Below are 45,851 nucleotides of genomic sequence, written 5' to 3'. Positions count from 1 at the left end.
CGGCGAGCCCCAGCGGTCGTTCTCGGAACTGTTGACCGCCGGGCCGCACAGCGGCACCACGTTCGACATCATCGGCAGCGTGGGCGTCGCGATCCTCGTGATCGTGGGCGCGACGATGCTGATGGACCGCCTGCCGCGTCTGCGCCGCCTGGCGAAGCCGGTCATCGCCGTGGGCACCATGTCCCTGACCGCCTATGTCGGCCACTTCCTCGCACAGTCCGTGCTGTCCACCCCCGCCGGGACAGACACCCAGCAGTCCTGGGTGCCGCTGCTCATGTACGTCCTCGGGGCGATCGTGGTCGCCGCCGTCTGGTCCCGCTTCTTCCGCCGCGGCCCCCTGGAGTACCTGCTCAACACCGCCACCAAGCCCGCCAAGTACGTCCGGTGAGGTCCGGCCGGGATGGCTGGGCTTCCTGCCTCATCCCGGCCCGGACGGCCTGCCGGGCTGCCGACTGATGGGTACTCAGTGGGGCGGGTTCTTGGAGGTGCCTGAGCAACGTTCAGGGCCTGGGCGGTCTCCTCGGTGTTCAAGCCTGGGTGAGATCCTGCGGCGCTTCGGGACCGCAGCCGAGTCGCCGATCGACTCCTTCAACCGGCCCCGGCCGGTGACTTCGGTCTGCGGGTGCCACCCTCGGTTGGGGCGCTCAAGGATTTCTTGGCCTCTCCGCAGCAAATGCCGAGGACGGGCAATTGGCTCGGCCGGCGGAGAGCGGGCGGGCTCAGCATGGCGGAGGCCGACGCCCTTGAGGGCGCCAGCCCCTGTCATTGCCCGTGCAGAATAGATGGGGCAGGTGGTGCCGGCTGCCTGCCGGTTGCTTTATCTGATCATGATCATGGATGGATCGACACGTATGGAGCTTCGTCCGTTCGCCGACGCTCACGCCGTCACGATGGCGACCTGGCCGACTTCTGCCGACGAGGTCGTCATGTGGTGCGGGCGGAAGGAGTTCCCCGTGGACATACAGACGATCGCTGATTGGCAGCGGGACGACGACGTGCGGGCCCAGGTCCTCGTGGAGGAGGAGAAGGCCGTCGGTTACGGGGAGTTGTGGTTCGACGCTGAGGAAGACGAGGTCGAACTCGCCCGGATCATCGTGGCGCCCGACCAACGCGGGAAGGGACTCGGTCGCGTGCTGGTGCGGGGGCTTCTCGCGCAGGCCGTCGGGGCGGGCTTTTCCGACGTCTTCATGCGCGTTCATCCAGACAATGAGAAAGCTCTGCGCTGTTATCGGGGGGCCGGGTTCATGCCGGTCGACGCCGGCCTTGCCGAGAACTGGAATGCGGCCCAGCCGGTCAACTATGTCTGGCTTCAAGGTGACACGGAAGCTCCGGGCGGCTGAGCTCGCCCGGCAGTAGTAATGCGGGAGTCGCACCGCCCAGGGGACATGACTCGACCCTCTGCCGGGTCACTGGCAGCGCGCGTTGAAGGTGCCCCGGTCTGCGATCGCCGCGCGGAGCCGGAGATCGGTGATGGTCTGCTTCCACTCCGAGAACGAGGTGTTCGATGCGATGGAGATTGCGCGCCGTTCCTCGCGCTCGGTGAAGACCTGGAAGAGCAATTTCGCGCCGGTCTTTGCTGGTCGCCGCTGATAGAGATCACCTTTGCCAAGCATTTCGCCTGCCCACTCGCCATCAGCACGGCGGTCGCACAGAAGTCTGTGCGACCGCTCACGCAAGACGCCACTTCGGGACAGTCGGCAGCGCTGACAGTTGCTGAGATCAGTGCTGGGCGAACTGGGCCCGCGTCGGTTGTACGACGTTCGGCAGGACCGCGAGTCTGCTGACGGTCAGCTGTTCGCCATAAATATCGGTGACTCTGATGGCCTTGCCGCAGCCGTTGCCGTCGGCGGAGATGAAGTAGTTGAAGCTGGTGCGGGGCAACTGCGTCCAGCCGCCACCGGTGCGGACCTCCAGCCGTGCGACCGGGTTGCGGTGACCGATGACCTGAATTCCGCACCAGTAGGCGCTGGATCCGGTCTTGTACCGGATGGACATCGTGCCGATGGAGCCGGGGCTCACCAAGCTCCAGGTGATGGGGAGTCGGCCGACCTTGAGGTCGGCGAGCTTGGCGAAAGCCTGTTGGCTGAGATCGATCTGCCCGGGTGCGCAGGGCAGAGGGCATTCATTGGTGATCCGTACCGTGATCGACTTCCCGTTGGCCGCGCGGACGAGCACGTACGCGCCGCAGGCCCTGGAGGTTTGATAGTCGGTGGTGTTCATCGCCGCGATCATCATGTCCGGGCTCGGGCCGAAGAGGCACGCCCCGTCCCCGACGCCGGCCTCGTAAGCGGTCGCGACGCCCTGGTACGAGGTGTTGGGCCGGATCCGCCCTGCCGCCGGGGGCGTGCTCGAGTCGCGCGACGCTTTTTCTGTGCCCTTGGCAGAGGACTTGGCCGCCTTGGGGCTCGCGGTGGTCTTCGGGCTGGCCGAGCCGCTCGCACTCGGACTTGACGACCGGCTCGGCGTCGCGCTGACAGACGCCGTGCCGACGGCCTTTGGCTGGTTGGTCGCGAGCGGGGTGGCCGCGGCCGGCTCCGCTTCGACCTTGTGGCCAGGGAGCAACGTCATGACCAGGTAAGCGAGAACGCCTGCTGCGGTCACCGCCACCGTGGTGCCCAGCACGAGTCTCTGTCTGCGTCTGCGCTGCCGCGCGGCCTGCCTCGTCGTCATGATTTCTTGTCCGTTCGGGATCGAGCCGATGGTGCACTGGTCAGTGGCCGCCCACGGCGAAAAGGTTGCCGACGACTTTGCGGGCCCCTGGGGCGCGGACCGGCACGCGTCCGAGGGGGCCTTCGGGCCGGGAGCCCTTGCGAGCCCTGGGCGGTCAAGCCCGGTGCAGAGCGGCGGGCGTTGCTCAGCGCCGTTCACGAATGAACCAACCTGATCCGGAGCATGGCGCGGCGGTAGGCCACGGACGGCCCCTCCATGTCTGCCTGGAGCAGCCGGATCATGGCCCGACCCATCGCATCCAGCGATTGACGCACCGTTGTGAGCCGTGGCTTTGTGCACAGTGCCGGCGAGAAGTCGTCGAGGCCGATCAAGGCGACGTCGTGCGGCACGCATCGTCCCGCCGCGCACACGACCTGCAGAGCCCCGGCGGCCGTCGTGTCGGACGCGGCGAGCACGCCGTCGATGTCCGGATGCCGTGCGAGCACTTCGGTCATGGCGCTGCGCTCCACGGGCTCTCGTCGATCTCAGGAGATGGGCGACGTCCCCCAGAAGCGGTCGCGCCGGCGCTCGTCTTCGCTGGCCGCCCGCCTGGTCATGTGCCTCGCCCACGGTCTTGCGGGGGGCAACCACACGGCGGCAAAAGGGGCCGGTACCAACGGTGGCGAGAAGATGACGGCGTGAAAAGGGAGTTCGGCAACCCGTGTCCTACTGCTTGACGTGTCCCTCACAACCTGAGTACGGTCTCCGAAATCTGAGCGTTTGAAACGTTTCAACCACTGGAGATGCCGTGCTCCGCAAACGCGCGTTCCTGTCCGGACTCCTCAGAGGCTTTGTCGTATTCGCCTTGGTGGCGGGAGCGGCGGTCCTGCCGACTTCGGTGTCCACCGCGAGCGCGGCAGCGCCGGATGCGTCGTTCGCCGTGAAGGCCCTGACCACCAACGGTCGCGTGAACCCGGTGGGCATGGGTGGTGAGGATCCGGACTTCGGCTGGCAGTTGGTCTCGGCCCGGCGGGCGACATCGCAGCGGGCCTACGAGATCCAGGTCGGCCGCACACCAGGGTCTGCCGATGTGTGGTCCTCGGGCAAGGTGGCTTCCAATCGCCAGGTCGACGTCGCGTACGGCGGTCCCGGCCTCAAGGCGGCCACGCGCTACTACTGGCGCGTTCGGGCCTGGGACGACAGGGGAGCCGCGACCCGTTGGAGCATGGACGCCTCCTTCGAGACCGGCCTGCTGCACTCCGGCGACTGGGACGGCGCCCAATGGATCACCCGCACTGCGGCTCCGAGTGAGCTGGGCAAGTGGACCGACTACACGGCCACGGTCGACTTCAAGCTCGACAGCGCCGCCTTCGGCATGTTCCTGCGCGCCCCGGATGCGAGCAACGGCTACATGTGGCAGTTCAACGTCGCGGGCCCGACGCCGCTGCTGAGGCTGCACAAGCAGGTCAACGGCGTCTACTCCGTGCTTCAGGAGGTGGATCTGGCTCCCTACGGATTCACGGACGCGGATCTGCTCACCGGCCGGCACACTGTCCGCTACGACGTGGCGGGCAGCACCGTCACCACGACACTCGACGGCAAGTCGGTCAACTCCTACACCGACTCCACGTTTTCGAAGGGCTACGTCGGCTTCCGCACCCACGCGTGCTGCGGCGAGAAGGGCACGGTCTACGACGCAGTGGTCACCGGCGCCGACGGCACCACGCTGCTGAAGACCGACTTCGTCTCCGGACGCAATCCATTCACCGGCGGTGACATCGTCGACTCCGCCCTCGTGGTGTCCGGCACCACCGACGCCCTGTACGCACCGGCGTCCCGCCCACTGCCGCTGCTGCGCAAGGACTTCGCCACCGAGGCCGGCAAGAAGGTCTCCTCCGCACGGATCTACGCCTCGGCACTGGGGATCTACCAGCTGGAGCTCAACGGAAAGCGAGTCGGTGACCAGGTCCTGGCCCCGGGTTGGACCAACTACCGTCAGCGCATCCAGTCCCAAACCTACGACGTGACCGGACTGCTCGACAGCGGAGGCAATGCCATCGGAGCCTCCCTGGCGGACGGCTGGTGGTCCGGCAAGGTCGGGATCGGCTGGAGCCGTCAGTACGGAGACACCCCCGCCCTGGTGGCCAAGGTGCGCATCGCCTACACCGACGGTTCCGTCCAGTGGATCGGAACGGACGCTTCCTGGAAGGCCGCCGCGGGCCCCTACGTGAAGGCCGACCTGCAGGACGGGGAGACCTACGACGCGCGCCTTGCGCCGTCGGGCTGGAGTCGGCCGGGATTCGACGACAGCGCGTGGGAATCCGCCGCGGTCCTGGAGTCGCACACCGCACTCCTGGTCCCACAGACCGACGAGCCGGTGCGTCAGACCCAGGTGCTCAAGGCCCGGAAGATGACCGAACCCACCACCGGGACATACGTCTACGACCTCGGCCAGAACATGGTCGGCGTGTCACGGCTGACCCTCACCGGTTCGGCCGGACAGACCGTCAGGATCCGCTACGCGGAGGTGCTCAACAAGAACGGCACCCTTTACACCGACAACTTCCGCACCGCCAAGGTCACCGACCGCTACACGTTCGCCGACACCGGAACGTCGACGTACCAGCCCACCTTCACCCAGCACGGGTTCCGCTACATCGAGATCAACGGTGTGACCGAGCCCCCCGCGCTCTCCGACGTCAAGGGCGTCGTATGGGGATCCGACCTCGCCGGCACCGGCACGCTGAAAACGTCGGACGGCATGCTCAACCAACTGGTGAGCAACATCTCCTGGAGCCAGCGAGGCAACTTCCTCTCCATCCCCACCGACACCCCGGCCCGCGACGAGCGGCTGGGTTGGACGGGAGACATCAGCCTGTTCGCGCCGACGGCCAACTACCTCGTCGACACCCGCGCGTTCCTGTCCCACTGGATGGCGGACGTACGCAACTCCCAGTACGCCAACGGTGACCTGCCCGCGGTCGTGCCGACTCCGCAGGGACAGTTCAGCGACAGCGGTGTCGGCTGGGACGACGTGATGATCACCGTGCCGTACCACGTATGGCACTCCTACGGCGACACCCGAATTCTGCGCGAGAACTACTCCGCCATGCGGAAGTTCTTCCAGTTCGTACGCGACAGCGCCGGACCGGACCTGCTCGAACCCGGCCGCACCACGTTCTTCACCAATGACTGGCTGAACCTCGACGACCCGACCGAGCAGGGCATCCTGGGTACGGCCTATTTCGCCGAGGACGCCCGCATGATGGCCGCGGTCGCCAACGCCCTGGGTGATGATGCGGCCGCCGCCGACTACCGCAAGCTCTCCGCCGACATCCGCACCGCCTTCACCGCGGCCTACGTCGCGGCCGACGGCACAGTGAAAGGCAACTCGCAGACGGGATACGCGATGGCCCTCGCCATGGACCTCATCTCGGACCCCGCACTGGTCGAGAAGGCCGGGGGGAAGTTCGTGGCCAAACTGGCACTCACCGACAACCACCTGCGCACCGGCTTCATCGGTACACCGCTGCTGCTGCCCGCGCTGAGCAGGATCGGCAGGGACGACCTGGCCTACAAGATGCTCCTGCACACGGACTACCCGTCATGGGGCTACGAGGTCGTCAACGGCGCCACCACCATGTGGGAGCGCTGGAACTCGATCATGCCCGACGGCAGCTTCGGTCCTGTCGAGATGAACTCCTTCAATCACTACGCCTACGGCGCCGTGGGCGACTGGATGTTCCAGAACATCGGCGGCCTCTCCGCGATCGAGCCCGGCTACAAACGCTCCCGGATCGCACCGGCACCCGGTGGAAACCTGACGCAGGGCTCCGGGAGTCTCAAGACCGTCTACGGCCTGCTGTCGTCGCGTTGGAACACCGACCACGGCGGCTTCGATCTGCGGGTGACGGTTCCGGTCAACACCGTTGCCGAGGTCCACGTCCCGTCCGCGAACCGATGGGCGGTCACCGAAGGAGGCCGGCCGGCCGACGACGTCAGGGGAGTGCGGTTCCTCCGGATGGAGCACGGGACCGCCGTGTTCGAGGTCGGATCAGGGTCTTACCGATTCAGCGTCGACAACGCTCCGGGCCACCTGGGCCAGGCCGGAAAAGCAGCCGGATAACTGTGCCCTGTCCTGGCCGGCCTCGACGCCGCGGGCGCGGCGACCCACACGTGAGCTGAGTCTGGGCCCGGCTGAGCGACGTCAGCGTCCTGACCTCCTCCGAGGTGGTCAGGAAGAGCGCTTTCAAGGATCCCGACCGTCGAATCCGCGATCGCGAGCCTGCTCAACGGGGCCCCTCCCCGTGGGCAGGCTCGCGTGAGGTCGCATCCGACAAAAGCAGGAGCGGGGCATACAGGTCGGTCAGGGGCCGAAGGGCCCACAGGCGGTCATGGCCTCCAGGCTCGCGGCGAGCCACAGCAGACAGGGCGGGCGTCGGTCAGAACGAAGCCGCCGGCTCCTGCGCGCAAGGCCGTCGTAGGCGTACTCCGCCAAGGCCGAAGCCGTTGATGATGACGGCGCGGTCGCGGTCGTCGGCGGCGATGCGACGGGTGGCCCCGATGCCGTCCAGCCGGTCGTGGCCGCTGCCAGAGAGGCCGAAGGCAACTGGCGGCCGTGCATATCGGTCCACCGCTGTGCACGTGAGGTCGCGAAGAGGCGCATGTCCCAAACAGGCAATCCTCCACGTCTGCCAGGGGAAAGACCTGCCTGCGGCTCAGGAGGTTCACTGTCGGTCACCTCGACGACAAGGAGCCGAAACATGCCCGAGGAAGCCAGGTCGGAATTCTGGAAGAGCCTCAAGCCGATCGCCGACTCGCTGAAGCCCGACGCTCAGCCGGAGGTCTATCTGTCCCAGGTGGCCACCGACGACGACCGGTACTACGCACCGCTCAGCGAGACCGTGGGATCCCGGCCCCTGTGGATCAACGTCAAGGACAACTCCTGGGCCGACATCCTCTGCGCCAAGCAGGCCGGCCTCGTCAACCGGCACTACCACCCGCACGAGGTGTTCGCGTACACGATCTCCGGCAAATGGGGCTACCTGGAGCGGCCGTGGACCGCGCGGGCCGGTGACTTCGTCTACGAGGCACCCGGTGAGGGACACACGCTGGTGGCCTACGAGAGCGACGAGCCGATGAAGGCGTTCTTCATCGTCAAGGGTCCCTTGATCTGGCTGGACGAGGACGGCAACACCACCGGCTACTTCGATGTCCACGACTACATCGAGCTGTGCAGGAACCACTACGACAAGGTCGGCATCGGTGCCGACTACGTCAACTCACTCTTCCGGTGATCCCGGTCCCACCGCTCGAACGAGGTTCCGATGTCACGTATCCGTACCCGGGTCCGGCCCGACGCAGAAACTCCCGTCGCCACCGACGGCGCAGCACATCGGTATGAGAACCGGCTGCTGCTGATCCTCTTCCTGGCCTTCGGTTTCGTCTTCTTCGACCGCCAGGCGCTGCCCTTCCTCGCCCCGTACATCAGCAAGGACTTCCACCTCTCCAACACCGAGCTGGGCACCCTGTCCGGGGTGCTGGCCCTCACCTGGGCGCTGTCCGGACTGGTCGCCGGCCGTCTGTCGGACAAGCTCGGCAGACGCAAACCCATCCTGATCGGCGCGGTCGTCCTCTTCTCCTGCTTCTCCGCGGCGGGCGGTCTCATGACCGGCTTCCTCGGACTGCTCGTCGCCCGGGCCCTGATGGGCGTGGCGGAAGGAGCCGTGCTTCCGCTGGCCCAGTCGATGATGGTGGAGGCATCCCGGGAGAGCCGTCGCGGTCTCAACATGGGACTGCTGCAGGGCTCGTCGGCCGGTCTGATGGGCGGGATCCTCGCCCCGCTGGTCGTGGTGTGGATCGCCGAACTCCACGGCTGGCGGACTGCCTTGCTGTTGACGATCGTGCCAGGTCTGCTCATCGCGGCCTGGATCGCGAAGTCGGTCAGGGAAGCGCCGCCCGGCGGCCGGGTCCAGGTCGCCGCCGCCGACGCCGAGGCCGCCCCCGGGACGACGGCCGTGCCCAAGCCGTCGGTGCGGGAGGTTCTGGGACACCGCAACATCATCCTGTGCATGGCGGCCGCGTGCTGCTATCTCACCTGGTTCATCGTCATCGTCACCTTCACTCCCACGTATCTGCTGACCGTCAAGGGCTTCTCCCCGAGCACCATGAGTGCAGTCATGACGTGCCTGGGCGTGGGGTGGGTGCTGTGGGGGTTCCTCACCCCCGCCGTTTCCGATCGCATCGGCCGCAAGCCGACCATGATCGCCTTTTCCGCCACAGCGGCCCTGTGTCCACTCGCCATGGTGTACGTCAGCGATCCTGTGGTGCTGGGCCTGGTCGTCGTGCTCACGTACACCGGCCTCGGCTGCTTCACCTTGTTCATGGCCACCATCCCCGCCGAGACGGTGCCCCGTGGTGCGCTGGCCACCGCACTCGGGCTGGTCATGGGGATCGGTGAGCTGGCCGGTGGGTTCCTTGCCCCGGTGATCGCCGGGCGGGCGTCGGATGTCTGGGGCCTGCAGACGGCCATGTTCATCTCCGCCGGTGGCGCCGTCGCCGTCGTCCTGCTGTCTTTCGGTCTGCGGGAGACCGCCCCACGGGTACTGCGCCGGCGGGCCGAGCGGGCCACGGCCGCATTCGGCTCTGGCACGGTGGCGGCGGGAACGGCCGAATGAGGGCCGACACGCGGCGCATGCGGGCCGCTGTCTGGTACGGAGCCAGGGACGTCCGCATTGCCGAGGTGGACGTCCCCGCACCAGAGCGTGGCGAGGTGCTCATCGAGGTCGCCTACTGCGGTATCTGCGGCAGTGACCTGCACGAATACGCCGACGGTCCGCACGCCATCCCCGTCGGGGAGCCGCATCCAGGCTCCGGTGCCACAGCTCCGCTCGTCCTCGGCCACGAGTTCTGCGGGACCGTGGTGGCCCTCGGGCCGTCGGTGATCGGCCTGGCGATCGGAGACCGGGTGGCGGTCGAACCGAACTACCGGTGCGGGGCCTGCCCACGGTGCCGGGCAGGTGAGTACAACATCTGCCGGCACTTCGGATTCGCGGGGCTGATGGGTAACGGCGGCATGGCCGAGTACGTGGCGATCCCGGCCTACATGGCGCACCGTCTCCCCGAGGCCGTGCCGCTGGAGCAGGCCGCGCTCTTCGAACCGGCCTCGGTCGCCTTGCACGCGCTACGGCGCGCGGGGGCCACTCCCGAGACGGTGACGGTCGTCGGCCTGGGCCCGGTCGGCCTGCTCACCGTCCGGCTCGCCGCGGAACGCAACGTTCGGCGCATCTTCGCCGTCGACGTTTCCTCCGCTCGCCTGGATCGCGCGGCCGGACTGGGCGCCACCGATCTGATCGATGCGCGGACGGAAGAAGGTGTGGGGGAGCGGATCAGGGAGTTGACCGGCGGTGAGGGGGTCGATGCCGCGTTCGAGGTCGTCGGCTCCGAGAGAGCCCTGCGGACCTGCCTGGCCGCTACCCGGCGCGGTGGCCGGGTCGTCCTCGTCGGCCTGGCGCCTCAGGTGTCTTTGGACACCTTCGCCCTGGTCAACAACGAGCAGTCGATCGTCGCCAGCGTCGGCTACCGCGACACCTATCCGGAACTCATCCGGCTCGTCGCGGAGCGGGGGCTGGATCTGACACCGGTCGTCACCTCGACCATCGCACTCGACGGCCTGATACCCCACGGCTTCGAGGCGCTGCTGGGCGGCCCGGGACACCAGATCAAGATCCTTGTCGATCCCGCCGCACACCGTGACCGTGTCGACCCTCTCATCCCCTGCGCGGCGGCGGCCGGGACTGCGACGCAGCCGACCTCGGCCCGCGGGGGAGGTGCTGAGACCGGCTCGCCACGATCGTGACAGGTCTTCGGTGGTCGAGCACACGAGGGGCGGCAGCCGACCACGCTGCCGCCGGACTCGGCCGCCGTACCTGCCGCTCCCGGTCTGCCTGTTCCGCCTCAAGGGCGCGACCCGTGACGGGGCAGCGCACCGGGGGTACCCTCGCCGAGAGACAGCACCAGCACCTCGGACGGCCCCGCACGTCAGAGCACGAAGGCCGGCTCAGCGGCTGCATCGACTCCCTGTCGTCACGGCAGAGCGGTCCTGCGCCACCGTCACCAGGGACGCATGGGCTGGAAAGGAGATTCAGGTGAACCTGCCTACCGTCTCCCGCGTGTCCACGCAGTCGGTCGATCCGGCGGACCGTATCGACTTCTGGGAGGAACACAACCGACAGGCTCTGGTGGGCTTGACGTGTTCGTCGTACTCGCAGGAAGGCCTGCTGGCCTCAGAGGTGAACGTCGAGCTGGGCGACCTGCGGCTGGCAGAGATCGACGGCAACGAGCATGTCATCGAACGGACCCCACGGATCTGTCAGACCCTGCCGAAGGAGTCGATCTTCGTCACGCTGCTGACAGAAGGCTGCGGGGTGTTCTTCCACGAGGGTGGCTGCGTCACCCTCCGGACAGGCGACATGATCCTCTACGACACACGCCGGCCCTATCTGTTCGGTTTCCCCTCTCCCATGCGGCAACTGCTGGTCGACATCCCCCGTGAGGTGTTCGCCACGCACTGTGCCCCAGGTGAGGTGTCCGCGCCGATACTGCTCGGCAGGGGGTCGGCCGCCGAAGGCGCACAGGCCTCCGCGCTGGAGGCGGTAATGAACGACTGGGTCGCGAAGCAGGGCGGCGAGGACGCGGCCGGCACCCAGGCGACTGTGCTCTCCCTCGTCCGCACGCTGGCCGCACCGCGGCTGGGCGGCTCCGCTCCGCCCGTCGTGCTCTCCCAACTGGCGGTTGCTCAGGACTACATAGCCCGGCACCTTGCCGACCCGGAGCTGAGCTCGGGCCGCGTTGCCGAGGCGATCGGAGTGTCCACGCGGCACCTCAGCCGTATCTTCCAGTCGACCGGAGTCAGCCCCTCCCGCTACATTCTCGAACAGCGGCTCGGCAAGGCCCGGCAGGTTCTCACCGATCCGGGCTCCCGCCATCTGACGATCGCCGAGATCGCCCATTGCTGGGGTTTCGCCAGCCAGGCCCACTTCACCCGGGTCTTCCGGAGCCATTTCGGCAGCACTCCCGGAGAAACGCGCCCACTCCCCAGCTCAACCCGTGGCTGAGGGGCAACGTGCGCGCACGCGGCCCACAGCATCACCGGCGCATCGGACCCCGACGGCGGGACCGCGTGCGGTGCGCGATCGCGACCACCCCTGGTCGACTCGACGTCGAGCACGGCATGGGGCTGGTTCTCAAGTGCCTTGCCACTTACCCCGAGCCTGCTGCACCGAGGACGCGCCGGAAAGGCCGTTCATGAATGCGCTCCTGACGCCGTCAGAGGGTGCCGCGCTCCTGGTGCCGCGCTGATCCGCGACGTGGAGGCCGGCCGCCGCGGGCGGCGTTCGGATACACGGGCGTGCGGCCGAGCGAGCCGGTGATGGCCGTCGTGCCGACGGCGCCGCTCACGCCGATGCCCAAGCCCGCCAGGACCAGGCCGCCGAGGAAGGGCAGGTAGCCGGCGTCGACCCTGAGGAAGGAGATGGCATACAGGCCGGCGGCGAGCAGTAGCAGGTCGGCGGACATGACCGTCTTCAAAGCGACCCATGAACCAGCTGCGGGGTGACCGACGAGGTGGGCAGCACCGCTGCTGCTACCGGACCAAGGGTGACTGCGGTGGCAGCTGGGGCCGGCCTTCACTCGAGGCGTTCGGCAGTGCGGTCGGCTCAGGTGACGATCCGGCAGGGAAGCTTGCTCAGCCCGTGCAGGGTGTTGTTCACGATGAACTCGGGCTTGCCGATCTCGAACCGGCGCACCCGTGACAGCAGTGCTGTGAGGAGGGCGTGCGCTTCAAGTTTGGCCAGGTTCTGGCCGACGCAGGCGTGGATGCCGACGCCGAAGGTCAGGTGATCGGACGGCTTCCGGGTGATGTCGAAGCGCTCCGGGTCGCCCCACTTGCGTTCGTCGCGGTTGGCGGAGGCATACATCACGGCGACACGATCACCTGCGGGGATGGTGACGCCGTCGCACTCCCAAGCCCTGGTTGTCACCCTGCTGAACAGGGTGACGGGAGATGCGATGCGCAGGACCTCGAGGTAGGCGGCGGGCAGCAGCGAGGGGTCGCTCCGCAGGGCGTCCCACTGGTCGGGGTGTTCGGCGAACAGCCGGACGGCGGCCGCCAAGGAGAGGATCGTGGTGTCCATGCCCGTGGCGAGGAACGCCATCATGAGGGTGAACGCTGCGGCCTCGTCGATCTCGCCCGAGTCGACCGCCTCCCAGACGCGAGCGCCGAGACCGCCTTCGGCAAGCCGGTCCCGGGCGGCGGTGGTGCGGACGTAGTGCAGCAGAGCCTGCTGCTGTCGCATCGCGGCAGGTGTCCGCTCTCCCAAGGGACCCAGACCCTCGAAGGTGGAGGCGCCGAACTCCAGGAGCTGGTCGCGGCCTTCCTCGGGCAGACCGATGAGATCGGCGACGAACCGCGGAGTGAACGCCTCTGCGAGGTCGGACACCGCGTCGAATTCCACGCCGGTCGCCAAGCGGTCGACGATGTCTTCCGCCGCGGCGGCCACCGAGGGGCCGAGGTCCCGCAGCGCCCGGGGCATCAGCATGCGGGAGAGGATGACGCGCAGAGAGGTGTGGTGAGGGGGGTCGGAGGCCAGCACGCCGCCGGCCATGAGCTCGTTCATGCCGGCCGCGAAGCCCACGCCGGACGCGGAGCTGAACGTCTCGTGATCACGCAACGCGGCACTGACCTGCTCGTAGCGCGGCAACGCCCACGCGTCGTAGCGGCTGAGCCGGACCACCGGTCCCGCATCTCGTAGGCGCGCATACACGGGATAGGGATCGAGCAGTGTGTCCGTGGCGAAAAGGTCGACGTCGCTTGAGGGCAGGGTCGTTGAAGGCATCATTGGCTCCGAGGTCGACGGCCGCCGTGTCAGCCGGCGCGGCTGTCACGGTGTGCATCCGCTGCGAGTGCCGTGCTTTGTCCGGGCGTGGCGGCACGGGAAGTCCGCCGCTTCGCATGGCGGTCGCTGCTCCCTCGATCATGCGTACCGCCATGGGCCGGGGTCCAACACCGAATCGCGCACGTAATGATCGAAGGTTGCGATTCATTGACGTCCCGCCGCGTGGACAGCGCGGCTGCGGACCGGAGTTGGTCAATCGTCATCTTCGATGGCTGTGTACCAGCATCCGTGTTGGACTCCCGGGCCGCTGAGCAGCATCATCAGCGAGGGACAGCAACAACGCACAGACGGCCGGCGGGATCCTGGGAGAGCGGCTTTCGGCTTGTTCCGCAGGTAGTCGAGTCCCGGCCGTTCGAAGACGGACGACGGGCATCGACCGCTCCGGCGGCCCCGGGCCGCAGTCCCTCTCCCCCCAAGGCAAGGCCATCCGTACCGCCCTCCTCGTGGTCTGGGCTGTCCTCGCGGACGGCCTTGTCACCCCTACCTGGTCCCCAGCGCGGCCGACGGTCTCCCGATGGTGCGGAAAACAACCTCGTGGATCGTGCCCGCGCAGTGACCCTTCTGACAATGGAGTCGCCCCCATGGTCATCACCCGTGAACTGCTGATCGACGGCAAGGAGAAGGGTGCGCGATCCGGGCGCACAACGTCCGTCATCAACCCCTCCACCGGACAGATGTACGCCACCGTGGCCGCGGCCGGCGTCGAGGACGTCAGCAGCGCCGTTGACGCCGCCCAAGCCGCGTTCGAGAACTGGGCGGGGCTGGACCCGTCCACTCGTCGGGCGATCTTCGTCAAGGCCGCCGACCTGATGGAGCAGCAGCGCGAGCACATCGTGGACGTGATGGCCAGCGAGGTGGGCGCGACCCGGTTGTGGGGGTCGTTCAACGTGACCTTGGCCGCCGCGATGCTCCGCGAGGCGGCCGCTCTGATCACCGCCCCGCGGGGCGAAGTGCTCACCACGCAGCAGGATGGCGCCCTCAGCCTCGCGGTGCGCGAACCCCTGGGTGTGGTAGCCGCGTTCTCCCCGTGGAACGCCCCCGTCATTCTCGGGACCCGCTCGGTTGCCGCCGCTCTTGCCGCCGGCAACACGGTCGTGCTGAAACCGAGCGAAGTGGCTCCTCTGTCCGCCGGGCTTCTCATCGGGGACCTGCTGCGTGAAGCCGGACTGCCCGACGGGGTCCTCAACGTGATCACGAACGACCCCGCCGACGCTCCGCACATCGCCGAAGCCCTCATCACCGACGCGGCGGTGAGCGCGGTGAACTTCACCGGCTCGACGCACGTCGGCCGGATCATCGGCGCCCATGCCGCGCGCCATCTCAAGCCCGCGCTCCTGGAACTGGGCGGCAAGAACGCGGTCATCGTCCTGGAGGACGCCGATGTGGACTACGCGGTCGACGCGGCCGCCTTCGCGGCGTTCATGAACTCCGGGCAGATCTGCATGTCCGCCGACCGGATCCTCGTACACGAGTCGCTCGCTGAGGAGTTCATCGCCAAGTTCACGGCCAAGGTCGCCGCGCTGCCGTTCGGCGATCCCGCCGACCCGGCCACGGTGATCGGCCCGCTGGTCAACACGGACCCCGACCAGCGCTGCGGGCTCTTCGCGGCTCGCCGTGTCGCCGCCCTGGTCGAGGACGCGGTCGCCAAGGGCGCCACCGTACTCGTCGGCGGGGAGATCCAGGACGCCTCTCACCCGGCGACCGTCCTCAGCGCGGTCCCCGCCCACGCCGACCTGTACGGCACGGAGACGTTCGGGCCGCTGTGTGTCGTCGACACGTTCGCCACCGACGACGAGGCCGTCACGATGGCCAATGACACCGACCAGGGGCTGACCGCCGGCATCATCACCGAGAACGGCACACACGGCCTGCGCGTGGCCCGAAGGCTGCGGACCGGCATCGTCCACATCAACGACCAGTCCGTCGCCGATGATCCCCAAGCGCCGTTCGGTGGTGTCAGGTCCTCCGGTTACGGCCGCTTCGGAGGCCGTTGGGGCATCGAGGCATTCAGCAACACGCGCTGGATCACTCTGGCCACCCAGCATGCCTCCTACCCCTTCTGAGGGGTCGGCGACGGGCCGGTCTCATGGGCCGGCCCGTCGCCGGTGCGCGGACCACAGAGCGGACAGGAACCAAGCATGATCTCGACCACCACACCCGTCACCGATGTGGACCTCTTCGAGGATGAGGTGCTCAATGATGCCTACCCTGTGTGGGAAGAGCTGCGCGAGCTCGGAGCGGCGGTCCACCTGTCGCGCCACGGCTGCTGGGTACCGCCGCGGTATGCGCAGGTGCGCGCGGCGTGGAGTGATCACGGACGGTTCTCCTCGGTCGAAAGCGTCGTACTGGAGGCCGGCTCTCAACGAGCGGCGTCGCGGCGAGGTTCTCGCCTCCGACCGACCCGAGCACGACGTGCTGAGCGATGTCCTGTCGGAGAGCCTGGCGGCGCGCGCCCTCGCCCGACTGCGGACGGACATCGGCAGAGCTTCGACGTGGTCCGGGACTTGCCCCGCGTGTTCCCCGTGCGTGTTGCCGCCGACCTGATCGGGAGGACCCTGGCGGCAGGGGAGGAGGTCGGCGAGCATCAGGTGGCACCGCTGCTGCGGGCCTACCTCGCGGCGAGCATGGACACCACCGTCAACGCCATCGGCAGCGGTCTGTCTTCCGCAGAACCACGTGTCCTGTCACGTCCGAGGACGTGGTGATCCCGGAGCCGGCACAGGTGAGCCTGCTGTTCGGGTCGGCGAACCGGGATCCCGTAAGTGGACCGACCCCGACTGCCTCCAGATCGGCCGAGCGCCGATGGACCACGTCGGCTCCGGCTACGGCCTCCCCGGTTGCGCCGGCCAGCGCCTGGCGCGCATCGAGGCACAGGCGATCTTCACCGCCCCGCTTGACCGCGTCGACCGGATCGAACTCGCCGGCCCGCCAGGCCGGCACCTGAACAACGTGATCCGCGGGCTGGACAGCCTGCCGGTCACCGTGACCACCAGAAGGGTATGACCGTGAGCATCGAACTCATTCCTGGCCGTTGTGAGGGACACGCGGTGTGCGAGGCCATCGCACCGGAGGTGTTCCGGGTGGACGACGACGGAATGGTGCAGCTGGTTCCCGACAGCGACCACGACGACGCGACCGCCCTCGCGGCGGTGCGTTCCTGCCCGGTCGCGGCGCTGCGGGCCACGTCATGAGGCGGATCGCCGTCGTAGGGGGCTCGATCGCGGCGGTGACCGCCGCGAGCTGGCTGCGCGTGCGGGGCTTCGAGGGGACGGTCACCCTCCTGAGCGCAGAGACCGAACAGCCCTACACCCGCGTTCCCTTGTCCAAGACCGTGCTGTCCGGTGAGGCGACGGACGCCTCCACCGCACTGCCGCCCCTCGACGACAGCGTCGATGTGCGGCTCGGGACCCGGGCTGTCTCGCTGAACACCAGGGCACGCCGGATCGTCATCGACAACGGCGAGCCGGTGCCCTACGACGGCCTGGTGATCGCAACAGGGGGGCGTGCCCGGCGGTTGAGCCCGCCCGGCATGGCGGGAGAAAAGGTGCTGCGCACGCTCGCCGACTGTGCGGCGCTGCGCGAGGACCTGGCACGAGCTCACAGCGTTCTGGTCATCGGAGCGGGGCTGCTGGGCATGGAGATCGCCTCGACGTGCCGCACCCTGGGTCTGCAGGTCACGGTGGTCGACCGGGACCCGCCGCTGCGGCGGGTGCTCGGACCGGTGCTCGCCCAGGTGATCACGGATGCCGCGCGTGAGCACGGAGTGGTGCTCAGGACGGTTCCCGGCGGCGTCCGGCTGGTCGGATCCCGCACGTTGGAGGGCGTCGACGCCGACGGTGACTTTCTCACAGCCGATGTGATCGTGTCGGCGGTCGGGGACGTACCCGCCGTCGACTGGCTCACCGGCTCGGGCCTGAGGCTCGACCGCGGTGTGGTCACCGACTCGCGCGGCCGCGTCGCGAACGACATCGTCGCGGCGGGGGATGCCGCGGTCGTCCGCGGGGTCGGCCGCCGCCCGCACTGGACCAACGCCGTGGAGCAGGCGCGCGTCGCGGCGGATGCGCTGCTGGGGGAGGATGTGGCCGGGGTGGCACTGCCCTCGTACTTCTGGACCAACCAGTTCGGCGTCGAGGTGAAGGTTGCCGGGGAACCGGCCGGACTCGGTGAACCGGATATGGTCGATGTCGACGGCAGCTCCATGCTCTTGCGCTGGTCGGCCGGCGCGGCAGCCACCGTGAACCACACGGTGCCGGTCCGTAAACTCCGGCAGCTCGCCTCCGCTACGTGAGCTGTGGTGAGTAGGGGGCGGGTCAGAAGACGGTGACCTCGCGACTGTAGAGGGCGAACGAGCGGGAGGGGTCGTAGAAGCCGCCGCTCTCCTCGGATCGCTCTCGCAGCGAGCTTTCGTACGAGGGGAAGTGCGCCAGTGCCTCGTCCTCGGACCGGTAGTGGAGGGCGGCGACTCCTGCGTAAAGGGTCTCCGTCCCGCCGAAATGGTGCAACGCCTCCTCGGCTCCTGGCACCTGACGGTGCTGGACCCATCCGCGCACCCTGTTGAACTCCGATTCCTCCTTGTCGACGAGGTACTTGTTGGCGGTCTGCCATCGGTCGACGATGTCGTCCCGTTCCAGCCGTTGTGCTCCGTGGACGAAGTGGAGCACCTTCACCGTGTCTGCGTCGGTCTCGGGTGGCGGCATCAGCACCTCGGTTCGTGTCAGCAGGGCCAGGGCGCTGGGCAGGTCGTTGAACCGGGCACCGTCGGGGCCGATGACCTCGCGTGAGTACGGGTGGGACATCGTGGCTGCCAGCGCACCCAGGTCGTCGAACCTGAGCTCGGTGACGGAGTCGCGTCCGAACGCGGTCAGGTGGGCCGGGTCGCCCTCGGCGCCGAAGGACGCATCGAACACATGGTTTTGGACGTAGCCCCTGATCCAGAGGGGGTTCGCGGCGGCCAGCGGCCCGTGCACGTGGTGCAGGTGTCGCAGGAACGCCCGGTGAGTCATGCCCGGCTTGCGGCGGACAGCGGCGATCAGTGTCAGCATCGTTCTCCGTTCGGGACAGGACAGGTCGGTATGGCAGGCGTTGAGTCCCGCGATACCGACCTGTGCGGTGGTCAGCCGGCCATCTGCCGTACGGGTTCCGGGACGGCCGCCGTCCGGCGGCGGGCGGCGAGACCGAGTGCGGCGGTGGCGGCGGCCGCGGCGAGGGCGAGTACGCCCATGGCATTCGGCAGGGTGCCGACGGCGGAAGTGAGGGCGAGGGCTGCCAGCGGGCAGATGAACTGGCCGAGGAAGAAGGATCCCGTCCACAGGCCGGTGCCGCGGCCGCGGTCGGCGTAGTCGAGCTTGGACATCGCGAGAGTGAGCAGACTCGGCAGCATGATGCCGCCGCCGAGACAGGTGATGACGGCACCGAGGGTCAGCACGACGGGGTTGGGGGAGAGCCAGACCACTGTGAAGCCGAGCGCGCACAGGCCGAATGCGGTGGGCAGCCAGGCCTGCGGGTTGCGGCCGGCCTTGGCGAACAGGGCTGAGCCGGCCACGATCGCGGCACTGGTGATGGCGGTGGCCAGCCCGATCACGCCGGAGTCGCTCACGCCCATGTCGTCCAGGAGGAACGCCATCTCCACCTGGAGGGTGTAGAAGAGGACGGCGCCGAAGACGGTCAGTGCGCAGGTGCCCGCCAGGGGGCGCCAGGGGAAGGACCGTCTGGTCCTCGGCTCCGAGACGGTGTGGTGAGCGCCGGTCTGATGGGGGAGGGGCCGGGGCAGGAATGCGGCCATGGCGGGGGCGAGCAGCAGGCTCACGGCGTAGGCACAGAACGGAACGCGCCAGCCGGCCGATCCGGCCACGCCGCCGAGCGCGAAGAAGGCCGTGGCGGAGATCGCGGCGCACATCGTCTGCATCGCGAGGTAGCGGTCGCGTTGCCGGCCGGAGTAGTAGTCGCCGAGCAGTGTCGTGCAGCAGGTCATGATGGCGGCTTCCGTGACGCCGACGAGTGCACGGCTGGCGACGATGGCGACGAGGGAGTCCAGCCACAGGGGTGCGGTGCCGAGGACGGCGTAGACCAGGGTGGCGGTGACGAGGAGGCCCTTGCGGCCGAGTCGGTCCACGAGGACGCCGGCGAAGGGGGCCAGCAGGGCCAGTGCCAGAGCGGGCACCGTCAGTGCCATGGGAACGAGCACGTCGACGCCCGGGACATCGGCGAAGTGGTCGTGCATCTGCGGCAGGACCGGGGCGATGAGCACGGCCCCCAGGATGGGCAGACAGGCGCCTGCCATCAGCAGCAGGAGGCGAAGCCGGTGTCCTGGGCCGGACACGACTTGCTCGGACGGGACGTCTCCGTTCGCCGTGGCGGGCGGGGGCGGGGGCACGGGTGCAGGCATGCGTGATCTCCACATGGCGTGTCGGGAGGGGAGGGAATGGTTCGGCCGTGGCGGCCTGGCTGTCGTAACACCTGTGAGCACGTGCGTGACAGCGGCGCCGATGACAGCCCGATGTCACGGCGGGCCGGTTCGCCGCGACGCCTGGCGCGGTCCGGGCGGCGGGGGACACTACGGCTCGCGCGTCGGGTGGAGACGACTATCGGGCACCGAGGAGGGCCTGCCTAGCCCTCGTCCGATCGAGATCGGTCATGCGGATCATCCGGTTCCTGGATGCCGGGTACGCGGCTCAGCAGGTTGCGCAGGCGGTCACCGTTGGCCATGTGGTGCGCCGCTCAAGGATCGTGCGGGAAGCCCCGGACAGCGGCCCGCTACCTTTCGCCGGACCCGTTCGGAGCCGGGACCTCCTCCAACCCCGGCACGCCCGGCCCGGACAGGCGAGCGAGCGCGAGACGCAGGAACGCCTGCGCGGCTGGAGAGGCCGGGGCGGGGTCGCGGTGGGCCAGGGCCAGGGGCTGGAGCGCCTGCGGGTCGTCGAGGCGCAGGATGCAGTCGGCGTGATCGGCCGGGACGATCGCCTCGGCCGCCGGACGGGGTACGACGGTCACCCCGATGTCTTCGAACGCCAACGACACGAGGTCACCGGCGCTGCGCAAGGCGCAGACACCCCGGCGACGGGCCCGCGCGCGTTCGAACGCCGCGTCCACCTGCGCGCGCAGACCTGTGTCGGGAACGCATTCGAGGAAGCGTTCGTCGGCCAGCTCGCCCAGGGAGGTGACACCGACCCCGCGCAGCCGGTGCCGGCGGCCCACAACGGCCACCAGCGGCACCACGCTGAGCAGGTGGTACGCGATGCCCGGCGGCAACTGGTGCTCGTGCACGGCGACGACGGCGACCTCCAGTTCACCCGTCAGGAGCTCGGAGGTGGTTTGCACACCGTCGGAGTCGAAGAGAGTGACCTCGACCGCGGGATAGGCCTCCTGGAACTCCCGCAGCACACCGAGCTGGTCGATGTTCCCCGCCGTGAGCGTCACCGAGCCGATCCGCAGCCGCCCACGCACGGGTCCGTCGAGCGAGGAGATCTCGGCGTGCATCTCCTGAACCGCCTTCAGCACGCGGCGCGCGCAGGCGACGAAGACCTGTCCGGCCTGGGTGACGCGGACGCTGCGACTGGTCCGCTCGAACAACCGGGTCCCGACCTCCCGCTCGAGCTGTGTGATCTGGTGGCTGAGCCCCGACTGGCCGATGCGGCAACGCGTTGCGGCCCGGGTGAAGTTGAGCTCGTCGGCGATGGCCACCGCGTATTCCATCTGCCGCAGATCCATCGCATTCTCCGATCATTTCGTGCGTGTTTCAGCGTTGGACGCCGACGACATCCCGAGCACATGATGGTCAACACGAGCTGATGGGCTCGCCTTCACGAGATTCTGCTGTGCGGCCACCCAGGGGAATCAATCACGTTCTTCGCTTGATCGACCTTGCCACAGGGAGAGAGCCATGGCTACTGCAACGACGCGGTCCGACGGAACACCCGGGCAGCAGCCCGTGAGCACCCAGCCGCCTCCGGAAACCATGCAGTTCCCGGACACGCCGAAATTCCGGGGGTTCTTCGCGCCCTCACGGATCGAGGCGGACGTCTACGACCTGGAGGTCGAGGGCCGCATACCCCCCGAGTTGAACGGCGCCTTCTACCGGGCCGCCGCGGACACCCAGTACCCGCCGCGGTATCCGAACGACGTGTACATCAACGGCGACGGCATGATCCACATGGTGCGCTTCGACAACGGCCACGCGGATCTGAAGACGCGCTACGTCCGCACCCAGCGCTTCCAGCTCGAACGCCGGGCGCGCCAGGCCCTGTTCGGTGCCTACCGCAACCCCTACACCGACGATCCGTCAGTGGCCGGCGTCGACGACGGAAACGCCAACACCTCGATCATCTGGCACGCGGGCAAGCTGCTCGCGCTCAAGGAGGCGGCCCTCCCCTACGAGCTGGACCCGGCGACGTTGGAGACCAAGGGCGTCCACGACTTCTCCGGCCAGATCCCGGGCCGTACCTTCACCGCACACCCCAAGCACGACCCGCGCACCGGTGAGCTGATCGCGTTCGCGTACAACGCCAGCGGTCTGCCGGACAAGCAGATCCACATCCACGAGATCTCGGCGGACGGCAAGGTCACCCGCTCCCAGACCTTCGAGGTCCCCTACTCGTCGATGGTGCACGACTGGCTGGTCACCCGGGACCACTTCGTCTTCACGATCTCACCCATGGTCGCCGACCCGGAGCAGATGAAGACCGAGGAACAGTACTTCGTCTGGGACCCGAACCAGGGGACCTACGTCGCGATCATCCCGCGGGACCAGGGGGTCAGCGGTATTCGCTGGTACCGCAGCGAGCAGCTCATGGAGACCCACTCCCTGAACGCCTGGACGGACGGCGACACCCTCGTCGGTGACCACTTCACCACCAGGTCCGGTTGGTTCTCCCAGTTCCCGAAGACGACCGTCGGCCCGCTTCCCGAAGAGCCGCCGTTCCTGCACCGCTGGAGGTTCGACCTCACCCGCGGCGCCGCCCACTGGGACGACGCCACCGACACCTACCACAGCGAGCAGCTCCTCGCCTCGCCCGGCGACATGCCCCGGGTCGACCCGCGCGTACTGATGGAGAAGAACCGCCACGCCTGGGTCGGCGGCTTCCACCCCGACCTGCCGAAGGGCGAGATCGGCCCGATGGGCCCGCCCTTCAACTCCCTGATCCACCGTGACGACAGCACCGGTGAGAGTGCCTACTGGAGCCCTGGCGAGCACGGAGCCCCCGAGGAGCCGGTGTTCATCCCCAAGTCCGCGGACTCCGCCGAGGGCGAGGGCTATCTGCTGGCGCTGGTCGGCCGGCGCGACCAGATGCGGCACGATCTCGTCGTCCTGGACGCCCTCGACATCGCCGCCGGCCCGATCGCCACGGTGAAAATCCCCTTCCGACTCCGGTACGGCTTCCACGGCACCTGGGTGCCCGCCGCCGAACTGGGAAAGTGAGCAGGCCCGTGCGACTCACCAGGTGCGGCCACGCCTGCGTCCGGCTGGAGCAGGACGGCGTCGTCATCGTCATCGACCCCGGCAGTTACTCCGACCCGCACGCCCTCGACGGTGCCCACGCCGTGCTCGTGACCCACGAGCACGTGGACCACTTCGCCGAGCCCCTATTGCGCGCCGCAGCAGAAGCCGACCCCGGCCTGCGGATCTGGGCCGACCGAGCAGTCGCGGGCCAGCTCGCCGGGCTCGGCGGTGGCCGGGTCACGGTGGTCGGCGACGGGGACGCCCTCGACATCGAAGGCGTCGGCGTCGAGGTGCACGGAGAACTTCATGCCGTGGTCCATCCCGACCTGCCGCAGGTCACCAACGTCGGCTTCCTGGTGGGGGACGGCGACGCCACCGTATTCCACCCGGGCGACGCCTTCACCGTGCCCGCCCGCCCGGTGGACACACTCCTGCTGCCCGTGCACGGCCCGTGGTCCAAGACGGGCGAAGTCATCGACTACGCCCGTGAGATCAAACCGCGCAGTGCCGTGTCGATCCACGACGGCGGGCTCAGTGACAGCGGGAACGGGCTGGCCGACCACATGCTGGAGATGTGCCTTCGGGACGTCAGGACCGACTACCAGCGTCTGGCTGCCGCAGCGGGAATCGAGCTCACCTGATGGTCGCGTCGACGCAGACACGGAGACCGCCCGTGGGGTGGCTGTGCCTTGAGGGGCGCGGTGCGCTCGTCATCGGGGCTGGCGGACTGGGCACTGCCTGTGTCCGGGGGCTGGCGGAAGCCGGGGCACGGCTGACGGTCGTCGACGCGGACGCGGCCCGCCTCAAGAGCCTGCGCGACGATCCGGCCTGCGCGGCCGCCGTCGTACGGACCGTCACCGCGGACCTGACCTCCTCCGATGCGTGCGAGCGGGCGGTCGCCGAGGCGGCCCGCGAACTCGGTGGCTTGGAGGTGCTGGTGCACGCCGTGGGCACGAACGACCGGCGTCCCGTCGTGGACACGCCCGACGAGGTGTGGGACCGGATCCTGACCCTGAACCTGTCCAGCGCGTTCTGGACGGGACGCGCCGCGGGCCGGCTGATGCGCGAGGCCGGACACGGCAGCATGGTGTTCTTCTCGTCCGTCTCCTCCCTGCTCGCCCACCGCCATCACGGCCCGTACGCCGCCTCGAAGGGCGGCCTGGACCAGCTGGTGAAGGTCATGGCGTGTGAATGGGCAGCCGACGGCATCACCGTCAACGCCGTTGCCCCGGGCTACACGGAGACCGAGCTGACCCGCGCATACCTGGCGAAGCCCGGCATGCGGGAGGAGATGACCAGCTTGGTTCCCGCCGGGCGCCTGGGACAGCCGCAGGACGTGGTCGGAGCCGCCCTGTTCCTCGCCTCCCCGCGCGCCGTGTACATCACCGGACAGGTGCTGTACGTGGACGGCGGCCGCACGCTCGTGTGACCCGGCCTGATCGGCTCGACCCGGAAGGGAGTGCGGATGCCCGCACGCATCGCCGGCCGCCTGCCCGGTGAACTGGACGAGCAGCAGGCAGAGGTATACCGCGCCATCACGGGCGGTGCTCGGTCCACAGGGCCGCAGCTATTCCCGCTCACCGACCAGGAGGGCCGCCTCCGGGGCCCCTTCAACGCGATGCTGCTCAGCCCGCCGGTCGGAATGGCTGTACAGGAGGTGGGGGCGGCAGTGCGTTACGCGTCGGTCCTGACCGACCGCGTGCGCGAGATGGCCGTCCTGGTCGTCGCCGCCCACTGGAACAGCACGTTCGAGCAGGAAGCCCACGAAGCGGTCGGCCGTGCCTATGGCCTCACCGACTCCGAGCTGAAAGCACTGCGCGCAGGCGAACTGCCGGCCCTCTCGGACCCGGCCGAGCGTGCCGCCCTGCGTGCGGCACTGGCGCTGACCCGTACCGGCGTCCTCCACGACCGGGAGTACTACCACGCGGTGGCCGAGTGGGGGGAGCGAGGACTCTTCGAGCTCACGTCCCTGGTGGGCTATTACGCCCTGCTCGCCCTGCAGTTGCGTGTTTTCGCGGGAGAGGAACCGGACGGCTCCTGCGCCCCACCTCAGACCGAAAGCGGTACAGCATGAAGCTGGTTACGTTCGACGACGGACGCGTGGCAAGGCTCGAACTCGAAGAGAGGCTGGTGCTTCCGCTGGAGGCGGCGAGCACACGGGAGTACTTCGAGCGTGACGGCCGGGTGCCGGAGACAGGGGAGCGCCTGGGCCTGGACGACGTGACGCTGCGCGCGCCGATCGTGCCGAAGAAGTTCTTCCACACCTCCGGCAACTTCCGTGAGCACGAGGACGAGTCGAAGAACGTCGACTGGTCCCACCCCATGCACAAGGGCATCGTCTTCTTCCAGAACGTCGACGCGATCGTCGGCCCCGAGGAGCCGGTCATCCACCCCGAGCACCTGACGAGTGAACTCGACTACGAGCTGGAGATCGCCGTCGTCATCGGCAAACCCGGCAAGTTCTTCGGCGTGGACGACGCACCTCACCACATCGCCGGGTATGTCGTGTTCAACGACATCACGGCACGCGACATCCAGCGCCGGGAGATGGAGTCCGGCGTCTTCTCCTTCTGCAAGGCCATCGACACCTTCTGTCCCGTCGGCCCCTACATCGTGACCGCCGACGAGATCCCCGACGCGCAGAACCTCGACATGGAGCTGCGGGTCAACGGGGTGGTGCGGCAAAAGTCCAACACCAACCGCATGTCGGTCTCCATCCCCCACCTGGTCGCCTACCACTCCCCGCAGGGCTACAGCGCGGGCGACCTGATCACCACCGGCACCGTGCAGGGCGTGGCCGGCTTCAGCGGCGATCCCGACCTGTACCTCAAGCCCGGTGACGTCGTCGAGGCCGAGGTCGAACGCCTTGGGGTGCTGCGCAACCCCATCGTCAGCTGGGAGCAGGGCCACGGCACGCCCGTACCGAAGAAGGTGGACTGGTGAGACTCGGCGTCCTCGACGGGCGGGCCGTCGTGGTCCGCGGTGACCGGGCCGCGGACGTCAGATGGGCCTCCAAGGGACGGCTGCCCACCGACCCGATGCTTCTGCTGGGGGAGTGGCCCCGACTACGGAAGTGGGCGGCCGGACTGGCCGACGAGGCCTACGACATCCCTGTCGACCCCGCCGCACTCGGCGCACCGGTACCGCGACCCCGGCAGGTGTTCGCCATCGCCCTCAACTACCCGCCGCACGCCGCCGAAGCCGGCTTCACCCCGCCCGACGAACCCCTCGTCTTCACCAAGTTCCCGGCCTGCATCACCGGCCCGCGCACCACGGTCGCCCTCCCGCAGGGCAAGGTGGACTGGGAGGCCGAACTCGTCGCCGTCATCGGACGGGACACGTACCGGGTGAGCGAGGACCGGGCCTGGGAGACCGTCGCCGGTCTGATGGTCGGCCAGGACCTCTCCGAACGCGTCACTCAACTACAGGGCAGACCCGCCCAGTTCAGCCTCGGAAAGTCCTTCCCGGGCTTCGGCCCCACCGGCCCGGTCCTGGTCACCCCGGACGAGTTCGACGACCCCGACGACCTGGAGATCACCGGACTGCTCAACGGCGAGGTCGTCCAGCACGACCACACCAAGTCCATGGTCTTCCCGGTGCCGGAACTCGTCGCCCGTCTGTCGTCCGTCGTGCAGCTCTTCCCGGGCGATCTGGTCTTCACCGGGACCCCGGCCGGGGTCGGCAACCGAATGGACCCACCCCGCTACCTCGCCGAAGGCGATGAACTCGTCAGCCGTATCGGAGGCATCGGAGAGATCCGACAGCGCTTCACGGCCGTACACCCCTGAAGGGCTTTCCATGACAGAGCAGAGCATCCCCCGCCGCTTCGAAGGCCGCTCGGTCCTGGTCACCGGAGCCGGCACCGGCTACGGAGCCGAGATCGCCGTCCGCGCCGCACAGGAGGGCGCCCGGGTCGCCGTCCACTACCGCAGCTCCGCGGCCGGAGCGGAGAAAACGGCCGCCCGCATCAGGGAGGTAGGCGGCGAGGCATTCACGGTGCAGGCCGACATCGCCGTCCACGCCGACGTCATCCGCATGGCCGAGGATGCGTTCGCCCGTTTCGGCGGCCTGGACGTGCTGGTCAACAACGTCGGTGACGTGGCGGGCGACCAGATGTCCTGGCGCGAGCTCACCGAAGAGTCCATCGACCACGTCCTCGCCGTGGACATCAAGGGAACGATGCTGTGTGTCCACGAGTTCGGCTCCCGCATGCTGGAACAGGGCCACGGCGCGATCGTCAACATCGGCTCCACCGTGATCGTGCGCGGCAGCGCCCGCGCCCCGCAGTACGCCGCCGCGAAGTACGGCGTCCTCGGCATCACCAAGTCCTACGCCCAGGCGTTCGCCCCCACCGTGCGGGTCAACACCTTCGCCCCCGGCTTCATCGAGACCGAGATGCTTCTCAGCCGCGAGGACTGGAAGTCCGGCCGCCGCGAGGACATGATCGCCAAGACCCCGATGGGCCACATCCCGGGCCCCGCCGAACTCGCGGGCCCAGCCCTCTTCCTCGCCACCGACGACGCCGCCCACATGACCGGGGCCTACCTCAACGCCGACGGCGGCTTCAACATGATCGGCGCCTGACCCACGGGATGCCGGCCGGCCCGAGCAACCAAGGGAGACGAGACCGTAGCCTTCTGATCGGCGGCAAGGATATTGATGTCGGCGGTGGGCCGCCCGGAGACGGCGGGAGCCCGGCGGCTGGACACATAGGTGCCGTCCCCCTGCCGTCGCCACGAGGATGCGCATCGGCGTCAGCGCGTGGACGGCCGCACGCAGGGAGTTGCGGGACGTTCCCAGCTGCGCGGCGAGGTCCCCCTCCCCGAGCACGATCCCGGCGGCAGTTGACCGGCGACGATCAGTGCCTTGGCTTTGTCCGTCGCCTCATCGGTGAGAGCCACGCGCGTGCCCTACCTGTCAGCTCGTGTGGAGAACGGAGTGGAGTGCCTTGTCGATCGTGGGGTGGGCGAAGGCGAAGCCCGCCTTGTGCAGGGCCGCAGGGACGGCGCGGCAACTGCCTGTGATGCCTGTGGCGAACTCGCCGAGCGCCGCTCTGAGGGCGAAGGCGGGGACGGAGGCGATCGTCGGGCGATGAAGGGCGCGGCCCATCGCTCGCGTGATCTCGCGGTTCGTCAGGGGTTCGGGTGCTGTGAAGTTGACGGGGCCTGTGAGCGTCTCGTCGGCGATCGCGAAGCGCAGTGCCCTGATGTGGTCGGTCAACGAGACGAACGGCCAGTACTGGTCGCCGGAGCCGAGCCGGCCGCCCAGGCCGAAGCGGAAGAGCGGGAAGAGCCTGCCGAAGGCGCCGCCTGTGGCGGAGACCACCAGGCCGGTGCGGGGGTGAACCACCCGGATGCCCGCCTCTCGGGCAGTGTCTGCGGCGTCCTCCCAGTCGACGCAGACGGCAGCCAGGAAGTCGTCCCCCGGTGGCGCGCTCTCCTCGATGGTCCGGTCACCGGTGTCGCCGTAGTATCCAGTCGCGGACGCGGAGACAAGGACGCGGGGTGGGGTGGGCGATTCGGCGCACGCCCGCGCGATGGTCCTGGTTCCCAGGGCGCGGCTGCGGCGAATCTCCTCCTTGTACGCAGCGCTCCAGCGCTTGTCTCCGACCCCGGCGCCGGCCAGGTGCACGACGGCGTCCACAGTGTCCAGCGCACCGGGCTGGACGTGGCCTCCGATCGGATCCCATTGCGCCGCCTCGGTTCCGTCTCCCGCGGGGCTCGCCGAGCGGTCGCGGACGAGGCGAACGACCTGGTGGCCGTCGGTGAGGAGCGAGTGGGTGAGTGCGGATCCGATGAGTCCGGTGGACCCGGTGATCGCGACGCGCATGGCGTTCTCCCGAACGGCCTTGGGCAGGTGGCCTCGTGGCCACCTGGAACGGTTGTCGGACTTCGAGGTTCTCGGAGTCAGCGGCGATGCCACGGCAGGGTCGCCGGGTAGGCGTCCTCCTCGCCGGCCTGCTTGAGGGAGGCGACCACGGTGGCGGTGATGGTGGCGAGTTGCTCCACCTGCTCGTGGCTGAGGGCGTCGAACACCACGCGGCGTACGGCAGCAACATGGCCGGGGGCGGCTTTGGTCATCAACTCCATACCGGCATCGGTGAGTTCGGCCAGCTGTCCGCGTCCGTCGGCAGGGTCCTCCCGGCGCCGCACGTAGCCCGACTCCTCCAGGCGGATCACCGCGCGCGTGAGGCGGCTTCGGGTGAACTTCAACTGCTCGGCGAGCAAGGACATCCCCAGGGCGCGGTCGGGTGCCACGGACAGGCGGGCCAGGAGGCTGTAGTCCGCGTGCGTCACGGCCGCGTCGCGCCGCAACTGCTGATCGAGGTAGTCGTTCAGCAGCGTCGAGCAGTCGAGGTAGTTGATCCAGGCTCGCAGCTCTTCGGGAGTGAGCCACCTGGGGGACGTCATGGTCGCCACTTTAACCGAGGTGTTTGCCTGTTCAAACACTTCGGGATAACGTCCCGCATGTTTGAGGAATCAAACGTCTGCCTTTTCGGCGCTGCACCTGTCGTTCTTGAGCTCTCCGCAGGAGGTCCCCATGTCCGGTTCCGTCCCCGAAGCCGTATCGCCCGCCCCGTCCGCGCCGCGCTCCCGCGGCCTGACCGTGGTCGTGGGCCTCCTCGCGGCGGCTGTCGTGGCCGTCCTCGGAAACCTGAGCGTCGCGTTGCTCGCCCGCGCGGCGGGGGCGTCGGGCGATTTCGCCCCGCTGCACCTCTCGGCGTACGCGCCGCTGACGGTGTTCGGCGTCGTCCTGGGCGCCATAGGCTGGGCGGTCGTCCGTCGTGTCGCCAAGAACCCGGCGGGGCTGCTGCGGTGGCTGGTGCCCGTGCTCGTGGTCGTGTCGTTCGGACCCGACCTGTCCCTGCTCGGTAGTGGTACGCCCGGCAGTGGACCGCTGGCCGTCGCCGCGCTGATGGTGATGCATGTGGTGGTGGTCGCGGTCGCCGCCGTCGCCGCCTATCGGCGCGTCCTGCCGCTGCCGTTGACGTAGTTCCTCGTTCAGCCGTTGCAGCTCTCGCGCCCGTGCACAGAGCCCCGCCTCCAGCGATTCGGCCACCTCCAGCCGCTTGCCTACACGGACATCCGCGGGGTGGGCGGCCTCGTGAGCCTTGACGAACGTGGTCACGTCCTCCACCCGGTGGATGATCCACGCCACCTGTCCCTCCGGCCCGGGAACGGGGGTGTTCACCGGTGACCACCAGCGTTCCTCGAACACCCCGGGCCGCTGCGGGACGGGGATGCAGTACTTCTGCAAGGCCATCGTGTCCGGCCTGCACGTGGACAGCACCCGGTGCAGGGCGGCGTTCAGGTTTCGCACTCCGTCAACATCCGGATCATCGGGTGGTCGGGGAGGGCCTGAGATGTGCTGCCCCACCAAGTCTTCCCGCGTCCGCCCGGTGGCCATCCAGATAGGCGGTTGACATCAACGATCACCAGATCAGGGCCCAGCACCAGATACGGACTCGGTGTCGCGGCGAAGAGAGCCGCGTGATCCACTTGCGCCGCCATCTCGCCCCTCCTTGCCCCCGCCGCCGGCCTCCCCTCACCTTGGGCTCCGCCCGCTGCCTTGGCCTGCCGACCGTCACCCGCCCGGATTCGTGACCTTTGGTCATCCCTTTGTGTAGCCCACGGACGAGGTCAGTCCGGGGGCAGCGGCTGCTCGGCCCAGATGGTCTTGCCTCGTCCGGTCTGGCGGCTGCCCCAGCGATGGGTGAGCTGGGCGACCAGCAGCAGGCCGCGGCCGCCCTCGTCGAAGGCGTGGGCTCGGCGTAGATGGGGTGAGGTGGAGCTGCCGTCGGAGACTTCGCAGATGAGGGTGCGGTCGCGGATCAGCCGGAGCTGGATGGGTGGTGCGCCGTACCGGATGGCGTTGGTGACGAGTTCACTGACGACGAGTTCGGTGACGAACGCCGCTTCGCCCAGTCCCCAGGTGGTCAGCTGGTCGGTTGCGGCCTGGCGGGCCGCGGCCACGCGCTCGGGGTCGGGTGTGATGTCCCAGGTCGCGACCTGGTCGGTGCCGAGCGCGCGGGTGCGGGCCAGCAGCAGGGCGACGTCGTCGACGGGCTCCTCCGGCAGCACGGCCTTCAGGACCGTGTCGCACAGCATGTCGAGGGTGCCCGCCGGTGCCGACAACGCCCGGCACAGCTCGGCTGTGGCGTGATCGACGTCGCGGTCGCGGTCCTCGATCAGACCGTCGGTGTACAGGGCGAGCACCGAGCCCTCCGGCAGCTCCAGCTCGGTCGCCTCGAAGGGGAGGCCGCCGACGCCGAGGGGCGGACCGGCGGTCATCTCCACAAGGGCCGCGCTGCCGTCGGTCAGCAGCACCGCGGGCGCCGGATGGCCGGCCGCCGCGAGGTTCAGGCGCCGGGACACCGGGTCGTAGACGGCGTACAGACAGGTCGCGCCGAGCTCCGCGACCTCGCCGCTCTCGTCGGAGGCGAGGTGAGTGACGAGGTCGTCGAGGTGGGTGAGGAGCTCGTCCGGCGGGAGGTCGACGTCCGCGAGGGTGCGGACCGCCGTGCACAGGCGCCCCATCGTCGCCGTCGAAGGGATGCCGTGCCCGACGACGTCACCGACGACCAGGGCCACTCGGCTTCCGGACAGCGGGATCACGTCGAACCAGTCCCCGCCGATACCGGCCAGCGAATCCGAGGGCAGATAGCGGTGGGCGACTTCGACGGCGGCCTGTCCGGGCAGTCCCCGGGGCAGGAGGCTGTTCTGCAGGGCCAGGGCGGTGGAGCGCTCCCGTGCGAAGCGGCGGGCGTTGTCGATGCACACGGCGGCCCGGCTGGCGACCTCTTCGGCGAGGACCAGGTCGTCCTCGCCGAAATCGTCGGGGTTGGAGATCCGCACGCCGACCACGACGCCCAGCGTGGTGCCGCGCGCCCGCAGCGGGGCGGCGAGCAGCGAGTGCGCGCCCACACGGTAGGCGCTGCCCGCAGGGGCACGCGCATTGCGCTCGGCGACTCAGCGCACGAAGTCCGGCTCACCGGCCTGACGGACCACGGCCCGTCCGCCCCGCAGAGCCTTCGCCGGTGGAGAAGGGGATGAGTAGGTGTCGCTGTCGCCCACATGGACGGCCGCTTCAGGCGTTCCCTTCGTGCAAGATCCGTGAGCGACCCGGCGCAGGACGACGTCCCGCGCCGGAATGTCCGGAAGCCCCTCCGCCTCGAAGACCCATTCCAACAGGTCGACGCTGGCGAAGTCCGCGTACCGCGGCACCAGCAGCTCGATCAGCTCCTCGGCGGTGCGCACCACATCCAGGGTCGTGCCGATCGAGGCGGCGGCCTCGTTCAGCAGGGCGAGACGTTGCCGGGCCCAGTACTGCTCGGTGCTGTCGAAGGACGCGATGCCCACGGCGTGGACCTCACCGTAAACGTCCCGCAGCGGCCACATGTCGGTGGTCCAGGAGTGCTCCCGGTTCAGGGCGGGGGCCCCCGTGAAGCTCTCGTAGCGGACCGGACGGCCTGTGGCGACGACTCGACGCAGATGGTCAAGCCAACCGCGATGCGCTGGGCGATCCTCCACGCTCTCCGGAAAGTGCTGTCCCAGCAGAGCCTCCTCCGGCACGCCCATGATTCGGCAGGCCGCGTCGTTGAGCCGCATATAGTGCTGCGTGGTGTCGAACACCGACATGGGCAAGGACGCCTGCTGGAATGCTTGGCCCGCCACCGTGGTCTCCGGCCCGCCGGGGGGATCAGCGGTGATCACGTATCCGGACCGTTCCCCGCTCCCATCGAGAATGGCGCAGGCGGTGAGTACGAGCGGAACGGACGAGCCATCCCGGTGGCGCAGCACCACCATGCCTGACAGGTTCGCGACCGTGTCGGCCCTGATGTCCTCGGCCAGCAGTTCGCGGGCCGGACGGCTCACCACCTCGTCAGCCGTGAATCCCACCAGGTCGCGTGCACCGTTGCTCCAGGCCCTCACCAAGCCCTGCAGATCGACGATCGCCGCAGCGTAGTCGTGCACCATGAGTTCAGCATGATTCGACTGTGGAGCCACTTCAACCGAAGCGTTCCCCGTGCAAGGTGCTCAAGGCCGAGGGGAGCGAAAGACATGGTGCGGCTCCTAGTGAAGCGGGGACACGGGGGACTGACCACTTGCCCGCGCCCAGCGCCGACGGCGCAGTACGGCGGCTCGCGTCGGCGTTGCGCTCTGCGTCACCTTGCTTACGCTCTCGCCTGAGGCAAATAGATCCGAGCTATCGCACGGCAGTGAGGTCGGGATTCTTTGGTGCGGTCTGGGCCATTGGCGTTTCTGGGCAGTCTAGTTGACCAAAATCTGCTACACCTCTGGACGTCCTACTCGAGTTGCGTTTATAAATTCATCCGATGTGTCCGACCAGAGCTGAAGACCGGAACGCAACACATCCCAGGTGCTCCCGACCGGCGTCCTTGACCATGCCCGCACCGATCACCCCACCTCGACGATCCAGGAGCCGCACCATGTCCTCTGCACGCCTGAGCAGACGTTCCCTGATCAAGGCTGCCGCGCTCGCCGGCGGTACCGTGGCGTTCGGTCTGCCGCAGGCCCTGTGGCCCACCGCCGCCGAGGCTTACACCGTCCCCTCCAAGATGGACTGGTGGTATCAGGCCCGGTTCGGGATGTTCATCCACTTCGGGTCCTACTCCTACCTCGGCCACGGTGAGTGGGCCTTCTCCAGCGAGAGTTGGACCAAGGCGAACTACCAGACCCAGGTGTCCGCGCACTTCAACCCCACCGCGTTCAACGCAGCGACCATCGCCCAACTGGCTGCTGATGCCGGCATGAAGTACCTGGTGATCACTGCCAAGCACCATGAGGGCTTCGCGATGTGGGACTCCAACGTGTCCGGCTTCACCGACACCACCGGTACCAAGCTGTACAACGTGCACGACTACGCCGGTGTCCAGGGGGATCTGCTGGCGGCGCTCAAGACCGAGTGCGAGGCGCGAGGCGTCAAGTTCGGGCTCTACTACTCGATCCTGGACTGGAACCACCCCTCCCAGACCATCCGGGGCGGCGGTCTGACCACAATGGCCTCGTCGGCCGCCCGCACGGGCTATATCGCGGACATGAAAGCCCAGCTGCAGGAGCTGCTCGACCGCTACGACCCGGCGCTCCTGTGGTTTGACGGCGACTGGTTCGGCGAACCCTCCAGCCCCACCCTCCAGGACTGGTGGCTCCGGTCGGACGGTGTCAACCTCTACAACTGGCTGATCGCCCGCAAGCCCGGACTAGTCGTCAACGAACGGGTCAAGCGGGACCTCGGACTGGGCGACTACACCGTCGCGGAGTTCGGTGTACCCAACGCGCCGCTGGACCGCCAGTGGGAGAGATGCGACACCATGAATGGGGCCTGGGGGTACAACGCGGGCCAGGAGAGCTCCTACCAGCCCGTCAAGAACTTCGTTCAGGAGCTCGTCACCTGCGTCTCCAGGGACGGCAACTTCCTGCTGAACATCGGCCCCAAGGGCGACGGCTCAGTCACATCCGGGTCGGTGACGATCCTTCGAGGCCTGGCCTCCTGGATGGCGACGTACGGCGACAGCGTGCACGGAGCCACGGCAAGCCCCTTCGGCACCGACCCCACCTGGGGGAGGGCCACCAAGAAGGACGGCAAACTGTTCGCGCACGTCTTCACCTGGCCCTCCGACGGTGTGCTGCAGATCCCGGCGATCACCAACACGATCAGCCGCGTCTACCTGATGAACAACCCCTCGGTCTCGCTCACCTACACCGTCAGCGACGGCCAGATCAATGTCAAAGTTCCCGCCAGCGCCCCCGACACCAGTGACTCCGTGGTCTGCGTCGAGGTCAGCGGCGTCCCGACGTCGGCCGGCTCGGCGCGGGTGACGGCGTTCAAGGACGTGAGTTACTCCTCGACGAGCGCCGTCCTGCCACTGGGCACCTACACCTCCTCCCAGCTGTCAGCCGCAGGGGTGGGGCCAGCGGCCATCTCCTCGCTGAGGGTGCCACAGGGCTACCAGGTCACCGGCTACTCCGGCGACAACTTCACCGGTACGGTCTGGACCTTCACTGCGGACAATCCCGACCTGCGGGTGACCGGCAACAACGACGCCATCGCCTCGCTCAAGGTCACGTTCAACCCGGCTTCGTACTTCCGGCTGATCAACGTCACGAACGGGCTGGCCCTGGACAGCGGAGGCAACGTCGCCAGCGGCTCGAACCTCAAGCAGTGGACGCCGATCGACAACCCCAACCTCCAGTGGCAGGCCGTCGACCTCGGCAACGGCTACTACAAGCTGGTCAACCGTGCCAACGACATGGTCGCCGACGGATGGGGCGCGACCAGCAACGGCGCTGCCGCCCAGCAAGCGGCCTGGAACGGCGGCCCCAACCAGCAATGGCAGATCACCGACCGCGGCAACGGCCAGTACTCGATCGCGAACCGCGGCACCGGACTCGTCCTCGACGGTGGCGGCCAGGTTCCCTCCGGGTCTGTGACCAAGCAGTGGACGTGGGTGACCAGCACCAACCTGCTGTGGACTTTCCAACACACCTCCTGAGCCTCTGGTACTCCAACCAGAAATCGTTGCCTGAGCTGGTCGGCTTCTCTCAAGGAGGGCACTACGTCCGCTGGGGTGCAAAGGCAGTACCCGGGGGTGGCCGGTCGGACGGAGAACTGCCAGATCGGAGTCTTCGCCGGCTGCACCTTCTCCAGGGGCAGAGCGCTGGTGGACCGGTAGCTGTATCTGCCGAAGTCTCGGACCTCGGATGCGGACCGGTGCCGGGTGGCGAAGGTCCCTGGCAGCCGCGTCTTTGCGACCAAGGGTGAGCTGGCCTGCGGGATGATCCTGCGGGCGCTGGCCTCACCCCTGCCGATCGCCTGGGGGACCGGCGACTGCGCCTACGGACAGGAATGGCGCATGCGCCGCACCCTGGAAGAAGCCGGGGTCGGCTACACCCTGGCCGTGCCGAAGTCACAGCAACTGCACGCTCCCTTCGACCGTATCAACCAGTCCATCGCCGACGCCCCCGGCAGGGCATGGGAACGCCATTCCTGCGGCGACGGTGCCAAACCCGCGCCTCTCGAGCGGTGGGTTTTGGGCCGCTGCAGCCTGGCCCGCCCGGACGAGATCGCCTACCACCTCGCGTACGCCCCCGATGGCACCAGCGTTGCTGACCTGGTCCGGATCGCCGGCTCGCGCTGGGCGATCGAGGAAGTCTCGCCCATGCGTTTCTGTCCGTCACAGGCACTCACCATGGAGTGGAGCTGGGCAATTTCGAGGGCGTCAACAGGGCGAAGCAGATTGACGAGTTGGTGCGTGATAGCGGGTGAGGTGTCGCGCCTGGCTGGTGTCATGATCAGACTTTGGTGATCATGGTCAATCGGGCGGTGCTGGCGCATCGGCTGTTCACCGGGGTCTCTCGGCGTCATAGCCCGTCTGGGCCAACCGGTGGTGGTTGAAGTTCACCTTCTCCGGCCGGCGTCGGCGCACCATAGTGGAGGCGCACCATAGTGGACAGCTCCGCATTCACCGTTGTCGGTCACGAACTCGTTGGTTCACGCCGACGCGGTGGCGGTGTCACAGATGGCCCGCTCGGGGAGCGTGAGCTGGGGCGGCACGGGGGCGGTCGTTCTGGCCGCCGGAGACGATCGCCGACGTCGCCCAGGAACTGCTGATGCGTCGGCGGCTGCCGCAGGCCCGCTACCGCACCGAGTGGCCGGGCGCGAAGCAGGCCCGTACGGCCGCGAGCGACTTCCGCCGCACCGCCCTCGGCCTTGAGCCGTCGGGGTCCAGGGTGGGGGAGTAGATCACGGAGGGGGAGGGCGTGCAGCTGACCATCGACCCCCAGCAGGACACCTACGAGCAGGCGATCGCCGCGGTCCGGAGGCAACCTCAGGCGGTTCGGATGGTGACGTTGCCGCCGCTCGTGTGGTCAGTGGGATCTTCGGCGCCATGGGTGGAGCCCTCACCGCGGCTGTGCCAGGCCCGTAACCCTGCAACGGAGCACGTCTCGCTCGGACCACGCGGCGGATTCGCGCTCAACGCCGCGGCCGCCGCGGCAATGACTTTTCAGAGCCTCGACGGTCTACATTGAGCTCACCCGAGCGGCAGTTGACAGCAGTGGAGGCGACGCGAGACTGACGCCGTGCGTGAGCGGTGTCCCGCTGCGCGGACGTCGCCCACGGAATGTCGCAAGAATGGGCAGGGGACGTCTTGGCATCGGGACGGCCACTGCCGCCGCATTGCCGAGACGGTCCGACGAAGGCCGACCGGCGACAACGAAGAGGGGTTGCCAGCCATGTCACTCGCCCGCGTCCACAACTTCTCCGTCTCGCTCGACGGCTTCGCCACCGGTGAGGGGCAGAGCCTTGACGCGCCGTTCGGCCACGTCGGCGAGCGGCTGCACGAGTGGATGTTCACCACCCGGTTCTGGCACGACATGGTCGGAAAGCCCGGTGGGACCGCCGGCCTCGACGACGCGTTCGCGCAGCAGTTCGCTCCCGGAATCGGCGCCGAGATCATGGGCGCCGGGAAGTTCGGCCATCCCGGATGGCACGAGGACCCGGAGTGGAAGGGGTGGTGGGGGCCCAACCCGCCGTTCCACACGCCCACCTTCGTCCTCACCCGCCACGCGCGCGTGTCGATCGAGATGGAGGGCGGTACGGCGTTCCACTTCCTCGACACCGGGCCCGCCAAGGCGCTGGAGATCGCCAGAGAGGCCGCCGGCGGCCAGGACGTGCGCATCGGTGGTGGTCCCACTGTGATCCGTGCCTTCCTCGCCGCCCGGCTCATCGACCACATGCACGTCGTGGTCGTGCCGATCCTGCTCGGCCGGGGCGTCCGCCTCTGGGACGGGCTGGAGGACCTCGACAAGGACTACCGGATCGAGTCCACCTCCTCGCCGAGCGGGGTTACGCATGTGACGTTCACCCGAGCGGGCCTGTGACTGCCCTCCTGTCCGGCCCTGTGCCTGTCCGGCTGTCCGGCGTCTCAGGCACCGCGAGCGTCCCTGGCACGCACCACGCCAGGTCACGCCCGCGGCCGTGACGGTCCGGCCTGCTCCCACCGGTACCGCGCGCGTCGCATGTCCACCCGCCCCCCGCGCATCGGCGTGCCCTCCGCGAGCAGCAGCCCAGGCGCCCGGCCCCCATGGCAGGTCGCGGGGCTGCCGTCGGCGCGGACCACCCGCCACCAGGGCACGCCCTCGCCGAGCAGGCTCATCGCCCGCCCCACCTGCCGCGCACCGGCGCCGATGCGCTGCCCGACGTCTCCGTAGGAGGCGACGCTGCCGGCGGGAATGGCCGCCACCGCGTCGCGGATCTCTCCGACGATGTCCATGCCCACCTGCCTTCAGCAGGGCGCCGGATAGGTGATGCGCCTGTTCTCGACGTGAGCGCACTGGTTCAAGGACGCCGGGTTCGTCACCGTGGCCGACATGATGTGCGCGACCTCCGCCCCGGCCACGATCAGGGCGTCGGTGATGAGCCGGCGGTGGCAGCGCCACGGGACGGCCTCGCTGCACATGATGACCGGTCGGCCGTGGTCGGCCAGGCCGAGCAACTCGTCCAGGCCCTGCCGAAACTCGCCGGTCATCATGTAGTCCGCGTAGTCCCGGAACGCCTTCACCCGCCACGCGCCGTTGACGCTCTCGACACCCTTGGGGGTGTGCCGCCGGCCCCCCAGTGTCCGGATCCACCGGTACCCGATGGTCCGGGGGAGTCCGTCGACGATCGCGTCCTGGTTCCACTGGGGGAACGTGCGCGAGGAGGGGTAGGAGCGGACGTCGACGAGATGAGTGATGTCATTGGCGCGCAGCATTGCCAGCACCTCGTCGAAGGTACGGGTCGAGTGCCCGACCGTGCAGACACGGTTCGCCATCCTGGCCCTCCCTTCCACCGCGGCAGGGCTTCGCTCGCCGCCGTGGCGCAGTCAGCGTCCGGCCGTGGCCTCGGGTACCCGGTCCGGGAGAGCGAGAACCACGCAGTAGCGGCCCGGCCGGGGCACCAGCACCGCCCGCTCGGACGCGGCACCCGCCCCATCCGAGTGCGGCTGCCCGGCGAGGGTGAGTCGCTACCTGACGGTCTTCTCCTGGCCCTCTTCCTTGCACTGCACTGGCAAGAGGAGCGATTGGCAGCAGCCGCGGCGGCTCGGCGAGATTGAGTCGCTGCCTGACGGTTTCCTCAACCCGCCCCCTCCGGCGCCGCCCTAATCTGAGCATCGAACCGCGCTACGCTCCTGAAGCCGGGGGCGAGGGACGGCCGGCCTTTCGATACGAGCCGTTCCACGCCCTGCGGTGACACACCAGCGCCGATGATGGGCCCGACCCGGAGCAGCGATTCCTGCTGCCTGGATCAGAGAAGCGAAGTGGCAGCGGATCGTTGCGAAACAGAAGGTGTCTCTCACGGAGGCCGGAACCGCTTGCCGTGACCAATGAAGCCGCGCACCCCACGCGGAGCAGTTCCTTCAACAGGAAGCGACTGCCCCAGCGCCACCTTCCAACATGGGAGAGCAGCGGGATGCGGAGAGGGAATCGGGAAACATGAATCAGCGTTGTCCCAGCATGGGTCATGTATCCCAGCAGGGCCACGATGAGTCCGGCCCGCCCCGCTTCCCGACCGCCCGCGCACGCCTCGCGGCCGACCGCGCGGACACCCTCGCTCGGGCGGCAGCACTCAGCCGCGACTTCGACGGGATTGTCGCGGCGAACGCCTTGGTGGCGGTAGACGACGAGCACGACCCCGAAGGCGGCACCACCGCCTTCGAGCGCGCTCACGTTGTCGCCCTGCTGGCCCAGGCGCGCCAGCACCTGGAAGAACTGGACCGGGCACTGGAACGACTCGAACGGGGCGAATACGGGCAGTGCGAAGTCTGCGGCGGAACGGTTCCGCCCGAGCGCCTGGAGATCCGTCCGGCAGCGACCACCTGTGTCCACTGCGCCCGACCCGACCCGCGCCGCGCTTGACGTCGTATCCGACCCGTGTGGATGCCAGACACTGGCTGCTACCTTCGGTTGCCTGTAGTGACTGACAAGTACTGAGGGTGTTCCCGCTCTCGCGCAGCCATCGCCTGGCGACTTCGATGCCGCGCCGCCAGGGGTGCCTTCGGGGTCGATGACCCGCAGCCGGACGGGATGGCGCTGTTCAGGCCTGCGCGGATCATGGTGATGTCGACGACAGGGCTGCCCTTGGCCTTTACGATCAGCCGTCGCACGTTGTCGGGCATCTCGGTGAGCCGCTGCGTGGGCATTCGTGGGGCCTTTCGTGCGGGGCTGGTGCCGGGGCTGTGGGCGGTCGCGGCCCCTGGTGAAGCGGGTTTCTAGCTGTGGGGGTCGTCGCCGCAACCGGGCAGGGCATCGGCGAGGAGTGCCTGAAGGTCACCGCCGCGGGTACCAAACGGGTCTCGACGGCGGCGTTGATCTGCACCAAGGCCGGCGGCCACCGACCACGGCTGATCCATCGCATCCACCTCGACCGCGGCCCCGCCAAAGACCGAGGCAAGGGCTTCGCCGAGACCGACTACGCCTACCTGCTGGATGCCGCTCACCAGCAGCTCGGTGGCCCGGTCGTGCTGGTCCGGGACAATTTGAACACGCACGTCAGCCGCACCAGCGGCGGCTGATCGACGCCCGATAATGCCTGACCGTCTACCAGTTGCCGCCATACGCTCCGGAGTTCAACCCGGTCGAGGGCGTGCGGTCGCACCCAAACCGGTCCCTGGCCAACCTCACCAAACACAGCCTCGACGAGCTCGCCGTACTGGTGAAAACCCGGCTCAAACAGATGCAGTACCGACCCGGCCTCATCGATGGCCTCATCGCCAAAACCGGCCTCAACCTCCAACCGCCGCGTCCCCAGGCGTCAAAGATCTCTAGGGGCGTTAGGGGGCAGCAAGTGCGGGGCACGGTTGCCGAGGATGCCGAAGATCAGCTCCTTCGCCAGGCCGCGCAGTTCCGCCAGGAAGGCGGCATCGACGTGGCCCTGCCTGGCCCAGATGCCGGCGAGGGACTCGGCGCAGGCCTGCGCTAGGTCGCTGTTGAAGTCGCCGTCCCGGATGGCCCGGATCAAGGCCGCCTCGACGAACGGACCAGAGAGGAACTCCAGATCCGACGCCGCGTCCTCCTGCTCGTCCTCGCGTGCCGTGGGGTCTTCGAGGAGGCACACGAGCAGAACCGCGCGCTCCTCGTCCGGGATCTCCGGATCGCTCCACACCGGGCCCGGCGACGAGACCGCTGCCGAGTCCTCTTCCGCACTGCGGTGCCGCTCCTTCCTGAGCAGCCTTGCCAGCCAGTTCCTCATCTGGAACCGATCCTCGATTTCGTCCACACTCGCCCTCGCCGATCCCGCTGCCGACCACAGCCCGACCGGCCCGTCGAAGGAGCCGGCCCTGGCACCGTAGCCCGCGCTCGCAAGCCGGCCCGCCACGCTCGCCCCGTCGTGCACGGCCGTCTGTGTGCGCTGGGCCGCTCGGCGGCGTCGCCACATCGTAGATGTCGTATGCGACAGCTATGGCGAGCAGCAGCCTGCCACCGATGGCGGTCGACCTTGCCAAACCTTTGGCTCCGCGCGGCGCCCACGGCCCGCCCAAGCGGATGTACTCCTTCGTAACCCCAACCGTTAAAGATCTCTAGCGCTGCAGCGACCGGCCGCACTCGGATTCCACCATCACATCGTCCCCGAACACGAGCTTCGTACCGACTACCCGGGCGAACTGAAGGTCTTTGGTGACGAGAACCAGGGATGCTTCTGCTGGGGCCTGCTGTGGACAGGTTCCGATCAAGAACCCGACCCAACGCTCTGGTTCCGTGAGTTCGACACACACCCCATCGCAGAGAAGGCGCCTTTCAGCGGCTTCCTCATCCAATTCTCCCTTTTCGAAGCCGTAATGAGCGCCCCCTAAACGGCGGAGGCCTGGAACCTCACAGCTCACCAAGCCGAGCGGCTCACCAAGAAGCTCCACCCGGTGCCTCTGCGCCCCTTCTGGCCGTGGGCACCGACCCGCTTCTATGCCGCTCCGGGACTCGTCATGTACGTCTCGGATGGAGGGACAGACGGCGGCGTCGAAGTGAAGGCCGGCGCTACGCACCGCATTGTCCTGCAGCTACTGCTGGATGCCGACGTCGAATGGTTCCGATTCGAAGGCTGACGTACTGACGGGCCCCCGACGGCTATGGGGATCGCCCTCCTGCTAGAGCACTAACGGCCGCTGAAGAAGTCGGTGAGGGCGGCGGCGACGGCCTCGGGCTGCTCCTCGGGGATGTAGTGACCGGCGTCGGGCACGATGACGCCGGTCACGTTCTCGGCCCACGGGCTGATGGAGGCCGCCATATCCGGGATCGAGCCGTGGCTGCTGGAAATTCCGAGGACGGGCGCGGTCAGTCGCCGCTGCTCGAGTGCCGCGCGGTTCTTGCGCGCGGACTCGGCGGCGTGGCGGTAGTAGGCGAGGCCGGCGTGCAGGCCGCCATCGACGGCGAGGGCCGTGCCGTAGTGGTCGAGCTCTGCTTCCTCGAACGCGTCGGGCGCGAGGGACTTGGTCTTCAGGAACCAGCTGATGTATTCCCGCTCGCGGCCGGCTATCAGTGTCTCGGGGAGATCGGGCACCACGTGGAACGCGAAGTGCCAGGTCTTGACCGCCAGAGTCGGGTCGAGGGGGATCGCTTCCGGCATGGTGATACCGGGAATTCCGGCGTCGAGCAACGCGACCCCGTGCAGTCGGCTCTCGTAGTTCAGGGCGAGGGAGAAGGCGACCCAGGCGCCGATGTCGTGCCCGGCGAGCCAGTAGTCCCGCACGCCGAGAGCGTTCACGGCGGCCTGGATGTGTGCGGCGACCGTGTGCGTGTCGTAGCTGAGCTCCGGATGCTCGGAATTGCCTTGGCCCGGCCGGTCGATCGCTATGACCCGGAACCGATCGGCGAGAGCAGGCATGACCTTTCGCCAGGCCCACCACGTTTGCGGGAACCCGGTGAGCAGGACGACGGTTGGTCCGTCCGGCCGACCGCCTTCGACGGCGTGCAGGCGGACGCCGTCGGCGTCGACCCAGCGGTGCGTGAATCCTGCCAGGTCATGCAGGGGCAGGGCGGGGACGGGGTTGGCCATGGGAATCCTCCATCGAGGCGGGTGGACCGTGATTCGACGCTAGCACGTCTTGAACTGATCAGTCCAAGATGGGAGGATGGGCCGCATGGCAGGCAAGAAGCAGTTCGACATGGACACGGTGCTCGACGCCGCGATGGTCCAGTTCTGGCGCTCCGGCTACGCCGACACCTCGCTCGACGACCTGTCCCGGGCGACCGGCCTGAACCGCAGTTCGATCTATTCCTCGCTCGGCGACAAGGACACGCTCTTCCTTCGGTGCCTGGATCGCTACGCCAAGCGCTATGGTGACAAGTTCGACGCCGCCCTCTCGTGCGCGGCCGAGGACCCCGTCGCCGCCGTCCGTGCGTTCTTCGACGTCACCCTGGGGCGCATTGCCGACCCCGCCGTGCCTGACGGATGCCTGATGGCCCAGTCGGTCATGGCGAGTCCGGCGCTGAGCCCGAGCGTCGCAGAGCATGTCAAAGAGTTGTTCGGCCTCCAGCGTCCGCGCCTGCGCGCCGCGCTGAAGGCCGGCGGAATGTCTGATGAGAACGCCGAGGGCTTCGCTGTACACGTAGCGGCCGTGAACCAGTCTCTCGCGGTGATGGGTAGGGCCGGGTCGAGCCCGGAGCAACTCCGGGCGATCGTCGGGGTGACCGTCGATGCGCTCGCGCGGGCGCTGAGACCGCTCGGATAGCTGACACATCAGATTTCTGTCTGAGAGTCATAGGCGCTTCTCCATGTTCCATCAGTCAGCCAGCCAGTGACATTTACTCGGACGGGCAATTGACAACCCACAAACACCGTCAGAGCCCTCCTTGCGAAAACCACTGGTGCCCGGGTTGCTCCGCTGATGGACCGACGTCCTACCGTAAGTCTGCCGCGTGAGGGAGGTAGTGGTTGTGGCGGGTTATGACGTGCTTGCCGAGGTGTACGAATGGCTTATCTCGGATACGAAGTTGCCTCCAGCCGAGTTCGCTGCGTCGTTCGACGACGTCCTCAGTCTCCTGCCGTAAACGCCGCGGCCACGCCAAAGCCCTGGTCGCCGTCGCCCGCTCGATACTCGTCATCACCGGGCACCTGATCAACGACCCGGACGCCTCCTACCAAGAGCTCGGTGCCGGCCGGCACCGCCGTCACCTCGACCCCGCCCGCAAACCCGCGACGTCGTCCGCCAACTCCAGGCCCTCGGCCACCAAGTCGCCCTCAGCCCGGCATCAGCCTGACCGTCCCGTCTCACCGTCATCCGGTCCGCAAGCGGCCCGGTTGCTGCCGTCTGCCCTCCCACTCATCGATTTTCCGATCAGCATTCACCACCAACGAGGTCCTGCTCGATCATGGCCGCGCTGAGCCCGGCGTGGGCCACTCGGTCGGCAACGTTCCTCCCGACCAATGACTATGACGGCCAACTTGCTGTCGATAGTGGTGGTGTGGTCGGTCGTGTCAGTTGCTCCCACTGGTGCTCCGGCTGGCGTTGTGTCCGAGGCACAGCGCAGAGACGAGGAAGAAGATGTCGCCAAGCAGGGCGTAGCCGGCCAGATTGGCCAGCGAGGAGTGAGGCGCGGCGGCCTTCTGGAAGAACGAGATCCCGGCGAGCGCGGAGATGCTGCCGCTGGCGATCATCGCCCACTGGCCTCCGAGGTCGCGTCGCCGCAGAGCGACGATGAGCTGGACGAGGCCCGCTACGACGGCCCAGACCCCCACACGCGCAGGACCCCCGGAATGCGAAGTGTGGCTCGACGATCGCACATGGGGTGGCCTCCCCCCAGGACCAGACTTTCGCGAGTGGTACACCGCATGGCCGGCGTGCCGTTCCGACGCTGGTAAGCCGGTCAGGGGGCAGCCAGGGAGGCGTGGATCCGGCTGACGGCACGCAGGATCTCGTCTCGGTTCTTCGCTCGCTTGATCCATGCCGGAAGGCGGGCCACCAAGGCCATCTTTTGGCCCGTGTCGTACCAGGGTGCTCGTTCTCGCAGCGACGCTCCTACGAAACGGCGGATCAGGTCGAGATGTTCGAGGTTGTACGCCCACAACCATCCATGCCGGGTCTCAACCTGGAACCACAACGGCATTCCGAAGTATGGATCCGTCGCCGGTTGAGCTGTGCCACGGGAGAGCGTGACAGGACGGCCGCTCCACATCCGCGACAGTCCGCAGCCACGGCAGACCAGACGTCGCGCCCTGAACAGGATCCGACCTCCGGGATTGGAGTCTTCGGGCGCTGGAACGACACGAGCGGCCCCTCCGCAGCCAGGGCACCGCACAATGATCAAGCTGATGAAGTCGTACTCGGTACTGCGCGGATCCCGGAACCGACCGGAGAGCAGGGCCATGCGCTGAGTATGCAACTGCCCCGCAGACCGGCGCATCCTGATTCGACCACTCACGCTCGGGCCCATCGCCCACCCTGCCAGGGCCGGACGGAGGTTAAGGAACAAGCTGAGAGGTCGCTCTCTTTCCGAACGTCGTGTGCGGGTTGTGCCGGTCAGGTATGAGGTCGCGGCTGTGGCAGGAGTGTGGGGTCGTTGCTGATCGAGTTGCGGTGGAGGGTGGATGCCGTTGATCGGGGTGGTTCTGGAGGGGCGGTGGGAGGCTGCGGCAGTGCGGGTGGAGGAGCTTGAAGCCGAACTCGTGCGGGTGGGGGTGGACTTGGCGGACGCCGAAGGCGTCCTCAGATGCCGGGCGATCGGCCTCGAGCAGTTTCTGGAGGCGCCGGCCGACGAAGAACAGCCCGCCGAGATGGCTGCCGTGTTTCTCCTCTTAGGTGGGGGGTGGGGTGGTGG

General features: G+C 68.3%; 39 protein-coding genes and 7 pseudogenes. 29 read left to right on the top strand and 17 right to left on the bottom strand.

Annotated elements, in window-relative coordinates; genetic code table 11:
- Positions 1–388: DUF418 domain-containing protein (locus tag M8J74_RS29840; RefSeq protein WP_249839419.1), on the top strand; the 388-nt coding region annotated here is incomplete at its 5' end.
- A 394-nt stretch (positions 389–782) separates the two neighbouring features.
- Positions 783–1,340, top strand: a complete 558-nt coding sequence (locus M8J74_RS29835; RefSeq protein ID WP_249839418.1) for a GNAT family N-acetyltransferase — start codon at positions 783–785, stop codon at positions 1,338–1,340.
- Between the two features lie 81 nt (positions 1,341–1,421).
- On the opposite strand, the pseudogene M8J74_RS29830 reads toward M8J74_RS29835, so the two are convergent.
- The 3 genes and pseudogenes from M8J74_RS29830 to M8J74_RS29820 form a co-directional block, all read right to left on the bottom strand.
- Positions 1,422–1,574 (bottom strand): annotated as a pseudogene (locus tag M8J74_RS29830) (ATP-binding protein); the annotation flags it as partial.
- 145 nt (positions 1,575–1,719) lie between these two features.
- On the bottom strand, positions 1,720–2,670 hold the full coding sequence (locus M8J74_RS29825; protein ID WP_249839417.1) for an expansin EXLX1 family cellulose-binding protein: 951 nt from the start codon (positions 2,668–2,670) through the stop codon (positions 1,720–1,722).
- Between the two features lie 194 nt (positions 2,671–2,864).
- Positions 2,865–3,173 (bottom strand): annotated as a pseudogene (locus tag M8J74_RS29820) (substrate-binding domain-containing protein); the annotation flags it as partial.
- 284 nt (positions 3,174–3,457) lie between these two features.
- Here M8J74_RS29820 and M8J74_RS29815 point away from each other — a divergent pair.
- The 5 genes from M8J74_RS29815 to M8J74_RS29795 all read left to right on the top strand — a co-directional run bounded on the left by M8J74_RS29815 (position 3,458) and on the right by M8J74_RS29795 (position 11,765).
- Entirely contained in the window at positions 3,458–6,775 is a 3,318-nt protein-coding gene (locus M8J74_RS29815; protein ID WP_249839416.1) for a family 78 glycoside hydrolase catalytic domain, read from the top strand.
- A gap of 637 nt (positions 6,776–7,412) precedes the next feature.
- Entirely contained in the window at positions 7,413–7,946 is a 534-nt protein-coding gene (locus M8J74_RS29810; RefSeq protein ID WP_249839415.1) for a 2,4'-dihydroxyacetophenone dioxygenase family protein, read from the top strand.
- A gap of 30 nt (positions 7,947–7,976) precedes the next feature.
- Positions 7,977–9,326, top strand: a complete 1,350-nt coding sequence (locus M8J74_RS29805; protein WP_249839414.1) for an MFS transporter — start codon at positions 7,977–7,979, stop codon at positions 9,324–9,326.
- On the top strand, positions 9,323–10,507 hold the full coding sequence (locus tag M8J74_RS29800; RefSeq protein ID WP_249839413.1) for a 2,3-butanediol dehydrogenase: 1,185 nt from the start codon (positions 9,323–9,325) through the stop codon (positions 10,505–10,507). The genes M8J74_RS29805 and M8J74_RS29800 overlap by 4 nt, the downstream gene beginning before the upstream one ends.
- Positions 10,508–10,820: 313 nt before the next feature.
- The gene (locus M8J74_RS29795; RefSeq protein WP_249839412.1) at positions 10,821–11,765 is read left to right on the top strand and encodes a helix-turn-helix domain-containing protein; all 945 of its coding nucleotides are present in this window, start codon (positions 10,821–10,823) and stop codon (positions 11,763–11,765) included.
- Positions 11,766–11,976: 211 nt separating this feature from the next.
- Here the strand turns inward: M8J74_RS29795 and M8J74_RS29790 are convergent, their stop codons facing one another.
- Complete coding sequence (locus M8J74_RS29790) at positions 11,977–12,225, bottom strand: hypothetical protein (protein ID WP_249839411.1); 249 nt, start codon at positions 12,223–12,225, stop codon at positions 11,977–11,979.
- 140 nt (positions 12,226–12,365) lie between these two features.
- Positions 12,366–13,442 carry a cytochrome P450 gene (locus M8J74_RS29785; RefSeq protein ID WP_249839410.1) on the bottom strand — a complete coding sequence of 359 codons (1,077 nt, stop codon included), beginning with the start codon at positions 13,440–13,442 and terminating at the stop codon, positions 12,366–12,368.
- Positions 13,443–14,185: 743 nt separating this feature from the next.
- Here M8J74_RS29785 and M8J74_RS29780 point away from each other — a divergent pair.
- From M8J74_RS29780 to M8J74_RS29760, 5 genes are all read left to right on the top strand, one after another.
- Entirely contained in the window at positions 14,186–15,667 is a 1,482-nt protein-coding gene (locus tag M8J74_RS29780; protein WP_249839409.1) for an aldehyde dehydrogenase family protein, read from the top strand.
- Positions 15,668–15,742: 75 nt separating this feature from the next.
- Complete coding sequence (locus tag M8J74_RS29775) at positions 15,743–16,309, top strand: cytochrome P450 family protein (protein ID WP_249839408.1); 567 nt, start codon at positions 15,743–15,745, stop codon at positions 16,307–16,309.
- A 97-nt stretch (positions 16,310–16,406) separates the two neighbouring features.
- Positions 16,407–16,607, top strand: a complete 201-nt coding sequence (locus tag M8J74_RS29770) for a hypothetical protein (protein ID WP_249839407.1) — start codon at positions 16,407–16,409, stop codon at positions 16,605–16,607.
- Complete coding sequence (locus M8J74_RS29765; protein WP_249839406.1) at positions 16,604–16,795, top strand: ferredoxin; 192 nt, start codon at positions 16,604–16,606, stop codon at positions 16,793–16,795. Before M8J74_RS29770 ends, M8J74_RS29765 begins: the two co-directional genes overlap by 4 nt.
- Entirely contained in the window at positions 16,792–17,892 is a 1,101-nt protein-coding gene (locus tag M8J74_RS29760) for an NAD(P)/FAD-dependent oxidoreductase (RefSeq protein ID WP_249839405.1), read from the top strand. The genes M8J74_RS29765 and M8J74_RS29760 overlap by 4 nt, the downstream gene beginning before the upstream one ends.
- A 22-nt stretch (positions 17,893–17,914) precedes the next feature.
- Here M8J74_RS29760 and M8J74_RS29755 read toward each other — a convergent pair whose 3' ends face one another.
- The 3 genes from M8J74_RS29755 to M8J74_RS29745 form a co-directional block, all read right to left on the bottom strand.
- Positions 17,915–18,646, bottom strand: coding sequence for an EthD domain-containing protein (locus tag M8J74_RS29755; protein ID WP_249839404.1), 732 nt, complete (start codon positions 18,644–18,646; stop codon positions 17,915–17,917).
- 71 nt (positions 18,647–18,717) lie between these two features.
- Positions 18,718–19,989 carry an MFS transporter gene (locus M8J74_RS29750; protein ID WP_249839403.1) on the bottom strand — a complete coding sequence of 424 codons (1,272 nt, stop codon included), beginning with the start codon at positions 19,987–19,989 and terminating at the stop codon, positions 18,718–18,720.
- Positions 19,990–20,357: 368 nt separating this feature from the next.
- The gene (locus M8J74_RS29745; RefSeq protein WP_249839402.1) at positions 20,358–21,311 is read right to left on the bottom strand and encodes a LysR family transcriptional regulator; all 954 of its coding nucleotides are present in this window, start codon (positions 21,309–21,311) and stop codon (positions 20,358–20,360) included.
- A 172-nt stretch (positions 21,312–21,483) separates the two neighbouring features.
- Here M8J74_RS29745 and M8J74_RS29740 point away from each other — a divergent pair, with 172 nt between their 5' ends.
- Genes M8J74_RS29740 through M8J74_RS29710 form a run of 7 tightly spaced genes read left to right on the top strand, consistent with a single transcriptional unit; the run spans position 21,484 to position 27,624 of the window.
- Entirely contained in the window at positions 21,484–23,019 is a 1,536-nt protein-coding gene (locus M8J74_RS29740) for a carotenoid oxygenase family protein (RefSeq protein WP_249839401.1), read from the top strand.
- Between the two features lie 8 nt (positions 23,020–23,027).
- Positions 23,028–23,681, top strand: a complete 654-nt coding sequence (locus tag M8J74_RS29735) for an MBL fold metallo-hydrolase (protein WP_249839400.1) — start codon at positions 23,028–23,030, stop codon at positions 23,679–23,681.
- Positions 23,682–23,713: 32 nt separating this feature from the next.
- Positions 23,714–24,469, top strand: coding sequence for an SDR family NAD(P)-dependent oxidoreductase (locus M8J74_RS29730; protein WP_249839399.1), 756 nt, complete (start codon positions 23,714–23,716; stop codon positions 24,467–24,469).
- Positions 24,470–24,505: 36 nt separating this feature from the next.
- The gene (locus M8J74_RS29725; RefSeq protein WP_249839398.1) at positions 24,506–25,114 is read left to right on the top strand and encodes a carboxymuconolactone decarboxylase family protein; all 609 of its coding nucleotides are present in this window, start codon (positions 24,506–24,508) and stop codon (positions 25,112–25,114) included.
- Complete coding sequence (locus M8J74_RS29720) at positions 25,111–25,983, top strand: fumarylacetoacetate hydrolase family protein (protein WP_249839397.1); 873 nt, start codon at positions 25,111–25,113, stop codon at positions 25,981–25,983. The genes M8J74_RS29725 and M8J74_RS29720 overlap by 4 nt, the downstream gene beginning before the upstream one ends.
- Complete coding sequence (locus M8J74_RS29715; RefSeq protein WP_249839396.1) at positions 25,980–26,828, top strand: fumarylacetoacetate hydrolase family protein; 849 nt, start codon at positions 25,980–25,982, stop codon at positions 26,826–26,828. Before M8J74_RS29720 ends, M8J74_RS29715 begins: the two co-directional genes overlap by 4 nt.
- 10 nt (positions 26,829–26,838) lie before the next feature.
- On the top strand, positions 26,839–27,624 hold the full coding sequence (locus M8J74_RS29710) for an SDR family NAD(P)-dependent oxidoreductase (protein ID WP_249839395.1): 786 nt from the start codon (positions 26,839–26,841) through the stop codon (positions 27,622–27,624).
- Positions 27,625–27,957: 333 nt separating this feature from the next.
- Here M8J74_RS29710 and M8J74_RS29705 read toward each other — a convergent pair whose 3' ends face one another.
- Both M8J74_RS29705 and M8J74_RS29700 read right to left on the bottom strand, forming a co-directional pair.
- Positions 27,958–28,869 (bottom strand): TIGR01777 family oxidoreductase, encoded by a 912-nt coding sequence (locus M8J74_RS29705; RefSeq protein WP_249839394.1) that lies wholly within the window; start codon positions 28,867–28,869, stop codon positions 27,958–27,960.
- 77 nt (positions 28,870–28,946) lie between these two features.
- Positions 28,947–29,450 (bottom strand): MarR family winged helix-turn-helix transcriptional regulator, encoded by a 504-nt coding sequence (locus M8J74_RS29700; protein WP_249839393.1) that lies wholly within the window; start codon positions 29,448–29,450, stop codon positions 28,947–28,949.
- 130 nt (positions 29,451–29,580) lie between these two features.
- Between M8J74_RS29700 and M8J74_RS29695 the strand changes: the two genes are divergently transcribed.
- Positions 29,581–30,033 carry a DUF6069 family protein gene (locus tag M8J74_RS29695; protein ID WP_249839392.1) on the top strand — a complete coding sequence of 151 codons (453 nt, stop codon included), beginning with the start codon at positions 29,581–29,583 and terminating at the stop codon, positions 30,031–30,033.
- A gap of 647 nt (positions 30,034–30,680) precedes the next feature.
- Here the strand turns inward: M8J74_RS29695 and M8J74_RS29685 are convergent.
- Positions 30,681–33,017, bottom strand: a pseudogene (locus M8J74_RS29685) (SpoIIE family protein phosphatase).
- Between the two features lie 473 nt (positions 33,018–33,490).
- On the opposite strand from M8J74_RS29685, the gene M8J74_RS29680 reads away from it, so the two are divergent.
- The 5 genes and pseudogenes from M8J74_RS29680 (at position 33,491) to M8J74_RS29665 (ending at position 37,943) form a co-directional block, all read left to right on the top strand.
- Entirely contained in the window at positions 33,491–35,554 is a 2,064-nt protein-coding gene (locus M8J74_RS29680) for an alpha-L-fucosidase (protein ID WP_249839391.1), read from the top strand.
- A gap of 48 nt (positions 35,555–35,602) precedes the next feature.
- A pseudogene (locus M8J74_RS29675) lies at positions 35,603–36,211 on the top strand (IS701 family transposase); the annotation flags it as partial.
- A gap of 460 nt (positions 36,212–36,671) precedes the next feature.
- Entirely contained in the window at positions 36,672–36,803 is a 132-nt protein-coding gene (locus tag M8J74_RS44610; RefSeq protein ID WP_283948750.1) for a hypothetical protein, read from the top strand.
- A gap of 18 nt (positions 36,804–36,821) precedes the next feature.
- Positions 36,822–37,091, top strand: a complete 270-nt coding sequence (locus tag M8J74_RS29670) for a hypothetical protein (RefSeq protein WP_249839390.1) — start codon at positions 36,822–36,824, stop codon at positions 37,089–37,091.
- A gap of 204 nt (positions 37,092–37,295) precedes the next feature.
- Positions 37,296–37,943, top strand: coding sequence for a dihydrofolate reductase family protein (locus M8J74_RS29665; protein ID WP_249839389.1), 648 nt, complete (start codon positions 37,296–37,298; stop codon positions 37,941–37,943).
- A gap of 83 nt (positions 37,944–38,026) precedes the next feature.
- Here M8J74_RS29665 and M8J74_RS29660 read toward each other — a convergent pair whose 3' ends face one another.
- Entirely contained in the window at positions 38,027–38,335 is a 309-nt protein-coding gene (locus M8J74_RS29660; RefSeq protein WP_249839388.1) for an MGMT family protein, read from the bottom strand.
- Positions 38,336–38,347: 12 nt separating this feature from the next.
- A complete protein-coding gene (locus tag M8J74_RS29655; RefSeq protein WP_249839387.1) occupies positions 38,348–38,875 on the bottom strand; it encodes a DUF488 domain-containing protein in 528 nt (175 codons plus the stop codon).
- A gap of 682 nt (positions 38,876–39,557) precedes the next feature.
- Between M8J74_RS29655 and M8J74_RS29650 the strand changes: the two genes are divergently transcribed.
- Complete coding sequence (locus tag M8J74_RS29650; RefSeq protein WP_249839386.1) at positions 39,558–39,959, top strand: TraR/DksA family transcriptional regulator; 402 nt, start codon at positions 39,558–39,560, stop codon at positions 39,957–39,959.
- Between the two features lie 404 nt (positions 39,960–40,363).
- Positions 40,364–40,842: pseudogene (locus M8J74_RS45165) on the top strand (transposase); the annotation flags it as partial.
- 12 nt (positions 40,843–40,854) lie between these two features.
- On the opposite strand, the gene M8J74_RS29640 reads toward M8J74_RS45165, so the two are convergent.
- Both M8J74_RS29640 and M8J74_RS29635 read right to left on the bottom strand, forming a co-directional pair.
- Complete coding sequence (locus M8J74_RS29640) at positions 40,855–41,436, bottom strand: hypothetical protein (RefSeq protein ID WP_249839384.1); 582 nt, start codon at positions 41,434–41,436, stop codon at positions 40,855–40,857.
- A 753-nt stretch (positions 41,437–42,189) separates the two neighbouring features.
- On the bottom strand, positions 42,190–43,089 hold the full coding sequence (locus M8J74_RS29635; protein ID WP_249839383.1) for an alpha/beta fold hydrolase: 900 nt from the start codon (positions 43,087–43,089) through the stop codon (positions 42,190–42,192).
- Between the two features lie 85 nt (positions 43,090–43,174).
- Here M8J74_RS29635 and M8J74_RS29630 point away from each other — a divergent pair, with 85 nt between their 5' ends.
- Entirely contained in the window at positions 43,175–43,765 is a 591-nt protein-coding gene (locus tag M8J74_RS29630) for a TetR/AcrR family transcriptional regulator (protein WP_249839382.1), read from the top strand.
- 746 nt (positions 43,766–44,511) lie between these two features.
- On the opposite strand, the pseudogene M8J74_RS29625 reads toward M8J74_RS29630, so the two are convergent.
- Positions 44,512–44,804 (bottom strand): annotated as a pseudogene (locus M8J74_RS29625) (hypothetical protein); the annotation flags it as partial.
- Positions 44,805–44,900: 96 nt separating this feature from the next.
- Positions 44,901–45,401 carry a hypothetical protein gene (locus tag M8J74_RS29620; RefSeq protein WP_249839381.1) on the bottom strand — a complete coding sequence of 167 codons (501 nt, stop codon included), beginning with the start codon at positions 45,399–45,401 and terminating at the stop codon, positions 44,901–44,903.
- Positions 45,402–45,621: 220 nt separating this feature from the next.
- Here M8J74_RS29620 and M8J74_RS29615 point away from each other — a divergent pair.
- A pseudogene (locus M8J74_RS29615) lies at positions 45,622–45,851 on the top strand (hypothetical protein); the annotation flags it as partial.

Source organism: Streptomyces panaciradicis (genome assembly GCF_023516615.1).
Taxonomy (GTDB): Bacteria; Actinomycetota; Actinomycetes; order Streptomycetales; family Streptomycetaceae; genus Streptomyces; species Streptomyces panaciradicis.
Note: the sequence above shows the minus strand (reverse complement) of the source record. Positions and strands in the feature narration are given on the sequence as shown.

Bases quoted from the DNA above. Each gene is read 5' to 3' on its own strand.
- M8J74_RS29660 (WP_249839388.1), bottom strand. From the start codon at position 38,335: ATGGACATCGTCGGAGAGATCCGCGACGCGGTGGCGGCCATTCCCGCC.
- M8J74_RS29710 (WP_249839395.1), top strand. From the start codon at position 26,839: ATGACAGAGCAGAGCATCCCCCGCCGCTTCGAAGGCCGCTCGGTCCTG.
- M8J74_RS29775 (WP_249839408.1), top strand. From the start codon at position 15,743: ATGATCTCGACCACCACACCCGTCACCGATGTGGACCTCTTCGAGGAT.
- M8J74_RS29725 (WP_249839398.1), top strand. From the start codon at position 24,506: ATGCCCGCACGCATCGCCGGCCGCCTGCCCGGTGAACTGGACGAGCAG.
- M8J74_RS29650 (WP_249839386.1), top strand. From the start codon at position 39,558: ATGGGTCATGTATCCCAGCAGGGCCACGATGAGTCCGGCCCGCCCCGC.
- M8J74_RS29810 (WP_249839415.1), top strand. From the start codon at position 7,413: ATGCCCGAGGAAGCCAGGTCGGAATTCTGGAAGAGCCTCAAGCCGATC.
- M8J74_RS29665 (WP_249839389.1), top strand. From the start codon at position 37,296: ATGTCACTCGCCCGCGTCCACAACTTCTCCGTCTCGCTCGACGGCTTC.
- M8J74_RS29700 (WP_249839393.1), bottom strand. From the start codon at position 29,450: ATGACGTCCCCCAGGTGGCTCACTCCCGAAGAGCTGCGAGCCTGGATC.
- M8J74_RS29805 (WP_249839414.1), top strand. From the start codon at position 7,977: ATGTCACGTATCCGTACCCGGGTCCGGCCCGACGCAGAAACTCCCGTC.
- M8J74_RS29745 (WP_249839402.1), bottom strand. From the start codon at position 21,311: ATGGATCTGCGGCAGATGGAATACGCGGTGGCCATCGCCGACGAGCTC.
- M8J74_RS29765 (WP_249839406.1), top strand. From the start codon at position 16,604: ATGACCGTGAGCATCGAACTCATTCCTGGCCGTTGTGAGGGACACGCG.
- M8J74_RS29760 (WP_249839405.1), top strand. From the start codon at position 16,792: ATGAGGCGGATCGCCGTCGTAGGGGGCTCGATCGCGGCGGTGACCGCC.
- M8J74_RS29720 (WP_249839397.1), top strand. From the start codon at position 25,111: ATGAAGCTGGTTACGTTCGACGACGGACGCGTGGCAAGGCTCGAACTC.
- M8J74_RS44610 (WP_283948750.1), top strand. From the start codon at position 36,672: ATGCGTCGGCGGCTGCCGCAGGCCCGCTACCGCACCGAGTGGCCGGGC.
- M8J74_RS29790 (WP_249839411.1), bottom strand. From the start codon at position 12,225: ATGTCCGCCGACCTGCTACTGCTCGCCGCCGGCCTGTATGCCATCTCC.
- M8J74_RS29770 (WP_249839407.1), top strand. From the start codon at position 16,407: ATGGACCACGTCGGCTCCGGCTACGGCCTCCCCGGTTGCGCCGGCCAG.
- M8J74_RS29750 (WP_249839403.1), bottom strand. From the start codon at position 19,989: ATGCCTGCACCCGTGCCCCCGCCCCCGCCCGCCACGGCGAACGGAGAC.
- M8J74_RS29620 (WP_249839381.1), bottom strand. From the start codon at position 45,401: ATGGCCCTGCTCTCCGGTCGGTTCCGGGATCCGCGCAGTACCGAGTAC.
- M8J74_RS29780 (WP_249839409.1), top strand. From the start codon at position 14,186: ATGGTCATCACCCGTGAACTGCTGATCGACGGCAAGGAGAAGGGTGCG.
- M8J74_RS29655 (WP_249839387.1), bottom strand. From the start codon at position 38,875: ATGGCGAACCGTGTCTGCACGGTCGGGCACTCGACCCGTACCTTCGAC.
- M8J74_RS29635 (WP_249839383.1), bottom strand. From the start codon at position 43,089: ATGGCCAACCCCGTCCCCGCCCTGCCCCTGCATGACCTGGCAGGATTC.
- M8J74_RS29740 (WP_249839401.1), top strand. From the start codon at position 21,484: ATGGCTACTGCAACGACGCGGTCCGACGGAACACCCGGGCAGCAGCCC.
- M8J74_RS29630 (WP_249839382.1), top strand. From the start codon at position 43,175: ATGGCAGGCAAGAAGCAGTTCGACATGGACACGGTGCTCGACGCCGCG.
- M8J74_RS29800 (WP_249839413.1), top strand. From the start codon at position 9,323: ATGAGGGCCGACACGCGGCGCATGCGGGCCGCTGTCTGGTACGGAGCC.
- M8J74_RS29705 (WP_249839394.1), bottom strand. From the start codon at position 28,869: ATGCGCGTCGCGATCACCGGGTCCACCGGACTCATCGGATCCGCACTC.
- M8J74_RS29825 (WP_249839417.1), bottom strand. From the start codon at position 2,670: ATGACGACGAGGCAGGCCGCGCGGCAGCGCAGACGCAGACAGAGACTC.
- M8J74_RS29835 (WP_249839418.1), top strand. From the start codon at position 783: ATGGGGCAGGTGGTGCCGGCTGCCTGCCGGTTGCTTTATCTGATCATG.
- M8J74_RS29755 (WP_249839404.1), bottom strand. From the start codon at position 18,646: ATGCTGACACTGATCGCCGCTGTCCGCCGCAAGCCGGGCATGACTCAC.
- M8J74_RS29680 (WP_249839391.1), top strand. From the start codon at position 33,491: ATGTCCTCTGCACGCCTGAGCAGACGTTCCCTGATCAAGGCTGCCGCG.
- M8J74_RS29695 (WP_249839392.1), top strand. From the start codon at position 29,581: ATGTCCGGTTCCGTCCCCGAAGCCGTATCGCCCGCCCCGTCCGCGCCG.